Annotated in this window: 52 protein-coding genes (2 of these 52 cut by a window edge); 47 read left to right on the plus strand and 5 right to left on the minus strand. The window is 51.4% G+C overall.

From position 1 onward, the window contains the following. The 5 genes from rsmI to tsaD form a co-directional block, all read left to right on the plus strand. On the plus strand, nucleotides 1-446 hold the 3' portion of the coding sequence (gene rsmI / locus EKM83_RS05525; RefSeq protein ID WP_125575636.1) for a 16S rRNA (cytidine(1402)-2'-O)-methyltransferase. It extends 436 nt beyond the left edge of the window; the window shows 446 of its 882 coding nt (coding positions 437-882); its start codon lies off the left edge, out of view; it ends in the stop codon at nucleotides 444-446. Nucleotides 447-451: 5 nt separating this feature from the next. Continuing rightward, nucleotides 452-1192 carry an acyl-[acyl-carrier-protein] thioesterase gene (locus EKM83_RS05530; RefSeq protein WP_125575637.1) on the plus strand — a complete coding sequence of 247 codons (741 nt, stop codon included), beginning with the start codon at nucleotides 452-454 and terminating at the stop codon, nucleotides 1190-1192. A 145-nt stretch (nucleotides 1193-1337) separates the two neighbouring features. Further along, nucleotides 1338-2063 carry a tRNA (adenosine(37)-N6)-threonylcarbamoyltransferase complex dimerization subunit type 1 TsaB gene (gene tsaB / locus EKM83_RS05535; protein WP_125575638.1) on the plus strand — a complete coding sequence of 242 codons (726 nt, stop codon included), beginning with the start codon at nucleotides 1338-1340 and terminating at the stop codon, nucleotides 2061-2063. After that, nucleotides 2047-2637 (plus strand): ribosomal protein S18-alanine N-acetyltransferase, encoded by a 591-nt coding sequence (gene rimI / locus EKM83_RS05540; protein WP_125575639.1) that lies wholly within the window; start codon nucleotides 2047-2049, stop codon nucleotides 2635-2637. The genes tsaB and rimI overlap by 17 nt, the downstream gene beginning before the upstream one ends. Nucleotides 2638-2844: 207 nt before the next feature. Continuing rightward, on the plus strand, nucleotides 2845-3888 hold the full coding sequence (gene tsaD / locus EKM83_RS05545) for a tRNA (adenosine(37)-N6)-threonylcarbamoyltransferase complex transferase subunit TsaD (protein ID WP_125575640.1): 1044 nt from the start codon (nucleotides 2845-2847) through the stop codon (nucleotides 3886-3888). Nucleotides 3889-4071: 183 nt separating this feature from the next. Here the strand turns inward: tsaD and EKM83_RS05550 are convergent, their stop codons facing one another. After that, nucleotides 4072-4368 (minus strand): Dabb family protein, encoded by a 297-nt coding sequence (locus EKM83_RS05550; protein ID WP_125575641.1) that lies wholly within the window; start codon nucleotides 4366-4368, stop codon nucleotides 4072-4074. 160 nt (nucleotides 4369-4528) lie between these two features. Here EKM83_RS05550 and EKM83_RS05555 point away from each other — a divergent pair, with 160 nt between their 5' ends. The 6 genes from EKM83_RS05555 (at nucleotide 4529) to EKM83_RS05580 (ending at nucleotide 9336) form a co-directional block, all read left to right on the plus strand. Further along, nucleotides 4529-5395 (plus strand): LysR family transcriptional regulator, encoded by an 867-nt coding sequence (locus EKM83_RS05555; RefSeq protein WP_125575642.1) that lies wholly within the window; start codon nucleotides 4529-4531, stop codon nucleotides 5393-5395. After that, nucleotides 5373-6005 carry a MerR family transcriptional regulator gene (locus EKM83_RS05560; RefSeq protein WP_125575643.1) on the plus strand — a complete coding sequence of 211 codons (633 nt, stop codon included), beginning with the start codon at nucleotides 5373-5375 and terminating at the stop codon, nucleotides 6003-6005. Before EKM83_RS05555 ends, EKM83_RS05560 begins: the two co-directional genes overlap by 23 nt. A 14-nt stretch (nucleotides 6006-6019) precedes the next feature. After that, nucleotides 6020-6877, plus strand: a complete 858-nt coding sequence (locus EKM83_RS05565) for an aldo/keto reductase (protein ID WP_125575644.1) — start codon at nucleotides 6020-6022, stop codon at nucleotides 6875-6877. Between the two features lie 12 nt (nucleotides 6878-6889). Continuing rightward, complete coding sequence (locus tag EKM83_RS05570; RefSeq protein ID WP_225418625.1) at nucleotides 6890-7753, plus strand: aldo/keto reductase; 864 nt, start codon at nucleotides 6890-6892, stop codon at nucleotides 7751-7753. A gap of 76 nt (nucleotides 7754-7829) precedes the next feature. Next, nucleotides 7830-8483, plus strand: a complete 654-nt coding sequence (locus EKM83_RS05575) for a nitroreductase (protein WP_125575646.1) — start codon at nucleotides 7830-7832, stop codon at nucleotides 8481-8483. 136 nt (nucleotides 8484-8619) lie between these two features. Beyond that, nucleotides 8620-9336 carry an SDR family NAD(P)-dependent oxidoreductase gene (locus EKM83_RS05580; protein WP_125575647.1) on the plus strand — a complete coding sequence of 239 codons (717 nt, stop codon included), beginning with the start codon at nucleotides 8620-8622 and terminating at the stop codon, nucleotides 9334-9336. 229 nt (nucleotides 9337-9565) lie between these two features. On the opposite strand, the gene EKM83_RS05585 is transcribed toward EKM83_RS05580, so the two are convergent. After that, a complete protein-coding gene (locus EKM83_RS05585; protein WP_125575648.1) occupies nucleotides 9566-11518 on the minus strand; it encodes an ABC-F family ATP-binding cassette domain-containing protein in 1953 nt (650 codons plus the stop codon). Nucleotides 11519-11830: 312 nt separating this feature from the next. Here EKM83_RS05585 and EKM83_RS05590 point away from each other — a divergent pair, with 312 nt between their 5' ends. The 4 genes from EKM83_RS05590 to EKM83_RS05605 all read left to right on the plus strand — a co-directional run bounded on the left by EKM83_RS05590 (nucleotide 11831) and on the right by EKM83_RS05605 (nucleotide 17734). Continuing rightward, a complete protein-coding gene (locus EKM83_RS05590) occupies nucleotides 11831-12469 on the plus strand; it encodes a redox-sensing transcriptional repressor Rex (RefSeq protein WP_125575649.1) in 639 nt (212 codons plus the stop codon). An 850-nt stretch (nucleotides 12470-13319) separates the two neighbouring features. After that, nucleotides 13320-13604: a co-chaperone GroES gene (groES, locus tag EKM83_RS05595; protein ID WP_125575650.1), complete on the plus strand. Its 285-nt coding sequence runs from the start codon at nucleotides 13320-13322 to the stop codon at nucleotides 13602-13604. Between the two features lie 60 nt (nucleotides 13605-13664). Beyond that, nucleotides 13665-15290, plus strand: a complete 1626-nt coding sequence (gene groL / locus EKM83_RS05600; RefSeq protein WP_125575651.1) for a chaperonin GroEL — start codon at nucleotides 13665-13667, stop codon at nucleotides 15288-15290. Nucleotides 15291-15898: 608 nt separating this feature from the next. Continuing rightward, nucleotides 15899-17734, plus strand: coding sequence for an APC family permease (locus EKM83_RS05605; protein ID WP_125575652.1), 1836 nt, complete (start codon nucleotides 15899-15901; stop codon nucleotides 17732-17734). A gap of 552 nt (nucleotides 17735-18286) precedes the next feature. Here EKM83_RS05605 and lrgB read toward each other — a convergent pair. Continuing rightward, on the minus strand, nucleotides 18287-19093 hold the full coding sequence (gene lrgB, locus EKM83_RS05610) for an antiholin-like protein LrgB (RefSeq protein WP_125575653.1): 807 nt from the start codon (nucleotides 19091-19093) through the stop codon (nucleotides 18287-18289). Nucleotides 19094-19137: 44 nt separating this feature from the next. Continuing rightward, entirely contained in the window at nucleotides 19138-19506 is a 369-nt protein-coding gene (locus tag EKM83_RS05615; RefSeq protein ID WP_125575711.1) for a CidA/LrgA family protein, read from the minus strand. A gap of 482 nt (nucleotides 19507-19988) precedes the next feature. Between EKM83_RS05615 and EKM83_RS05620 the strand changes: the two genes are divergently transcribed. Continuing rightward, a complete protein-coding gene (locus tag EKM83_RS05620; RefSeq protein WP_125575654.1) occupies nucleotides 19989-21083 on the plus strand; it encodes a glycosyltransferase family 4 protein in 1095 nt (364 codons plus the stop codon). Between the two features lie 722 nt (nucleotides 21084-21805). Here the strand turns inward: EKM83_RS05620 and EKM83_RS05625 are convergent. Beyond that, on the minus strand, nucleotides 21806-22468 hold the full coding sequence (locus tag EKM83_RS05625; protein ID WP_125575655.1) for a YigZ family protein: 663 nt from the start codon (nucleotides 22466-22468) through the stop codon (nucleotides 21806-21808). A gap of 77 nt (nucleotides 22469-22545) precedes the next feature. Here EKM83_RS05625 and EKM83_RS05630 point away from each other — a divergent pair, with 77 nt between their 5' ends. The 31 genes from EKM83_RS05630 to whiA all read left to right on the plus strand — a co-directional run. Then, on the plus strand, nucleotides 22546-23862 hold the full coding sequence (locus EKM83_RS05630; RefSeq protein WP_125575656.1) for a DEAD/DEAH box helicase: 1317 nt from the start codon (nucleotides 22546-22548) through the stop codon (nucleotides 23860-23862). Then, complete coding sequence (locus tag EKM83_RS05635; protein WP_125575657.1) at nucleotides 23859-24536, plus strand: phosphoribosyltransferase family protein; 678 nt, start codon at nucleotides 23859-23861, stop codon at nucleotides 24534-24536. Before EKM83_RS05630 ends, EKM83_RS05635 begins: the two co-directional genes overlap by 4 nt. A 140-nt stretch (nucleotides 24537-24676) precedes the next feature. Further along, on the plus strand, nucleotides 24677-25234 hold the full coding sequence (gene hpf, locus EKM83_RS05640) for a ribosome hibernation-promoting factor, HPF/YfiA family (RefSeq protein WP_125575658.1): 558 nt from the start codon (nucleotides 24677-24679) through the stop codon (nucleotides 25232-25234). Between the two features lie 354 nt (nucleotides 25235-25588). Beyond that, nucleotides 25589-27952 carry a preprotein translocase subunit SecA gene (gene secA, locus EKM83_RS05645; protein WP_125575659.1) on the plus strand — a complete coding sequence of 788 codons (2364 nt, stop codon included), beginning with the start codon at nucleotides 25589-25591 and terminating at the stop codon, nucleotides 27950-27952. Nucleotides 27953-28383: 431 nt separating this feature from the next. Next, nucleotides 28384-29500, plus strand: a protein-coding gene (gene prfB / locus EKM83_RS05650; protein WP_125575660.1) for a peptide chain release factor 2 whose coding sequence is annotated in 2 segments (ribosomal slippage) — nucleotides 28384-28455 and nucleotides 28457-29500 — 1116 coding nt in all. Because the reading frame shifts where the segments join, the coding sequence is not laid out codon by codon here. A 723-nt stretch (nucleotides 29501-30223) separates the two neighbouring features. After that, entirely contained in the window at nucleotides 30224-31378 is a 1155-nt protein-coding gene (locus EKM83_RS05655; protein ID WP_125575661.1) for a PDZ domain-containing protein, read from the plus strand. 4 nt (nucleotides 31379-31382) lie between these two features. Next, the gene (locus tag EKM83_RS05660; protein WP_125575662.1) at nucleotides 31383-32090 is read left to right on the plus strand and encodes a response regulator transcription factor; all 708 of its coding nucleotides are present in this window, start codon (nucleotides 31383-31385) and stop codon (nucleotides 32088-32090) included. Next, the gene (locus EKM83_RS05665) at nucleotides 32087-33430 is read left to right on the plus strand and encodes a sensor histidine kinase (protein WP_125575663.1); all 1344 of its coding nucleotides are present in this window, start codon (nucleotides 32087-32089) and stop codon (nucleotides 33428-33430) included. Before EKM83_RS05660 ends, EKM83_RS05665 begins: the two co-directional genes overlap by 4 nt. A 356-nt stretch (nucleotides 33431-33786) precedes the next feature. Next, complete coding sequence (locus EKM83_RS05670; RefSeq protein ID WP_125575664.1) at nucleotides 33787-34668, plus strand: phosphate ABC transporter substrate-binding protein; 882 nt, start codon at nucleotides 33787-33789, stop codon at nucleotides 34666-34668. A 1-nt stretch (nucleotide 34669) separates the two neighbouring features. Continuing rightward, nucleotides 34670-35599 carry a phosphate ABC transporter permease subunit PstC gene (gene pstC / locus EKM83_RS05675; protein WP_125575665.1) on the plus strand — a complete coding sequence of 310 codons (930 nt, stop codon included), beginning with the start codon at nucleotides 34670-34672 and terminating at the stop codon, nucleotides 35597-35599. Then, nucleotides 35599-36483 (plus strand): phosphate ABC transporter permease PstA, encoded by an 885-nt coding sequence (gene pstA, locus EKM83_RS05680; RefSeq protein ID WP_125575666.1) that lies wholly within the window; start codon nucleotides 35599-35601, stop codon nucleotides 36481-36483. The genes pstC and pstA overlap by 1 nt, the downstream gene beginning before the upstream one ends. Before the next feature lie 43 nt (nucleotides 36484-36526). Continuing rightward, entirely contained in the window at nucleotides 36527-37321 is a 795-nt protein-coding gene (gene pstB, locus EKM83_RS05685; RefSeq protein ID WP_125575712.1) for a phosphate ABC transporter ATP-binding protein PstB, read from the plus strand. Between the two features lie 14 nt (nucleotides 37322-37335). Further along, a complete protein-coding gene (gene pstB, locus EKM83_RS05690) occupies nucleotides 37336-38094 on the plus strand; it encodes a phosphate ABC transporter ATP-binding protein PstB (protein ID WP_125575667.1) in 759 nt (252 codons plus the stop codon). 11 nt (nucleotides 38095-38105) lie between these two features. After that, complete coding sequence (phoU, locus tag EKM83_RS05695) at nucleotides 38106-38786, plus strand: phosphate signaling complex protein PhoU (RefSeq protein ID WP_125575668.1); 681 nt, start codon at nucleotides 38106-38108, stop codon at nucleotides 38784-38786. A 378-nt stretch (nucleotides 38787-39164) separates the two neighbouring features. After that, a complete protein-coding gene (locus EKM83_RS05700; RefSeq protein ID WP_125575669.1) occupies nucleotides 39165-39497 on the plus strand; it encodes a PspC domain-containing protein in 333 nt (110 codons plus the stop codon). 1 nt (nucleotide 39498) lies between these two features. After that, a complete protein-coding gene (locus EKM83_RS05705; RefSeq protein WP_125575670.1) occupies nucleotides 39499-39870 on the plus strand; it encodes a phage holin family protein in 372 nt (123 codons plus the stop codon). A gap of 80 nt (nucleotides 39871-39950) precedes the next feature. After that, nucleotides 39951-40886 (plus strand): HPr(Ser) kinase/phosphatase, encoded by a 936-nt coding sequence (gene hprK / locus EKM83_RS05710; RefSeq protein ID WP_125575671.1) that lies wholly within the window; start codon nucleotides 39951-39953, stop codon nucleotides 40884-40886. 5 nt (nucleotides 40887-40891) lie between these two features. Beyond that, on the plus strand, nucleotides 40892-41755 hold the full coding sequence (lgt, locus tag EKM83_RS05715; RefSeq protein ID WP_125575672.1) for a prolipoprotein diacylglyceryl transferase: 864 nt from the start codon (nucleotides 40892-40894) through the stop codon (nucleotides 41753-41755). A gap of 15 nt (nucleotides 41756-41770) precedes the next feature. Then, the gene (locus tag EKM83_RS05720; protein WP_125575673.1) at nucleotides 41771-42784 is read left to right on the plus strand and encodes an NAD(P)H-dependent glycerol-3-phosphate dehydrogenase; all 1014 of its coding nucleotides are present in this window, start codon (nucleotides 41771-41773) and stop codon (nucleotides 42782-42784) included. A 35-nt stretch (nucleotides 42785-42819) separates the two neighbouring features. Then, the gene (galU, locus tag EKM83_RS05725; protein WP_125575674.1) at nucleotides 42820-43725 is read left to right on the plus strand and encodes a UTP--glucose-1-phosphate uridylyltransferase GalU; all 906 of its coding nucleotides are present in this window, start codon (nucleotides 42820-42822) and stop codon (nucleotides 43723-43725) included. A 70-nt stretch (nucleotides 43726-43795) separates the two neighbouring features. Then, entirely contained in the window at nucleotides 43796-44731 is a 936-nt protein-coding gene (gene trxB, locus EKM83_RS05730) for a thioredoxin-disulfide reductase (RefSeq protein ID WP_125575675.1), read from the plus strand. A 314-nt stretch (nucleotides 44732-45045) separates the two neighbouring features. Further along, nucleotides 45046-45684 carry a YfbR-like 5'-deoxynucleotidase gene (locus EKM83_RS05735; RefSeq protein WP_125575676.1) on the plus strand — a complete coding sequence of 213 codons (639 nt, stop codon included), beginning with the start codon at nucleotides 45046-45048 and terminating at the stop codon, nucleotides 45682-45684. Further along, a complete protein-coding gene (locus EKM83_RS05740; protein ID WP_125575677.1) occupies nucleotides 45681-46202 on the plus strand; it encodes an acetyltransferase in 522 nt (173 codons plus the stop codon). Before EKM83_RS05735 ends, EKM83_RS05740 begins: the two co-directional genes overlap by 4 nt. A 173-nt stretch (nucleotides 46203-46375) precedes the next feature. After that, a complete protein-coding gene (uvrB, locus tag EKM83_RS05745; RefSeq protein WP_125575678.1) occupies nucleotides 46376-48382 on the plus strand; it encodes an excinuclease ABC subunit UvrB in 2007 nt (668 codons plus the stop codon). Between the two features lie 20 nt (nucleotides 48383-48402). Further along, a complete protein-coding gene (gene uvrA, locus EKM83_RS05750; protein WP_125575679.1) occupies nucleotides 48403-51285 on the plus strand; it encodes an excinuclease ABC subunit UvrA in 2883 nt (960 codons plus the stop codon). 382 nt (nucleotides 51286-51667) lie between these two features. Then, complete coding sequence (locus EKM83_RS05755; RefSeq protein WP_125575680.1) at nucleotides 51668-52213, plus strand: HdeD family acid-resistance protein; 546 nt, start codon at nucleotides 51668-51670, stop codon at nucleotides 52211-52213. A 328-nt stretch (nucleotides 52214-52541) separates the two neighbouring features. Beyond that, the gene (locus tag EKM83_RS05760) at nucleotides 52542-53567 is read left to right on the plus strand and encodes a DUF6287 domain-containing protein (protein ID WP_125575681.1); all 1026 of its coding nucleotides are present in this window, start codon (nucleotides 52542-52544) and stop codon (nucleotides 53565-53567) included. 156 nt (nucleotides 53568-53723) lie between these two features. Next, nucleotides 53724-55379, plus strand: coding sequence for an FAD-dependent oxidoreductase (locus EKM83_RS05765; protein WP_125575682.1), 1656 nt, complete (start codon nucleotides 53724-53726; stop codon nucleotides 55377-55379). Nucleotides 55380-55620: 241 nt separating this feature from the next. After that, complete coding sequence (rapZ, locus tag EKM83_RS05770) at nucleotides 55621-56505, plus strand: RNase adapter RapZ (protein ID WP_125575683.1); 885 nt, start codon at nucleotides 55621-55623, stop codon at nucleotides 56503-56505. Then, nucleotides 56502-57515, plus strand: coding sequence for a gluconeogenesis factor YvcK family protein (locus tag EKM83_RS05775; protein WP_125575684.1), 1014 nt, complete (start codon nucleotides 56502-56504; stop codon nucleotides 57513-57515). The genes rapZ and EKM83_RS05775 overlap by 4 nt, the downstream gene beginning before the upstream one ends. 2 nt (nucleotides 57516-57517) lie before the next feature. Continuing rightward, nucleotides 57518-57671 carry the 5' portion of a DNA-binding protein WhiA gene (gene whiA / locus EKM83_RS05780; RefSeq protein WP_125575685.1) on the plus strand. Its footprint extends 785 nt past the window's final position, so the window shows 154 of its 939 coding nt (coding positions 1-154); its start codon is at nucleotides 57518-57520; its stop codon lies off the right edge, out of view.

The following is a 57671-nucleotide window of genomic DNA, read 5'->3' on the forward strand; positions in this document are numbered from 1 at the left end:
TGGACCGCAAGCCCAAGGATCAACGGGCTGAAATCGAGGGCTTGGCCCAGCGGCCAGAGACCTTGATCTTCTATGAAGCGCCGCACCGGCTGAAGAAGACCTTACAAAACCTGGCGATGGGCTTTGGGGATGACCGGCCCGCCGTGTTGTGCCGGGAATTAACGAAGCGCTACGAAGAGTTCTTGCGGGGCACGTTAGCGGAGTTGGCCGAATGGGCCGCCACCGATACCGTGCGCGGCGAGTTCGTCGTGCTGGTCGGCGGTAATCCTGCGCCAACCACGACCGCCACCACTGCTGTGGACCTCAGCGAACCCGTTGAAGTCCAAGTCGACCGGTTGATTGCGGCGGGGGAAAAGCCCAACGCTGCCATCAAAGAGGTCGCCAACCTGCGGGGGGTCAAGAAACAAGCAATTTATAACACTTATCATCATTTAGACAAGGAGTGACCCAGGTGGCTGCTAATGAATTTACTGAACCACACCGCGTCGTCTACTACGAAGCGGACGATACCGGCCATTTAACGCTGGCCATGCTGATCAACCTGTTCGTGCTGGTCTCTGAAGACCAAAACGACGCGTTGGGATTGACGACTGAATTCGTGCAGTCCCACCGGGTGGGGTGGGTCGTCACGCAGTATCACCTGCAAATCACCGCGTTACCCAAGACCGGTGATCAGGTTCAATTGAAAACGCGGGCGACGTCTTACAACAAATACTTCGCGTACCGGGAATACTGGCTGTTAGATATGGCCGGTAACCAGTTGGCCTATGGTGAGGGTATTTGGGTCACGATGAGCTACGCCACTCGTAAGATTGCGACGATTCCCGCCGAGGTCATGGCGCCGTATCAATCTACCCAGTCGGTGCGCTTACCGCGGTTACCGCGGCCCGACCGGCTGACTGCCACGGACCTACCAACTAAGCCGTACACGGTGCGGTATTTTGATATTGACGGCAACGGACACGTGAACAACGCCCACTACTTTGATTGGATGCTCGACGTGTTACCCGCCGATTTCTTACGGCACCATCAGCCGGCAGACGTCCGGATCCGGTTTGAAAATGAAGTGACCTATGGCGAACCGGTGACGAGCAGTTATGATTTGCCCGCTGAAACGTTGACCTCGCAACACTTAGTTCAACGTGACGACGTGGTTGCGGCTAAGGCGACCATCCAATGGCAGGAACGCTAACAGATTTTGAAACAGATTAAGCAGGTAAGGTGTCGCCACCGGTCTTTTGTGGTAGTATAGTAAACTGATAAAGACAGTAAACGGCCGCAATGACCGGGACTGAGTCTTACCTGGTGAAGCAAAGTGAAGGGGAACGCAAGCAAATATGAAGATTTTAGCAATTGATACATCGAATCGACCGTTGAGTGTGGCCGTCTTGGATGACGACACGGTGTTGGCGGCCATTACGGTCACCGTCCACCAAAAACACGCGGAATACCTCTTACCCGAGATTGAACGATTACTGGCGATGGCGGACCTCAAGCCGACTGACTTGGACCGCGTTGTCGTGGCAGCGGGCCCCGGTTCGTATACAGGCATTCGAATTGCCGTGACCACGGCCAAGACGTTAGCGGCCACGCTGGACATTGACCTGGTCGCCGTATCCAGCTTGGAAACGCTAGCGGCCAACGTTCCCGTCGAAGGGGCTTTAGTGGCACCCATGTTTGATGCGCGGAATCAAAATGTGTTCGCCGGCTTGTACCGCATTGCCGGGGGCGTACCCACGCCCGTGATTGCGGATGCTCATACCAACATCACCGATTTCTTAAAAGCCGTCACTGAATACGCCGAACCGGTCTGGTTTTTAGGGGATGCCAATCACTTTGCGGACCTGATCAGTACGACCGTTTCGGCCGCGACGCCACGCATCAGTTCTTGGTTGAACCTGCCCCAAGTCGCGACGATTGGGCTACTGGGCCAACAGTTAGATCCTGTGGCTGATGTGGACCGGTTCGTACCCAATTATTTACGTCTGACCCAAGCCGAGGCCGAATGGCAGGCTAAGAACCCAAACAAGAAGGATACCGAATCATATGTTGAAAAAATTTAAAGTCTGGTATAAAAATATCTTTGGCAGCCGCCGAGAACTGGTGCGCGAGGAGGCCATGGACGTGAAAAACCACCGGGTCGATATCCGGGAGGTCACGTACTTCGTCGCCAAAGCGCTCTTTACCGATATCCCAGAAATGATTGAGATTGAACGGGCGGTTTATGCCGGCAAGGCGCCTTGGGATTCGACGGCCTTTGCCAATGAATTGCGACGCGAAAAGGACCGGTTGTACCTGGTTATTCGTAAGGAAGACAAACTACTGGCTTTCATCGGCAGTACGTTTGATGAACGGACGCGGGATGCCCACATCACCAATATTGCGGTGGTACCGGAATACCAAAACCGCGGCCTCGGCCGGTTCCTGCTAGAAACCATGATTAAAAAGGCCCGTAAGTTGAATTACAAGTCAGTTAGTCTAGAGGTCCGGGTGTCCAATCAAAATGCCCAGAAGCTCTACCGCGACTTGGACTTTGAACAAACGGGAATCAAGCGGGGATATTACTTCGGTGACCACGAAGACGCAGCGGATATGACGTTGTATTTGGCTGAGGATTCAGCTGCGGATGACGAGTAGGCGCTTCGCCACTCGTTTTTTTCGTGATTAGACGACTGAAATTGTGCTAGTCGGTACCTGTGGCTGCCAGGAGTTCTGCCTGCTATGGGGCTGGGAACTGTCCGCCTACCGCGGCGCACCAGCCTGGAATTTCGCGCAACGGAAGGCGGCCAATACGGACACTATCATTGAGAAGAATAAAAACAAAGATCAAGAATTTTAGAGGGAGTGAGTCCAACGGAAAAGCGAAACCTAATTTTAGCGTTTGAATCAAGTTGTGACGAGACGAGTGTGGCGGTCATTGAGGATGGACATAAGATCTTGTCCAATATCGTGGCGACCCAGATCAAGAGTCACCAGCGATTTGGCGGCGTCGTGCCCGAAGTGGCTAGTCGTCATCACATTGAAGAAGTCACGCTGTGCATCAAGGATGCCTTGGATGAGGCGCAAGTCACTTATGACGACCTGGATGCAGTGGCGGTGACTTACGGACCCGGTTTGGTTGGTGCGCTGTTGATTGGCGTCACGGCGGCTAAGACGGTCGCCTTTGCCCACAACCTGCCCCTGATTCCCGTCAACCACATGGCTGGCCACATCTATGCGGCCCGTTACGTGGAGCCCATTGAATTTCCAGCCATGGCCTTATTGGTCTCTGGTGGGCACACGGAATTGGTCTACATGCCGGCTGAAAATGAATTTGAAATCATTGGTGAGACCCGCGACGATGCCGCTGGGGAAGCCTACGACAAGGTCGGCCGGGTTATGGGGGTCAATTATCCTGCCGGCAAGACCGTTGACGAGTGGGCGCACCAGGGCCACGACACGTTCAACTTCCCGCGGGCGATGGAAAAGGACGACAACTTTGACTTTAGCTTTAGCGGGTTGAAGAGTGCCTTCATCAACACGACCCATCACGCGGACCAAATTGGCGAGACGCTGAACAAGCAAGACCTCGCTGCCAGTTTCCAACAGGCGGTCGTTGACGTATTGGCTGAAAAGACGCAACGGGCCTTGGCTGACTATCCCGTCCACCAGCTGATCTTAGCCGGTGGGGTGGCGGCTAACCATGGGCTACGGGAACGGCTCGAACGGGACTTGTCCAGTAACCCGGTCACCCATTTGGTCAAAGCGCCCCTCAATTTGTGCGGAGACAACGCGGCCATGATTGGGGCCTTTGCCTACGTGGCTTACCAACACGGCGTCTTTGCGGACGCAACGTTGAACGCCGACCCGAGTTTGGAATTCGATTGGGTTGAAGATCCAGTTAAATAAAAAGATGGTTTCATCCCGAATTGAGATGAAGCCATCTTTTTTTTGTAATTTTAAGGGGGCACCTATCAATGCGATGCGTTGACGCTGGCAAGTTTGCTGTTCCAGCATGTTCAAGGTGCCGGTGACAAAGTCGACGTCGTTGATAGAACGATACTTCTTTGATAGATTGTCGGTCTTAATGATTTAATAACTGATTTGTGATAAGACGAAATTGTCGGTTCTGAAAACCTCGCCAGCAGCTGCACTAACCTTTTGGTGCGAATCATTGGCAAGTAAGCGCTCGAAACTAGCCTGGTCGGCGACGTCGATTACCATGCTGACAGTGTCGGCACTACCAGCCCAGCCCAACGAGCGGCCAACCGTCAGGGACTGAATTTCTGGGACCGTGTCTTTCATGGCGCGCATATCTTGAATGGCTTGTTCGACGTTGGCATCTGACACGCCAGGCTTAATCGTTGCAATAAAAATGTGTTTGATCATGATTGATTCCTCCAAGTTTAGGGTTAGTTGTTAAGCATTGCCATTAGTTTAAACGAAAAGCCATTAAGTTGAAAATGCTTAATTTCTTAGATTAGTTATTTGTATTTTGCATATCTATGCTAAAATATGGCTAATTAACCCATGAAGGACGTGAGGATGAATGGATATTCGGGTGCTCAATTACTTTTTAATTACGGCGCGTGAAGAAAATGTGACGCGGGCGGCGGCCTTACTTCATATGACCCAACCGACCTTGTCGCGACAATTAAAGGGATTAGAAGCTGAGCTGCAAGTCGACTTGTTTCGCCGGAGTAATCATAGTATTTATCTAACGCGGGAAGGCTTGCTCTTTCGCCGGCGGGCCCAGGATATGGTGAATATTCTAGAACGGGCCCGAGACGAGCTACAAGAAAAGCAGGAACTTGCGGGGACGATTGCCATTGGCTGTAGTGAACTTCATAGTATGGCGGAAGTCGCGAAATTAATTGATGCGTTTCAGGAGCAGCATCCCCAAGTCAAATTTAACTTGAGAAGCGGTAATAATGACGACATTAAAGGTTGGATTGAACAGGGTGTTTTAGACTTGGGGTTACTCATCGAACCGGTTGAGATTGGTAAATATGACTTTGTTCGTCTGGAGAGTCAAGAAGAGTGGGGAATCTTAGCGCATCAGGACTCAAAATTTGCGAGCTATGATGCCATTCGCCCGGGCGATCTGGTTGGGACTCGCGTCATCACGATTGCCGATCGGGTGGTTCAAAATGAACTCGTCAGCTGGTCGGGAGATTACGCGGTAAAGATGCGAAATAAGGCCCGTTATAATCTGCTTTACAGTGCGGCGATGCTGGCGCAACAAAATCACGGGGTCGTGATTTGTTTAAAGCTCAATCAGACCTTTGACCACTTAACCTTTGTGCCATTAGAGCCGGCACTAAAATTAGATTCGGTATTAGCCTGGCGAGGTCAGCAGCCACATTCGGCGGCAACAAAAGCATTTATTGAATTTGTCCGGCAAGAAAAAAACTAAAGGTGACGCGAAAGCGCCTGGGCGGTTTTATCCCAGGCGCTTCGACTATTTAAGAACAGACGTCAAGCGACCCGGGATAAGACATCCCAGGCCGCTTTTTAGATATTTAAAATACGTATTTCTAATCAGTCAAAATAGGCATTTAACATATCTAAAAAATCGCGATACACTACAGTCATCGATTAGCAAGGGCATCACCACTGATGGTTTTACTAAGCGAGAAAATTTTGAGCAATTGGTTGTTCAGGAGAAAGCGGTGAGATTAGTGAACCGAGACGATGTTCAGGCCAAGTATCATTTTCCCAGTCAACTTTTATCGGATTATGAATCCTGGCGAGTGAAGCAGTTTGCAGGTCAGCTCACGCCGGCAACCTATACGTTGGCTGATATCGAAGCGTTGCGGCTGATGATCCGGCTACAACAAATTGGATTTTCTTCAAATGAAATTGAAGATTTTTTAGCGCTTAATCTGCGGAAACAGGGGCCGCCTGTCAAGCTGATTGCGATGCTAACCCAGCATCGGCAAGAACGGTTAGCCGCAATTCACCAATACGAGCGACAGATTGCTGGGATTGACTATTTAAGATTTCAACTGACAGAAAGCCACTAAAGGAGATTATTAAAATGGAATTTACAACTTTAAACAATGGGATCAAAATGCCTAAGTTAGGCTTAGGCGTCTTTCGGGTAACGGATTTGGCCGAAGCCGAGGAGGCCGTTTATCAAGCCATTAAGTTGGGCTACCGGTTGATTGATACAGCTGCCGCGTATGGCAATGAACAGGCGGTTGGGCGTGCCATCAAGCGTAGTAGGGTTGACCGGTCGGAACTCTTCGTGACATCAAAGCTGTGGCTGACCGACAACTCCTATGAGGGGGCCCAACGAGGTCTTGAACGGTCTTTGACTAATTTAGGCTTGGATTACTTAGATTTGTATTTAATCCATCAACCGGTAAGCGATTATTATGGTGCTTGGCGCTACCTGAGTGAAGCCTATCGTGCCGGCAAGGTTCGGGCCATTGGGGTCGACAATTTCACCCAACAAAAGCTGGTTGATCTCATTAATTTCACGGACGTTAAGCCAGCCGTGAACATGATTGAAGCCAACGTCTTTAACCAACGTGAGGCGGACCAACAAGCCATGATCGATTATGATGTTCAAATGGAAGCCTGGGCACCATTCTCTTCGGGCAATCATCAGGTATTTGAGCTACCAGAATTAAAGGAAATTGCGCAAGCTCACGGTAAATCGACGGCCCAAGTGATTCTTCGTTGGTTGATGCAACGCGACATCGTTGCCATTCCCAAGAGCGTCCACGTTAACCGGCTGAAGGAAAATCTGGCTATCTTTGATTTCGAGTTACGCGATGATGAAATGGCTAAAATCGCGACATTGAATACGGGCAACGGGTTCAACATGCCAGAAGATGCCAAGGATTTTCAAGCCATGTTAGACATGTCAAAGCAATTTTCAGTAGAATAGGAGCGAATAATGATGGATATGACTTCAACTTATACGTTAAACAATGGTTACGAGGTCCCAGTAGTCGGCTTTGGTACGATTATTCCGGACGGCCAAGAGACCGTGACGGCGGTTAAAAAGGCGATTAAAAATGGGTATCGGCTGATCGATACGGCTGAAATCTACGGCAATGAAGTGAGTGTGGGTCAGGGGATTCGTGAAGCAATGGCCGAAAACAACCTCAAACGAGAAGATGTTTTGGTTAGTACGAAAGCCTGGCACAGTCATCGGGGCTATCAGCAGACGCTACAGGCCTTCAATGCGTCGCTGGACAAGTTAGGGTTGGACTATGTTGATATTTACCTCATTCACTGGCCGGCCAATGCCAAGTGGCATGACGATTGGCGCGAACTAAACGCCGATACTTGGCGTGCCTTGGAAGAGCTGTATCGTGCTGGTAAGATCAAAGCCATTGGCGTTTCTAACTTTTTGGCGCATCATCTGAAGGCACTGGTCGAGGATAGTGAGATCAAGCCCATGCTGAATCAAATCGAATATCACCCGGGCTTTGCCCAAACGGCAGCGGCTGAGTACGCTCAGTCCCAGGATATTCAGGTCGAAGCTTGGAGTCCCTTCGGTGGGCCGGACAGCAACGTCTTACAAGACGCGACGGTTAACGAGATCGCCCAAAAATATGGCAAGCAACCCTCACAAGTGATTTTGCGGTGGCTGATTCAAAAGAACATTATCCCTTTGGCCAAGTCGACGAGTGACGCACATATGCAGGCTAACTTGGATGATTTTGATTTTGCGTTGACGTCGGCTGAGATGCAAGTCATCGACGAAGCCCCGTACAGTGGCGGATTTCAATTTGATCCGGACACGGCCAGATCATAAGTATTCAGGCCAGCAGAAACCAGGGTCACAGTGGTACAGTAAACCTAAGAAAAACTGGATGTTAGGAGATAATTGAATGGATGTCTATCAAGCTTTAAATGAGCGTCACGCAACGCGGTGGTTTACGGATCAACAAATTCCCAAGGCCACGCTGGAGAAAATTATTTCTGCGGCGGAAGAGGCCCCATCTTGGGTGAACTCGCAACCTTATCAGGCCCACGTGGTTACGGGTGAGACGCTGCAAAGTATTCGTCAAGAGCATCAACACCTGGGGGATGTCGGCGAAAATGGTCATGCCGATCTACCCGTAATGGCGCGGTCGGATTGGTCTGCTCAAGCGCAGAATAATATGCAGGCGTGGTCCGACGGGATTGCCCAGTCGGTTGGCCCCGATTGGCAGAAGATTATGGGGGATGCCGCGGGCAAACTCTACAATGCCCAGGCCATCGTTTACCTGACATTACCTGAAGGATACTCAGAGTGGTCCCTATACGACTTGGGGGCATTTGGCATGGCACTGATGTTGGCAGCTAAGGATGCCGGGATTGATTCCATGCCCGCCTATCAATTTGTTAGCTTTCCAGAGGAAGTTCGGCACAATATTCAGCTGGAAAATGACGAGAAGCTTATCATGGGGATTGGGTTAGGGTATCATGATACGAAGGCAGCGGTTAACCGGATTACGTCTACGCGATTACCGATTGATCAGATGACGACTTTTCATGACTAGCCATCTGAGCGCATTAGCCTTTCTACCCCATGAACAGTAAGATCCAGTTAAATAAACCAGTCTATTAAGACCGGTTGGCAGTGACTTATTTGCCGCCGGTCTTTTGCTGTATACTGACCCCAAAGGAGTGAGCGTTATGGGTAGATTAGAAAACAAAGTTGCGGTCGTCACGGGTGGCTCGTCAGGCATTGGGCTGGCAACCGTGCAAAAAATGGCGGCTGAAGGTGCCGTCGCCATTTCGGCCGATGTTAGTGCGCCAGACGATGCCCGCGTGTCCTTCATCGAAACCGACGTGACGGATGAGCAATCGCTACAAGGCATGGTGGACCAAGTGGTCAGTCAGTACGGCCACTTAGATATCTTGGTCGCTAACGCCGGGGTCGCCGAGAAAAAGGCCGGCGTCGCGAATATTGATGTGGCTAACTGGAATAAGGTCATTGCTATTGACCTGACCGGCGTCATGTTGACCAACAAGGTTGCCGTCGCGCAGATGGTCAAGCAGGGCAGTGGTAGCGTCATCAACATGAGTTCGATTCTAGGCGTCGTGGGTGCGGCGAACTCGCAAGCCTATTCAGCAGCTAAGGCTGGGGTCGCCAACTATACCAAATCGCAAGCGGTGACCTACGCGGCCCAAGGGATTCGCTTTAACGCGGTCGCTCCCGGCTATGTCGCAACGCCACTTTTGAAAACGCTACCACCAGAAGTGACCGGGCCGATGGTCAGCAAGATGCCAATTGGCCGCCTAGCGCAGCCGGAAGAAATCGCCAACGTCATTGCCTTTGTGGCCAGCGATGAGGCGTCGTTTGTGACGGGGGCCACGATCAACGTTGACGGTGGTTACACGGCACTTTAGCTCAAAAAACTTACTAAGGACTGCAAGTAGCATTAACGCGGTAGTTCCCGGAACGACAGTATTCTGCTCACTAGTTCTGGTGGACAAAACGCTGTCGCTCCGGGAGTCAAGACATTAATTCAGCTTTCAACCTTTAGTTGTCACACAAAAATACCCCTGAACTAGCAGTCGTCGTGCTAGCTCAGGGGTATTTGATTTTGTTTTCGTTGTCAGATTATTCCGGCATCAATTAATCCGCAAAGTCTTCCAGCGCCAAACTCTTTTCGGTCCATTCTTCTTCAGTTGCGTCCAGCTCGGTGGTGACCGCTGTTAGTTGTTCTTGCAAATCAGCCAGTTTGCCGGCGTCATTGAAGTTTTCAGGAGAACTCATAGCCGTCTCGACCGTGGTCTTTTGCGTCTCCAGTTCACCCAATTTGGTTTCCAGCGCATCGACTTGGCGGCTGAGCTTGCGTTTCGCCTTGGCCTGTTCTTTTTGCTGTTGATAGTCGACCTGCGTTTGCTTCGGCGTCTCCACGGTAGGGTGGGCAGCTTCGGCTTCGGCGGCTTCCTTGGCGGCGTAGGCGTCTTGTTCGGCTTTCTTTTCCACGTAGTAATCGTAATTCCCCAGGTAGCGCGTCGTCCCAGTAGGCGCTAGTTCAACGACTTGGGTGGCCACTTGGTTGATGAAATACCGGTCATGGGAGACGAACAGAATCGTACCGTCAAACTCGTTCAACGCGTTTTCCAGCACTTCGCGGCTGTCAATGTCCAAATGGTTCGTGGGTTCGTCCAGCATCAAGAAGTTGTCGTGGCGCAGAGCCAATTTGGTCAGCAGCAGGCGGGCCCGTTCGCCCCCACTGAGGCTGTGGACGGTCTTGTCGACGTCGCTACCCGTAAACAGGAAGCTACCCAGAATTGAGCGAATATCGCCTTCAGGAGTCGTGGGATGGTCGTCCCACAGTTCGTGAAGTACCGTTTTCTTTTCGTGCAACGTGGCCTGGTCCTGGTCGTAGTAGCCGGTGTCAACGCCGGTGCCAAAGATGATTTGTCCTTGAATGGCGGGAATCCGCCCGAGAATCGTCTTCAACAGGGTTGATTTACCAATACCGTTAGGACCGACGATGGCCACGGCCTGATGCTTCTTGATATCCAGGTTGACGGGCGCACAGAGCACCTGATCATCGTAGCCGACCGCACCGTTGACCACGTCCAGCACCACGTTACCGCTTTGCCGGTGGGGCTTAAACGTGAAGCGAGCCACTTTTTCATCGCCTTCAGGTTTGGCCATGCGGTCCATCTTTTCCAGTTGTTTACGCCGTGCTTGGGCCCGTTTGGTGGTCGAAGCACGCACGATATTTTTATTCACGAAATCTTCGAGCTTACTGATCTCGGTTTGCTGCTTATCATATTCCTTCCACTCGCGCTTGAGCCGCTCGGCCTTGGCGTCGATGTAGTGAGAATAGTTACCAGGGTAGTGGTCCAGCCCGCCGTGCGCCATGTCGTAAACGTCATTGACCACGTGGTCTAAGAAATACCGGTCATGGGAAACAACGAGAATCGCGCCAGCGTAGCCCTGTAGATAGCCTTCCAACCAGGTGAGCGTCTCCACGTCCAAGTGGTTAGTCGGTTCGTCGAGGATCAACAAGTCAGGCTTCTCTAACAACAGCTTGGCGAGGGCCAGTTGGGTTCGCTGCCCACCGGAAAGTTCATTGATGGGTTTGTCGTAGTACTCCTCGCCAAATTCAAATCCGTGGAGCACGCCCCGAATTTCGGCTTGATAGCCGTAGCCATTGTGGTCGCTGAAATCTTGTTGCAGCTGGTCATAGGTCGCGCTGACCTGTTGAAATTGTTCCGTGTCCGCAATCACGGCGGGGTCGCTCATCTGCTGTTCCAGTTCATGGATGCGTTTTTCAGTGGCGCGGACCTCCGCGAAGACGTCGAGCATTTCGTTCCAAACGGTCTTGGCTGACGCCAGGCCGGAGTTTTGCGCCTGGTAGCCCATCGTCAGCCCCCGTTTAGTGGTAATCTGGCCGACGTCCGGGGTGGTTTCGCCGGCAATCATTTTAAGTAAGGTGGATTTCCCGGCACCGTTGCGGCCAACCAGCGCCACGCGGCCATGCTCGGGGACGTCCATGGTGACATTTTCAAATAAGACGGTCGCTCCGAAACGCCGGGTAACCTGTTGGACTTGTAAAAGAATCACGGTATGGCCTCCTTGAGAAATTAAATTATTTTTAGGAAATACTTCAGGAGTCGTGATGCGTCCTGAAAATCTTTGGTCTTTGCGGCAGTAAGGGTACCTCTTAGCCGAAACCTCAGTAGGTCTATTTTAGCATATTCTGCAATTAGACCGAAATTCCTAAAAAATTGTGAAAAATACTTGCAATTTCTTTCACAAGGCGGGTGGTTATGCTATAATTTGTAAGAAAGTAAATTTCACAATCAGGTTGTCATTTAGAGAAATGGTTATTGCGGTTCGGCAGTGACCAGCAAGATTGATTAGGAGGTCTCGTTTTTGACAGAACAAAAGATTCCCCGCGCCACAGCGAAGCGGCTCCCCATTTACTACCGCTACTTAAACATCCTGTTGGACGCGGACAAGACGCGTGTTTCCTCGACTGAATTATCTGAGGCGGTCAAAGTTGACTCTGCCACCATTCGCCGGGACTTTTCATACTTCGGTGCCCTGGGTAAGCGGGGGTACGGCTATGACGTTGAAAGTTTAATTAAGTTCTTTAAGAAGATTCTGAACCAAGATCGGCTGACCAACGTGGCTTTGATTGGGGTCGGAAATTTGGGCCATGCCCTGTTGAACTTCAACTTCCACCAAGACGGTAACGTCCGGATCAGTGCGGCATTTGACGTGAACGCAGATATTGCCAACACGATTCAAAGTGGCGTGCCGATTTACCCGATGACGGAACTGCGGACGCAGCTGGAAGAACAACAGATTCAAGTGGCCATCTTGACGGTACCCTCTGATGTCGCCCAATCCGTTACGGACGACGCCGTTGCCGGTGGCGTGAAGGGGATTTTAAACTTCACACCACTGCGGGTCACGGTACCCAAGGACGTTCGGGTGCAAAACGTGGACCTGACCAACGAGTTACAAACGTTGATCTACTTCCTGGAACACTACAACAGCAAAGAATAGAACGGGGTCGTAATCTTTTGGGATTACGACTTTTTGCTTGACCTTTTGTGAAACCGCCACCATTAAAGCTGGCTCTGGAGTCGGTAAATTGCCTTCACAAATTAGACTTGTGAAAGTTCAGCCATAAACAACGGGCTGAATTAGTTGGTGAGCAATCGAAGTGGGTAAGTGATTAGCGTTGTGGCTACGCAAATTAGATAGACAATGGTTTGCGTGCGTATGCTAGTAATGCCAACTTATGTTTCCGTGACTATTAAAAGCGGGCTGGCATTAACTGGAGACGTTTGACGGTTAGTGAATACTATTAGAAGTGAATCTAGTGTGGCTGGGTCGGCATGAAAAATCTTTCAGTAGATGATTTCTGGATAGCCGGTTTTAGCATTAATGGTGGTGGGGCTAACGCCAACAGCACGGCTATTCCACACCGTAGCCGAGAGTGAAGCGAAATCTGGGCTCAGCCGGGGAATTTAGCAGTGGGTTTTGCTGCTAAATTGGTGACTTTGAGACGTGGTCCGTCGGCTCAAAGCAAGCTCCGAGACCGGGTTGGGGCTCGGGGCGTCCTTCCCCAGCGTTCCGGCCCAGAATTTCGCGCAACGGCAGGCGGTCAAGTCAATACTATCTAGTTGAGCGTCACCCTGACTAACGCAACCGGATATTAGAAAAATCATACAATGAAGGATTTCGCTTAGAGCCGCAAGGGCTAGGCGAACCGGGCCGTTAGCACTCGACAAATTGTTTGCCAAATTCCTTGATTTTTAGAACGAAAAACCATATATTAGATATTGTGATTAGCACTTATGTTAGTCAAGTGCTAACAGTGCTAAAAAGTAAGTTTATTGGAGGGATTCAAGTGTTAAAACCATTAGGAGACCGCGTCATTTTGGATCAACCACAAGAAGAAGAAACTACGGTTGGCGGCATTGTTTTAGCAAGTAATGCGCAGGAAAAGCCTTCAACGGCTAACGTTGTTGCTGTGAGTGATGGCCGTGTGTTAGACAATGGCGATAAGGTAGCCCCAGCTGTTAAAGTTGGCGACAAGGTATTGTTCGACAAGTACGCCGGTACAGAAGTTAAGTATGACGACAAGACTTACCTTGTTTTACACGAAAAGGACTTAGTCGCTGTCATCGACTAATGACTTTCCCACTAATACGAGAGACTATTTAAAAAATTTAGTATGAGGTGAATGTAGAAAATGGCTAAAGAATTAAAGTTCTCTGAAGATGCACGCAGCAAGATGTTGGCTGGTGTTGACAAGTTAGCTGATACGGTCAAGACGACCTTAGGGCCTAAGGGTCGTAACGTTGTTTTGGAACAAAGCTATGGCAACCCAACCATCACGAATGATGGGGTGACGATTGCTAAGGCTATCGAACTCGATGACCATTTCGAAAACATGGGTGCCAAGTTAGTTTCCGAAGTTGCTTCCAAGACCAACGACATCGCTGGTGATGGGACCACGACCGCAACGGTACTGACCCAAGCTATCGTTAACGAAGGCATGAAGAACGTTACTGCCGGTGCCAACCCTGTTGGTATCCGTCGTGGGATCGAAAAGGCGACTGAAGCCGCTGTCAAGGCCTTACACAAGATGTCCATTGACGTGAAGACCAAGGACGATATCGCCCAAATCGCTTCCATTTCATCCGCTAGCAAGGAAACTGGTAAGTTAATTGCTGACGCCATGGAAAAGGTTGGTAACGACGGGGTCATCACGATTGAAGAATCTCGTGGGGTTGATACCAGCTTAGACGTTGTTGAAGGGATGCAATTTGATCGTGGGTACATGTCTCAATACATGGTTACCGACAACGATAAGATGGAAGCTAACCTCGACAACCCATACATCTTGATCACTGACAAAAAGATCAGCAACATCCAAGACATCTTGCCATTGCTGCAATCCGTTGTTGAACAAAGCCGTTCCCTGTTGATCATCGCTGATGACATCACTGGTGAAGCCTTACCTACCTTGGTATTGAACAAGATGCGGGGGACCTTCAACGTGGTTGCTGTCAAGGCTCCTGGCTTTGGTGACCGTCGTAAGGCCCAATTGGCTGATATCGCGACCTTGACTGGTGGGACTGTGATTACCGATGACTTAGGCCTGAACTTGAAGGACACGACCATCGATCAATTAGGTCAAGCCCAAAAGGTCAACGTGACTAAGGATGACACCACCATCGTTGAAGGTGCTGGCGCCAAGGACCAAATCGCTGCTCGGGTTGCTGAAATCAAGGGTCAGATCGAAGAAACGACTTCTGACTTTGACCGCGACAAGCTGAAGGAACGTTTGGCTAAGTTATCCGGTGGGGTTGCCGTCGTTCGTGTCGGTGCCGCTACGGAGACTGAATTGAAGGAACGTAAATACCGGATTGAAGATGCCTTGAACGCGACCCGTGCGGCCGTTGAAGAAGGCTTCGTTGCTGGTGGTGGGACTGCCTTGATCAACGTCATTGGCGACGTTGCTAAGGTCGACGCTGAAGGCGACGAACAAACTGGTGTTAACATCGTGCTGCGTGCTTTGGAAGAACCAGTTCGCCAAATCGCGCAAAACGCCGGTGTTGAAGGCTCTGTTGTGGTTGAACACTTGAAGAGCGAAAAGCCAGGTATTGGTTACAACGCTGCAGACGACAAGTACGAAGACATGGTTAAGGCTGGTATCACCGACCCAACCAAGGTTACCCGTTCTGCTCTGCAAAACGCTGCTTCTGTTTCTGCTTTGCTGTTGACGACTGAAGCCGTTGTCGCTGAAAAGCCAGAAGACAACCCAGCACCTGCAGCCCCAGCTGCTAACCCAGGAATGGGCGGCATGATGTAAGCTGCATCTAATTAAAAATGGTTTACGAGAAGTCTGGACTTTCGGGTTCAGGCTTCTTTTTTTGCTCGGTTCATGCCGCTTAGACAACTGGCGTCTTTGAGACGCGATTTCCGGCTCAAAGCGAGCCTGAGGGACGGTCCCGGTCCGTTCAACCCCATAGTTGGCGGCCAGCCCTCACCACGAAGCTGTAAACGACTCTTCCTAGCGTGACGAGTCGCCTGGTGGTAATGTTTCTAGTCAGTCCTTACTTGGTAAATTTCAGGTGAAGCGGACACAAGTCATCTTTAGCTTGAAAGTAGGGGGACTTAGCGTTAGAATCAGGCATTGTCGCTAAAATAAGGCAGCCATTTCCTATTGTCTTGACGCTAAAACCAAGATAATTGGGTAGCAACAAAATTTAGCAAAAAGAAAGTCTTTATTTCTGCCAGACTTTGCCGGATAATGGATAAGTTCGCTAAGCAATTCTACGGTTGCTAACTGCTGGAATTGTGGTAATGTGGAGCTAGTTGTAGTAGACTTACTGCACGTTGAGCTTTGACAGAAACAAGCTATTATTTAACGGGCCGAGTCCCGTTTTCATTATTTCTGGAGATAAGGAGTAAATAGTCATGTGGCGTTATTTAAAGCGGGTTTTAATTGGAAAACCCCTCAAGACCATGGACGAAGGCGGTCAGGCGCTAACCAAGTTTAAAGCGTTAGCCTTGTTGTCGTCTGATGCGTTATCCTCTGTGGCTTATGGTACTGAGCAAATTACGACAGTCCTGATTACCTTATCAGCAGCCGCCTTGATGTATCAGTTGTGGGCTGCGGCTTTGGTCTTAGTTCTGTTATTTGCGATCACGCTTTCATACCAGCAAATCATTCACGCCTATCCTTCCGGGGGTGGCGCGTATGTGGTTGCTAGCACCAACTGGGGCCAATCGGCCGGGTTAGTTGCTGGGGGCTCACTGCTGGTTGATTATATGCTGACCGTGGCGGTTTCAACGACTTCCGGGACCGAGGCGATTACCTCGGCGATTCCGGCGCTGTATCCGTATTCCGTGTTGGTATCGGTTTTAATTGTCATTGGCATTATGTTACTAAACTTACGGGGGATGCGCGAATCAGCGGCGTTCTTGACGGTGCCAGTTTATCTCTTCATCATCATGATTATTTTGATGGTGGGGGTCGGGCTCTACAACATCGTGAGTGGTAACATTACTTATCACGCATCGGCATCTTTAGGCCAACCCGTTCAGGGCATGACCTTGTTACTGTTCTTCCGGGCATTCTCATCCGGGTCATCTTCACTGACTGGGGTCGAAGCCATCAGTAACGCGGTGCCCAACTTCAAGGAGCCTAAGCGGCACAACGCGGCGGCAACCTTGGCCATCATGGCCTGCATCTTGGCGGTCTTCTTCGCCGGCATCACCTACCTGAGTTACTACATGGGGATTCGGCCGCAGAGTAGCCAAACGGTCCTGTCACAAATCGGGGTCGGCGTATTTGGTCATGGTGTACTCTACTATTTATTACAATTGTCAACGGCCTTGATTTTAGCCGTTGCCGCCAACACCGGGTTCTCAGCCTTCCCAATTCTGGCTTACAACCTGGCTAAGGATAAATTTTTACCGCACGCTTACCTGGACCGGGGCGACCGGTTAGGGTACTCGAACGGTATCATTTCCTTAGCGGTGGGGGCCATCGTGCTGATCTTCATTTTCCACGGGCAAACGACCTTACTGATTCCGCTGTATGCGGTCGGGGTATTCGTGCCATTTACGCTGTCGCAATCCGGGATGATCATTCACTGGTTCCGGGTCCGCGAAGGCTGGTGGATTGGCAAGTCATTAATCAACTTACTAGGGGCCTTGATGTCGCTGGTACTGGTGGTTTCCTTGATGCTACTCCGCTTCCCTAACGTCTGGCCTTATCTGATTATCATGCCGTTGATCCTGTTGCTGTTCTATCGCATCAATGGCCATTATCACAATGTGGCTAAACAGCTGCGGGTCGCGGAAAAAGAGCGGGCTGACATCCACGAGTATGACGGGGCGACCGTTATCGTGCTGGTCAGCAACATTACCCGGGTGACGTCCGGAGCGATTAACTATGCCCGGTCGATTGGGGATTACGTTATCGCGATGCACGTGTCCTTTGATGAGAATCCAGAAAAGGAGCACAAGACGGCTCAGGAGTTCAAGGAGGAGTTCCCGGACATCCGGTTCGTGGATATCCACTCGTCCTACCGCTCCATTGCCACGCCAACGCTGCGGTTCTGTGATGTGATTGCCAAACGTGCGGCGGAACGTAACTTTACGACGACCGTCCTGGTCCCGCAATTCGTTCCCCGGCATCCTTGGCAAAACGTCTTGCATAACCAAACGGCGTTGCGCTTACGGACCATCTTAAACTCACGGGAAAACATTATTGTTTCCACGTATAACTATCACTTGAAAAAATAAATTAAGTAAGGCGACTTTCCTGAAGGTGAGCCGTCTTTTTTAGTGGAAAAATAGTTTGGGTCCACTATTAGTTGTGAAGCGGGTTAGAGGTTAAATAGGGGGTCACGAAATTTGCCTTATTTCGACCGTTCTTAGCTATTCCGGGTGGTACTGGTAAACTTACCTGTGACAGTAAAGAAACGGCTACTATGATGTGTAGACGGGCAAATAACGGGGTAGATATGAGAAAGCGCAATGTCCGGGAATGACAGTGTTCTGTTCAGTAAAATTAGTGAAACCAGAAGCCTGTGTCAACCAGAGATTCCGCCTGAGAAACTGGCTTCCGGTTCGCTTTGAAGCCTGGCAAAGCCCGCCAGTTTCCAAAATCGGCCCGCGCTGTAGGCTGAGACCGCTTCTCGGGATCGGTCCGCCCATCGCGTTCCAACCCATAAGTTGGCGGACGGTAGGCGGCCAGTTTCCACTAGGATGTTGTACCCGACAGTACCCAACAAATTTGGACAACAAAAAAACACCGAACCCACAATAGATTCGGTGTTTAAGTTGATAGCTGTTTTAGATCAAGCCCATCATAGAAGCAAATGGTGGTACAACGATATCAACAACGATTGAGATAACAACAACGGCGATAGAAGCCATGGACCCTTGGATAGAACCAAGTTGTAAGGCCTTAGCTGAACCAACCGTGTGTCCCGCAGTACCTAAACCAAGACCGGCACCGATTGGGTCGCTGTTAACACGGAAGAACTTAACGAGCCAGTCACCCAAGGCGTAAATGATAACGGCGTTGAGGATGCAGGCCATCGCAGTAACGGCTGAGTTACCACCGATAGCAGTCGCAATAGGCATCGCGATGGCAGTCGTGGCAGCTTGTGGCATCATGGAAGCAATACCAACGTTGTCCAAGCCGATAAGCTTTGAGACGTAGTAGATAACGAACAGGGAAATGATCAACCCAACGATCAGGGAAAGGATAATTTCCAACCAGAACTTCTTAACAACGTCATTCCGACGGTACAGTGGAATAGCGAAGGCGATAGTAGCTGGGTTCAAGAACCAGAAGATAATGTTACCACCTGGTAAGTATGCGGACTTGTAGAAAGTAGCCGTGTCTGTACCGAATGCCTTAGCAAACAGGAACAGAATGAAGATCCCTAAGACCATCCCAACGAACAGAGGTTGGAATAAGAAGAAACCTTTACCGATCTTGAATAACCATTGACCGAATAAGTAAACAATTAATGATAGAAAAATACCAAATAAGGCGTTACCGGCAGAAGCACCAGCGGCGTTAGTCCCTAACGCATCACCGAGCCATTTGCCCCAAACTGCCATATGGGCGGTTCCAGTTAATGTAATCATAAATTTTCATCCTTTTCTAGTGAAAGTAGTAGCAGTCGACGAAATTATTCTTCGACGTTAACGTCACGATGGAAGACGTTCTTCCGAAGCCAGATGAATCCGGCAGTCGTGTAAGCCACAACAACCAGCAGGACAATCGTTGCAATTAAAATAACAACAACCAGTTGAACCCCTTGGGCCTTTAAGATGTCCAGGCTAGCAGCCAATTGGATACCTGAAGGAACGAACAAGAACGCGATCAAACTGATCATGAAGTCCCCAAACTTTTCAACGTTGCGTAACTTAACGATATGGGAAGCCAATAAGACGTAAAGGATTACCAAACCGATAACCGGCGTTGGAACTGGGAATGTTGCTGGGAACAACGGGGAAATTAGGCTGGAAACAAACAGGATTGCGGCGAAGATCCCCATTTGAATTAAGATGGGTGAAGCTTGTTCTTCTTTAGCCGTTTCTGTCTTTGTTGCTTTATCATTAGCAGCCAATAGAAAAATCTCCTTTCGAAATACAAACCAATAGTGACGGACGACTGGAAAGGTTTCACAAGGAAATAGGATAAATAGCTTGGACACAAATGAAATGTGAAACCTTTCTCAATGGCACAAATCTATTATATGGCTTTTGCGCGATTTGCACAAGATAAATCTGTGGATTTTAGGCTTTTGTCTGTATACTTGTGCACGAAATCACCTAATTGGCTAGAAAGGAAACGCTTACACAAAGTTTATGAATTATTTTTTTATTCACAAGGGGATCAGGTGATCGCTTGTGAATTATCCTGGGCGGTCAAGCAAAGCTTGTTTTTCACTAACGACTCAGAAATCGCGGTTGTGTTTAATTTCAGAGATTTGTATAATTAGCAAAAGAGTTGTAATGAAAGAAAGAGGACACTTCAATGAAATTTGAGATTATTGTTAGCTTATTTGCTACCATGATTATCTCCGCGGTCCTAACCCCGTTTGTACGCCGCTTTGCGTTTCAAATTGGTGCGGTGGATAAACCTAATCAGCGGCGGGTCAACAAGATCCCCATGCCGACGCTGGGTGGCCTAGCTATCTTCATAGCGTTTACCTTTTCAACCATGTTCTTATTGCGCGACCAGATGCCAACGCAACAGCTGTGGGGGCTGTTCGGAGGCGAGTGTATCATCGTGGCAGAAGGCATGATTGACGATGTCTTTGAATTGAAACCGAGACAAAAGATTCTGGGGCAACTACTCGCGGCCTTAGAAGTTTACTTCGTGGCTGGCGTGCGGATGCGGTATTTGACGCTGCCGTTCGTCGGTGTCTGGCATTTTGGCTGGCTGTCATTACCGATTACGTTGCTATGGATCGTCGCCATCGTCAATGCCATCAACCTGATTGATGGACTGGATGGTCTGGCGACCGGGGTCTCCATCATCGCGTTGACCACGACGGGGATTACCGGGCTGTTTTTCTTAAACGTTGCCAATACCTGGGTGGCCATCATGATTTTCGCGTTGGTCGCTGCCATGGTCGGCTTCTTACCCTATAACTTCTTCCCAGCACGCATCTACTTGGGGGACACTGGGGCGCAGTTCATCGGCTTCATGATTGCCTGCTTCTCCCTGTATGGGCTGAAGAACGTGACCTTTATTTCCGTGATTATCCCCGTCATCATTCTGGGGGTACCCATCACGGATACGGTCTACGCTATGATTCGGCGGATTTTAAATCGGCAGCCGATTTCCCACGCGGACAAACACCACTTGCATCACCGTTTGATGCAGCTGGGGCTGACTCACCGGCAAACGGTGCTGGTCATCTACGGTATCGCGTTGATTTTCTCGTTCATTTCCTTACTGTACCCACTATCAACCATTTGGGGCTCCGTCCTATTGACGATTGCCATCTTGATTGGGCTGGAACTGTTCGTGGAGGCCATCGGGTTGGTCGGGTCGAACCGCCAGCCATTGTTGCACTGGATCAATCGCATCGTGCAAAAACTAACATCTAAGAATTCGGATTAATTGTGTCTTGGGTTTAGACGCACAAAAGAACGCCTGTCAGGTTGCTGAGCGCAATCTGGTAGGCGCTTTTTTGTGGGTGATTAAAGGTTGAAAGATGAAAATCAGCCAGAAACATTGTCGCCACGCAACTGATGGCGTAAAAATTAGCCGTTACAGTTTCGTAGTTCGCACTGGCCGCCTACCGTCCGCCAAATATGGGTTGGAACGCGGTGGGCGGACCGGACCGAGCCTGAGGGACGGTCTCGGCCTCGCTTTGAGCCGAAGGTCACGTCTCAAAGACGCCAGTTGTCTAAGCGGCATGAACCGCGCCGCTAAGGCAACTCCCACGACTGAACCCATATTTGGCGGACTCTCGGCTACAAGAGTGTTTGCCAGTAAAAGTCGGCTTAGCCCCAGCTAACAGCTGATTTGACAACTAGTCTTTCATTAAGACAAGGTCACTGATCATCGCCAACTCGCCGGAGGCAGACAGAGGTGGAGCCAGCTGTGTCGACGGTGTTGGCTGAGGTCTTTTCTCAGCCTACAGCGTGGGGCGACTTGAGAGACTGGCGAACTTTGCCAGTCTTTCAAGCGAACCGGAAGACCGCCCCTCAGGCTGGAGGTGTCCCCCATAGCAGGTGGAATCTCTGGCTGACGCAGGCTATTGGTTTCACTTATTTTAGTGGACAGAACACTGTCGTTCCAGGGACTATTGCGTTAATGCTAATTTCAACCTTTAGTTGTCAGTCGTCGCTGCGGCTGCTGGCGTTGATTTCGACCGGGACTTCGTTGTAGGCGATGTCGCCGAGCTGAAGTGTCAGCCGGTCGCTGAGCAGATTGGTAATGGCGGTCTGCGTCGCGGCGACGTCCGCCAGGTCCACAGCAATCGTGACGGCGACCTGATCGGTATAGCTGGTATCTAAGATGGCGATGTTATTTTCCGTCAGGTAGTGGTTGAGTCGGTCAAAGTTGGGGTAGTCCACAGTCAACGTCATGGCTTGTTGGCGAACCAATTTGACCACGCCAACGGCCTCAATCGCCGTGGAGGTACTGTTGCTGTAAGCCCGAATCAACCCGCCGGCACCCAGCTTGATGCCGCCGAAGTACCGGGTGACCACGGCGATGACGTTGTGCAAATGATTACGCTGCAGCACCGTCAAAATGGGGACCCCCGCAGTCCCAGAGGGTTCACCGTTGTCGCTTTCCCGCTGAATCTCGTCGTGTTCACCGATCAGGTAGGCCCAGCAATGATGCGTCGCCTTGGGCTCTCGAGCAGTGACGGCGGCGATGAAGGCCTTGGCTTCGTCCTCAGACGTCACGCGACCCAGATCACCAATGAAGCGTGATTTTTTAATTTCCAGCTCATGATTGCCGCTGGCACGGATGGTTAAGTAATCAGTTTCCATTTAAAAACACCTTTCAAAAAAATATCGGCCCGCTGTTACGGAGTTATCTATAGAGACACCTTGGAGGAGGAAGATGGATGACAAATGATGAAGCGTTTTTTGGTCGGCAACTCCCGTTTCAAACGGCACCGGCCCCTGATTTGACGGCGACGCCCGCACTCAAGGCGATGGGGTCGCGGCTGCAATGTCAACGGTGTGGACACTGGCTGGGTCCGCAAGACCAGCTCGCCAATCAGGCGTGGTACTGCCGGCAGTGTCTACAGTTGGGGCGTTTGACTTCTCAGCATAAATTATACACTATTCCCGAGCCGAATCAGTTGCCAAAGTTACCCGATGGCGGACTGACTTGGCAGGGCGAATTGAGTGCGCAACAACAAGTGGCGGCACAGTCTGTGTTGGCCCACGTGCAGTCGCAGACCAATCATTTGTTGTGGGCGGTCACCGGTGCCGGGAAAACAGAGATCGTCTATCCCGCACTGGTGTGGGCGCTGAGTCAGGGCTGGCGAGTCGCGTGGACCTCACCACGAGTTGACGTGTGCCTGGAATTGGCGCCGCGCTTGCAAGCGGCCTTTGCAAACGTCGCCCAGACGGTACTGTACGGGGACCAGCCGCAGCCTTACCAATATTGCCCGCTGACGATTTGCACGACCCATCAACTGCTGCGGTTTCAGGCGGCCTTTGATTTAATCGTGGTCGATGAGGTCGATGCCTTTCCGCTGGCGACCAGCCCCATGTTAAAACGGGCCGTTGACCACGCGCAAAAGCCCACGGGGTGTCACTTACTGTTGACGGCGACACCTGGGGAGGGCTTACAGCGGCGCGTGGCTCGCAAGGAGTTGGCGGTGACCTACGTGCCATTACGTTATCACGGCCATTTATTGCCTCAAATTGACTTGCAAATTGCCTGGCGCTGGCGGGAAAAACTTCGGCATGGCCACTTGCCAGTCCGATTGATTCGGCAATTACGCGCTTACTGCCAGGCAGGTCAGCGGTTCTTGTTGTTCGTGCCCCACGTGGCGGATTTGCCGTTGGTCGACCGCGCCCTACATTTGGCTGGAATCACCGGTGGCGTGACGGTCCATGCCGCCGATGAGGCGCGACAGGAGAAGGTCCAAGCGATGCGCGACCGGCGAGTGGCCTTTCTGGTGACCACAACCATCTTGGAACGTGGGGTGACCTTTCCCAACGTAGCGGTCGTGATTCTCGGTGGGGATGATCCCGTTTTTTCCACGGCGGCGTTGGTCCAGATCGCCGGTCGGGTTGGCCGAAGCGCCCAATTTCCCACGGGCGACGTGACTTGCTACTGTCACAGCTATGCGCGTCGGGTACGACTAGCTAGGGGGATGATTGCCCGTTTGAACCTGCAAGGACGGCGGCAGGGTGGTCGGCCATGAACGCTTGCGTGTGGTGTGGTCGCCGATTAAGCGGCGTGGTGACGGTCAGTCAGCTTTGGCGGTGGGGCCCCTTGGTCAAGACGGACGTCTGTCAGGATTGCCAAACGCGCTTGACGCCCATTTCCAGTCAGCACTGTCCGCAGTGTGGGCGTCAGCAAACGGATGAGACGGTCTGTCACGACTGTCAGCGGTGGGCGGGCCAGCCCTTGGTGAATCACGCCCTGTACGTTTACGATGCGGCGATGAAGGCCTACATGCAACAGTATAAATTCCAGGGAGATTACGCGCTGCGACGGGTGTTGCAAGAGCCATTGCGGTTGGCCCTGGCCCGTGAGTCCTATGACATCTTGGTGCCGATTCCGGTGGATCAAGCGACCTGGCAGCAGCGAGGCTTTAATCAGGTCACGGGCTGGCTGCAGACTCAGCCTTTTCAACAGGCATTACTGGTCCAAGCCACGCACAAGGACCAGCCACAATCGGCTAAGGACCGGGCCGCTCGCCTCCGGACCCAGCAGCCGTTCACGTTGGCACTCAATGCGGCCGATATTTTACGTGACCAGCGCGTGTTACTGCTGGATGATGTCTATACGACGGGACGAACGCTGCGTCATGCCGCTGAGCAAATTTATTTGGGCGGGGCGAAAGCGGTTACCAGCTTGACATTAGCGCGTTAGTTGCCCCAAAAAAATAATTAGATTAATTGTTTCTGGTAGGGCTTTCTATTATAATAAATGTAAGCAAAGCATATTAGAAGAGTGGTCCTTCTAATGCTGAGCAAGCCAAGGGATTTCTTGGCTGAAGGGAGAGAAGTTTTATGCTCACATTTAATATTCGTGGTGAAAACATCGAAGTTACTGACGCAATACGGGATTACGTTGAAAAGCGTATCAGCAAGTTGGAGAAATATTTCGACAACAATGTTGAGGCAATTGCGCATGTCAACCTGAAGGTCTACCAAAACAAGACAGCGAAGGTTGAAGTAACAATCCCACTCCCATACTTGACATTACGGGCAGAGGAAACCTCTCCGGACTTATATGCAAGTGTTGACTTGGTTACGGACAAGCTGGAACGTCAAATTCGCAAGTACAAGACCAAGGTCAACCGTAAGTCACGGGAGAAGGGATACAAGAATCTCGACTTCTCACCAGATACTGACAGTGACCAAACAGCTGACAGTAACGAATTAGAAGTTGTCCGCACCAAGCGTGTTTCATTGAAGCCAATGGATAATGAAGAAGCCGTCTTACAAATGGACATGTTAGGCCATGACTTCTTTATCTACGAAGATGCCGAAACCAATGGTATCAGCATCGTTTACCGTCGGAATGACGGTCGCTATGGCTTGATTGAGGCCGATGATCAAGATTAAGTAAGTTTAATTGACGAAGCGCCGCGTGTCTGCGGTGCTTTTTTTATGGCCTGTGGTACGCTACAGGTAGGTGACACCGCGATTTAATCTCCGTGCAATCCTGGGGCAATCGCCAGCTGTTATCCTAGAGGAGTCGTCACTTTGCGGCAAAAAGCCGAAATAAATTAAACGTTAAACTAATTTTGTTAACCCCATTTGTAGTTGCTATACCGCCAAAGAAACCGCTTCACTGCGCGAGAGCTGTGGAGATTTGTTTCATCTTGGCCGGGATAGTGGTAAAATGTAGGTTGATTTATTGCAAATAAATGGGTAACTTTAAATAGACTTACTAAATGTACTGAAGGGAATTCTCACATGGCAAATATTTTGAAACGATGGGTCGAAAGTGATCGCCGGACTTTACGACGCCTCAGTAAATTAGCGGATCAAGTTGGCGCATACGCTGACGAGTACGCGGAACTTTCAGACGACGATTTGAAAGCTAAAACGCCTGAATTTAAGAAGCGTTATCAAGACGGCGAAACGTTGGACGATTTACTGCCTGAGGCTTTCGCGGCTATCCGTGAAGGTGCCAAGCGGGTCCTCGGTCTCTATCCTTTCCACGTGCAGATCATGGGGGGAATTGTGCTTCATGAAGGGAACATTTCCGAAATGAAGACCGGTGAAGGGAAGACCTTGACCGCCACGATGCCCGTGTACCTGAATGCCTTAGCGGGTAAAGGGGTTCACGTGGTTACGGTTAACGAATACCTGTCTGCACGGGACGCAACTGAAATGGGTGAACTGTATACTTGGATGGGCTTAACAGTTGGGTTAAACTCCGCTGAAAAGTCACCTGAAGAAAAGCGCGAAGCCTACAATGCCGACATCACCTACTCAACCAACGGGGAAATCGGGTTCGATTACCTGCGGGATAACATGGTGGTCTACAAAGAAGACATGGTCCAACGGCCATTGAACTTTGCGATTGTCGATGAAGTTGACTCCATCTTAATTGATGAAGCCCGGACGCCATTGATCATTTCTGGCCAATCCGAAGGGACGAGTGCCCTGTATCAACGCGTTGACCGGTTCGCCAAGACGTTACACGAAAAAGATGACTTTAAGATCGACCTGGAATCCAAGACGGTGGCATTGACTGACACTGGGATTGAAAAGGCCGAGAAGTACTTCAACTTAAAGAACCTGTATGACACGGACAACACGGCCTTGACCCACCACATGGACCAAGCGCTGCGGGCCAACTTTATCATGCTGCGTGATAAGGACTACGTGGTTCAAGATGGTGAAGTCTTGATCGTTGATTCCTTTACTGGGCGGGTCATGGACGGTCGTCGTTACTCTGACGGTCTGCACCAGGCCATTGAAGCCAAGGAAGGCGTCGAGATTCAAGAAGAAACTAAGACCATGGCCAACATTACGTACCAAAACTTGTTCCGGATGTACAAGAAACTCTCCGGGATGACAGGGACGGCCAAGACCGAAGCGGAAGAATTCCGGGAAATCTACAACATGGAAGTTATCACCGTGCCGACCAACAAACCGGTCGTCCGGGTCGATCAACCTGACCTGTTGTACCCAACCTTGGAATCTAAGTTCAACGCGGTTGTTAAGGAAATCAAGACGTTACACGCTAAGGGACAACCGATGTTAATCGGGACCGTGGCCGTGGAAACGTCCGAATACCTGTCACAACGGTTGGACCAAGAAAACATTCCGCACGTAGTCTTGAACGCCAAGAACCACGCCAAGGAAGCCGACATTATTCAAAATGCTGGTCAAAAGGGTGCCGTTACCATCGCCACCAACATGGCCGGGCGGGGGACTGATATCAAATTAGGACCCGGCGTGGTTGAAATTGGTGGGTTAGCCGTTATCGGGACTGAACGTCACGAATCGCGGCGGATTGATAACCAGCTTCGTGGACGTTCCGGTCGTCAAGGGGACCCTGGTATGACGCAATTCTACCTGTCCCTGGAAGATGATTTGATGCGGCGATTCGGTTCTGACCGGGTCAAGGCATTCTTGGAACGGATGAACGTGGATGGCGAAGATGCCGTTATCCGGAGTCGCATGATCACCAAGCAAGTGGAATCCGCCCAAAAGCGGGTCGAAGGGAACAACTACGATTCCCGGAAGAACGTCTTGCAATATGATGATGTTATGCGTCAACAACGGGACGTCATTTATGGCGAACGGAACCAAGTCATTAACCAAGACAAGTCCCTGAAGTGGGTCTTGATGCCAATGATCCAACGGACCGTTGACCGGGTCGTTAACTTGCACACGCAAGGGGATCAATCCGACTGGGACTTGGATACCTTACTGGACTTCGGGATTTCTGCCATGGTTTCACCAGATAAGATCAGTTTAGATGATCTGAAGGGCAAGACCGCTGACGAAATCAAGGCCTTCTTCATGGGCTTAGCCGAAGACGTTTACGCTGAAAAGCAAAAGCAACTGTACGATCCAGCTCAAATGCTCGAATTCGAAAAGGTTGTGCTCTTGCGTTGCGTGGACTCTCACTGGACCGACCACATTGATGCCATGGATCAATTACGGCAATCAATTGGGTTACGGGGTTATGGTCAGTTGAACCCACTGGTTGAATACCAACAAGATGGATTCCGGATGTTCGGGGAAATGATCTCCGACATCGACTACGACGCCACGCGCCTGTTCATGAAGTCTGAAATTCGACAAAATATTACCCGATAAACGGGAACGGACGAGGCGGAAGAGATTCTTTCGCCTCGTTTTTGTAATAAGAGTGTGACCAAAGGCGGTTAACCAGTGCCTGTTGGCGCACGTTTCGGCTATGTTGCCTGGCGACACGTATAGGGGCTTGCCTGCCTTACCGTTCACTAGATATGGCTTGGCCCGGCGCCCTCAGCGTTTCAGCGTATAGCTAGTGAACTCTCGGCTATGGTAGTGGTTATTAACCGCTAGCTTAACCACCGTGCATGATAACCATTGCGGTTCGTCTCGCTGGACATCTGCTAGGGTGCACGGTAATAATAAAGTAGTCGCTGATGGTCATCTTAAGTCAGTGTTTATGAGGAGGGCTACGTTCGCCGGCATCCCTGGCTGACGTAGGCATCTGGTTTAACCAATCAAAAAACAAATAACTTAAAAAGGAGCCAACAAACATGGAATTAAGCGATGCAAAACGCGAAATTACTGCCATGAAAGAACAACTCACCGGCTTTAGGGGGTCACTTTGACTTTGATGCCCTGAACGAAAGCATCAGTGTCAATGAAGGCCAAATGGCCCAACCAGGCTTTTGGGACAACGCCCAGGCCGCGCAGAAGCTGATCGATGAGACCAACGAAATGAAGAAAAAGGTCGAGGAGTACCAGAAACTCTCTGATCAAGTGGATGACCTGGAAGTCGCGCTGGAATTGTTACAAGCAGAACCGGACGCTGATATGCAAGCCGAATTTGAAACGGATTTTGCGGCGGCGAAGAAAGCTCTACAACAATATAGTCTGAACATGTTGCTCAACCAAAAATACGACCGCAACAATGCCATTTTGGAAATTCATCCGGGAGCCGGGGGGACTGAATCCCAGGACTGGGGTGAGATGTTGATGCGGATGTATACGCGTTGGGCCGACCAACATCAGTTTAAGGTCACCGTCTTGGATTACCAAGCTGGCGATGTGGCTGGCTTGAGCAGTGCGACGTTGTTGATTGCTGGGCACAATGCTTACGGCTACTTGCGCTCCGAAAAGGGTGTGCACCGGCTAGTCCGCATTTCGCCGTTCGATTCGGCTGGGCGGCGACACACGTCCTTTGCGTCGGTGGATGTCTTGCCTGAGCTGGATGACTCCGTTGATGTAGAAATCAATCCGGCTGATTTGAAGGTCGACGTTTACCGGGCTTCTGGGGCGGGGGGCCAACACGTCAATAAGACGTCATCGGCCGTTCGGATCACCCACTTGCCTACGGGTATCGTGACCCAAAGTCAAGCGCAACGGTCGCAGCTGCAAAACCGGCAGACGGCCTTGGGGATGTTACGGGCCAAATTGTATGAACGTGAAGAAGAAAAGAAGGCGGCGGAAAAGGCCAAGCTCGAAGGCGACCAGATGGATATCGGCTGGGGCTCGCAAATCCGCTCCTACGTCTTCCATCCGTACACCATGGTCAAAGATCACCGGACCAACTACGAAACGGGCAACGGGCAAGCTGTCATGGATGGCGACCTCGATCCGTTCATTGATGCCTATCTGCAATGGCAGTTGAGTCAGAAGAATCCCGATTAAGCTGGGGTGTGATCACTGTCACCGCGCGACTTTTCGCGTTAAAATTAGTCAATTACAGCTTCGTAGTTAGAACTGGCCGCCTACCGTGCGCCAACTATGGGTTGGAACGCGGTGGGCGGACGGGCCGAGCCTAAGAAGCGGTCTCGGCCTCGCTTTGAGCCGAAGGTCACGTCTCAAAGACGCCAGTTTTCTAAGCGGCGAGAATCGCACCGCTAAGTAAACTCCCACGGCTGAACCCATATTTGGCGAACTCTCGGCTACAAGAGTGCGTACCAATAACAATCGGCTTAGTCCCAGGTGGCAGTTGATCTAGCGACTAGTTTCTAACATAGCATTGCTGATAATCACCAACCCGCCGGAGGCAGCCAGAGGTGGAGCCAGCTGTGACGACGGTGTAGGCTGAGGTCTTTTCTCAGCCTACAGCGTGGGACGACTGGGAAGACTGGCCGGTTTTACCAGGCTTCAAAGCGAACCGGAAGCCCGCTCCTCAGGCTGGAGGTGTTCCCCATAGCAGGCGGAATCTCTGGCTGACGTAGGATCCTGTTTTCACTAACTTTAGTGGACAGAACACTGTCGTTTCGGGAATTGCCGCGTTAGCGCTACTTTCAACCTTTAATTGATTATTAAAATAATGATTGCATGGGTAACGCGAATGTCGTGTTACCCATTTTTGTTTCATGATATACTGAGAACAGTTATCTTTTCAGGAAAGGTGTCGATTTCATGCGGACATTTATTGCTTGTAGCACGTACCTGCTACAGCCGCTGGTTTGGCTGGCGATTTTACGCGTTTGGCTGACCAGTCGCGCCCGGATCAAATCCGAGCGTCATGATTTTGGGAGTGCCGTCTACAGCGACCACTTCGAATTGCGTCATCTGTTGACTCAGGGCGTTGTCTTGGGCCTGGGTCTGTCAGTGATTAATCTAGTCGTGGGCTTTAGCCTGCCGCTATTATGGATCATCATTTACGAAGGTTTGGCCATCATCACACTGGTGGTCTTGCCGACGACGATTTTGCCGTTGACCCTGATGGTGGTGACCACGGTATTGACGGTCTTTGGGGGACCTTACATAACGGGAAAACCGGATCTTTCGGCGATTGGCCTCAACTGGTCGACGGTTTCTGGAACCAACTATTTGTGGTTAGCCGTGGTTTTCTTTCTCTTGTTGGGACACTGGGTGGCACATTATGGCGGCCGCTTTGCGAGCCCCAAAATTTACGCCAAACAGCGGGGGAAGCGCATCGCGGGTTATCCGTGGCGTGAATTTCTAGTCTTGCCGATGGTGACCTTGGTGCCCGGGGATTGGTTGACCAGCCAGTGGGCGTTTTGGCCAGTCTTTCATTTTCAAGGCAAGAGCTTTGCTATCTTGGTTATCCCGTTGATTTTAGGCCTGCGTTTAACCATTTTTCGGCAGGCACCGCGCTTGGTTTACCGGCGGCTGGCGAAGCAGTTCGTTTGGCTAGCCGTTGCGGCGGCGGTCTTATGCGGGTGGGCGGCAGTTCGCCCCCAAGATTCGCCCTACCTATTAATCGTTCTGTTAGTTGGTTATGCGGTTATCCTATGGCGAGCTAAACGCTATGATGAACGACAACAATTCTGGTATTCTCAGGTCGACGATGGTGTACGTGTACTAGCGATTCGCCCGCAAACGCCAGCGGTAAAAATGGATCTGGCGGCCGGCGATATCATTTTGGAGTGCAACCACCGTCCCGTAAACAGTGAAACGAGTTTTTATGAGGCCCTCCTTGCCAATCCGGCGTATTGTCATTTACGCGTTCGGGACATGAATGGCGAGTTAAAGATGACGGAAACAGCGATTTATTCTGGGGCACCGCACGAAATCGGCATCGTTTTATTCAGAGATCAGGAGGGGTAAATCTATGAATCGAGTCCTAGTCGTCGATGACGAGCCCGCAATTGTCACGTTGTTGCAGTACAACTTGGAACAAGCAGATTTTCAAGTTGTGACCGCAATCGACGGTGAGCAGGCGTTAAATTTAGCGTTACACGAAAAGTTTGATGTTATTCTGTTGGATTTAATGTTGCCCAAATTGGATGGCGTGGAGGTGACGAAACGCCTACGCCAAGAGAAAATTAAGACACCCATCATCATGGTCACGGCTAAGACTGGTGAATTCGATACGGTCTTTGGCTTGGAACTCGGCGCGGATGATTACATTACCAAGCCGTTTAGTCCCAGAGAGGTGATTGCCCGGATGAAGGCCGTTATGCGGCGGTATCACGAGGATGAACCGCAAGAGCAAGCGCCCAACAAGGTGGATCATCGCTTACAGGTCGGGGATTTGACCATCGACCAAGATAAGTTTCAAGTAAAACGGGGCGACAAACCCATCGAGTTGACGCCTAAGGAATTTGAATTACTGTTGTTCTTCGCTAAACGTCCCGGTAAGGTATGGAGTCGAGAACAGCTGCTGGAAGGCGTTTGGGGATTTGACTATAGCGGGCAAACGCGGATGGTCGACATTCACGTGTCCCACTTGCGAGAAAAAATCGAACTGGACCCCAAGCATCCCGTATTATTAAAGACGGTGCGCGGCTTCGGTTACACGTTTGAGGCCCAGTCATGATCCGGCAATTAGCCGTGGCGTTTGTGGGTCTTGGGGTGGTGAATACGCTACTGGTCTGGTGCGTCCGTGCGCCCCACGTGGCGCTGGCAACGCTGGTCGCGTGGTCAGTGGCCTTGCTGGAAACGGTACTACTCAGCGTCGTTTACCGGTGGCTCGAGCAGCGGATTGCAATTTTGACCAAGAAGGTCGAGGGAATCCGCCACGAGGAGACACCAGCCCACGTACTGTTGTCACCGCATGACCCCTTCCAGCAATTGGCCTTACAGATCAATTATCTGCAAACCCAACAGCGGAAGGCCCGGCGTGACATGGCCAGTCAAAATCAGGAATTTGCGACGTTGCTGGATTACCTGCCGATTGGGGTCATGGTCATTGACCGGTACCGCAAAGTCGAGTTGGCTAACCCCGCGATGGAACAATTCTTACAGCGAAAAATTTCGCCGCGCCGGCACCCGTTTACTCAAGACGTCCAGCAGTTTGAGTTGGCTAGTCTGATCAATGCGGCGTTAAATGACCGCCAGACGCAGCACAAGACACTGAAACTACCGGGGGTGGTCAAGGAACGAACGGTCGACGTGCGGGCGATTTACACGGCGACCTCGCAGGATTATTTTCAGGTGTTGGTCTTGCTCTACGACGTCACGGAGGTGTACGCCGTGGAACAGATGCAGATGGACTTCGTGTCCAACGCCTCGCATGAGCTGAAGACGCCGGTCACGGCCATTTCGGGCTTCGCCAAGACGTTGTTGGCGGGGGCTAAGGATGACCCAGAGAAATCAGTCGAGTTCTTGAAGATCATTGACCAACAGAGTGAACGACTGGTCGAGCTGATCAACGACGTCTTGACGATTTCTCACATCGAATCAGGCAATGCCGTGGAGGTCGCCGAGGTGCCCGTCGGCCAGATGATTGCCAGTCAGGTGGCGCTGTTAGCTCCGCTGGCGGCGGTCAATGCCGTGACGCTCATCAACCAGGTTCCCAGTGGCTTGATGGCCGTCACCGACCAGCGTAAGTTCGATCAGATTTTGAAAAATGTGTTGAGCAACGCCATCAAATACAATCGACCGCAAGGCACCGTCACGTTGACCAGTCAGGAAACGCCGCAAGCGTGGGCACTAACGATTGCGGATACGGGAATCGGCATCGCGCCGCAAGACCAATTGCGGGTCTTCGAACGGTTCTACCGGGCAGATGTCTCGCATTCCAATCAGTTGGTCAGCGGTAGCGGGCTAGGCCTCGCCATCGTGCGGGAACTGGTGCAGTCGCTCAACGGTAAGATTGATTTGCAAAGTACCCCCGACGTCGGCACCCAGGTCACCATGACCTTCCCGGTGGCGTAATCAGCGATATTAAAATTTAAAACCATCAGGACGTAGTCAGGGGATGACTGCGTCCTTTTGCTTAGATTGGGCAGTTTCCGGCTCAAAGCGGAGCCGAGGCCGTCACTCAAACCCTACTATCGCGTTCCAATCTATATTCGGTGGGACAGTGGGCGGCCAATTCAAACGATGTCCTATTACCGTCAATTCACCCTGAAAAGGTGGGCGGCCAGCATGATTTCGCTAAAAATTAGCCTAGGTCGGGATATATTTACACAACCTTTACAATACGTCTACATGACATTTACATTGATTCGGTATACTAAATTTTGAAATGGTTGGGCCAAAGACGCGCAACCGATTTAGGAGGTTACGGTATGTCGAAAAAACGCTGGGTGCAGGGCCTGGTCTTGGTGGTGCTGGTAGCGCTAGGAGTTTTTGCCTACCAGACACGGCAGGTCAGTCATGCGGGAGAATCAATCACCGCAGTGGGCTCTACTGCGCTCCAACCCTTAGTTGAAGCCGCTGGCGAACAGTATACGGGCGAACACCTGGGCACGTTTATTAACGTCCAAGGTGGGGGAACGGGGACTGGTCTCAGTCAAATTCAAGAGGGCGCCGTGCAGATTGGGGATTCCGACCTGTTTGCCGCTGAACAAAAGGGGATTCGGGCCAATGAACTGGTCGATCACCGGGTGGCGGTCGTGGGTATCACCCCCATCGTGAATAAGCGGGTGGGCGTGCAAAATCTCTCGACGCACCAACTGATTCAGGTCTTTACGGGTCAAGTGACCAACTGGAAACAAGTTGGCGGCGCTGACCTCCCCATCGTTTTGATCAACCGGGCGCAAGGTAGCGGGACCCGCGCGACCTTTGAACAATTTGGGCTGATGAAACACCGCTCTAAAACAGCGCAAGAACAAGACTCTTCCGGTATGGTCCGCTCAATCGTGGCGACCACGCCGGGGGCCATTAGTTACGTGGCGTTTTCTTACGTGGACCGGACCGTGCAGGATGTTTCCTTGAACCACGTCGCCCCTACGGAAGACAACGTCACCACGAATAAATGGCCTATCTGGTCTTATGAACATTTATATACCAAAGGCCAGCCCACGGGCTTAACCAAAGCCTTTATCGCCTACGTCCAGTCTCCCGCGATTCAAAAAACATTGGTCCGCCAATTGGGGTACTTGTCCCCCAACCAAATGACGGTGGAACGCAATGCAACGGGACACATTACCCAGACGGGAGGCGCGTAGAATGAAGAGTACCCAACAATTAGAACGACAATTAAAGCGGCGCTCCAAGGCCGCCAAACTAGAAATCTGGGGCCGACTGATCAGCTTAACGGCGCTCCTGCTCATCGTGGCAGTGGTCGTGGGCATCATCGGTTTTGTGGCCTCAAAGGGGATCGCGACGTTCACCAGCAACCACGTTAACCTGTGGGACTTCCTGTCGGGCAAAAACTGGAATCCTGGTATCACGGATGCTCACGGTAAGCCAGAAGTGGGCGCGTTACCGATGATCGTCGGGTCCTTCCTGATTACGATTTTATCTGCCATCGTGGCAACACCGTTTGCCATTGGCACGGCGGTCTTTATGAATGAAATTTCCCCGAATAAGGGAGCGAAGATTTTACAACCCGTGACGGAACTACTGGTGGGGATTCCTTCAGTTGTGTACGGGTTCATCGGGCTGTCCGTCGTGGTCCCAACCACGCGGGCCCTCTTCGGCGGCAGTGGGTTTGGGATTCTGTCCGGGACCTGCGTGCTGTTCGTGATGATTTTACCGACCGTCACGTCCATGAGTGCCGACGCCCTGCGCGCCGTGCCGCGGTATTACCGGGAAGCCTCACTGGCCTTAGGGGCGACTCAGTGGCAGACCATTTACAAGGTCGTGTTACGAGCTGCCACACCGGGCTTGATGACGGCCGTGGTTTTCGGGATGGCGCGGGCCTTCGGTGAAGCCTTAGCCGTTCAAATGGTGATTGGGAACGCCGCGTTGATGCCAAACAGTCTGGTATCGCCGTCGTCCACGCTGACGTCAGTGCTGACCACGGGAATTGGGAACACGGTCATGGGGTCACTGCAAAACAATGCGCTGTGGTCACTGGCCCTCGTACTCTTACTGATGTCATTAGTCTTTAACTTAATTATTCGCTTGATTGGTCGAAAGGGGCGTTTGCAATAATGAATTCGAAAACGCAAAACAAGGTGGCCATTGGCGGCCTGTATGGGATCGCCGGTTTCGTGGTTCTCATCTTGCTGGCCCTGCTCGGCTTCATCCTGGTGAGTGGGGTGCCACAGTTGAGCTGGCATTTTCTGACCGCACCGGGCAAAGCCTTCCTGAAAGGTGGGGGTGTGGGCGTTCAGCTCTTTAACTCCTTCTATCTGCTAATTCTCGCCATGCTGATTTCCTTTCCAATTGCCCTGGGCGCAGCGATTTATCTGTATGAATACGCCAAGGACAATTGGCTGACGACCACGATTCGCACGGCGATTGAAATTCTGAGTTCGTTGCCATCCGTGGTCGTCGGACTCTTCGGCTTTCTGTTCTTCGTGGTCAAATTACACCTGGGCTTCTCGATTCTCTCCGGGGCCTTTGCCCTGACGTTCTTCAACCTGCCCCTGCTGACGCGGAGCATTGAAGACTCGCTGCGGACCATTAGTGATGTCCAACGCGAAGGGGGCCTGGCACTGGGCTTATCACGTTGGGAGACCGTTTCGCGGGTGATTTTACCCGCCGCGGTGCCCAGCATTTTAACCGGGGTCATCCTCAGTGCCGGTCGGGTCTTTGGCGAAGCGGCCGCGTTGATTTACACGGCCGGCCAAAGCGCGCCAGCCCTGAACTTTGCCGACTGGAACCCGTTCAATATTTCCAGTCCGTTGAACCCGATGCGACCTGCCGAAACGTTGGCAGTCCACATTTGGAAGATTAATTCTGAAGGCATCATGCCGGACGCCAAGGCCATCTCATCCGGGTCGTCGGCCGTGTTGGTGATTGCCATCTTACTATTTAACTTTGCCGCCCGGTATTTGGGCAAACGCTTGTACAAACGCCTGACGTCGGCGTAGAGGAGGTTAGCCCATGTTTGTCAATAACGATGTGACCAATGCCATGGCCAAAGAAGACCGGCACGTCATCAAATTAACTGACCCGGAGCATCCGGTGATCTTGTCAACGGAAGGCCTCCACGTGTATTACGGCAAGAAGGAAGCCCTGTTTGAAGGGGACTTGCAATTTGCCAGTAACCAGATTACCGCATTGATTGGACCATCCGGTTCCGGTAAGTCCACGTACTTGCGGTCGTTGAATCGGATGAATGACCGCATCGCCACAGTGACGGGCAAAATCATGTACCGTGGGGTGGACATCAACCAGCCAGACATCGACGTCTACGAGATGCGGCGGCGAGTGGGGATGGTGTTTCAACGACCGAATCCATTTGCCAAATCCATCTACGATAACATTGCCTTTGCCTTGCGCTTACGTGGGGTCACGGATAAGCATCAACTGGATGAAATCGTGGAGACGTCGTTGAAACAAGCCGCGCTTTGGGAGCAGGTCAAAGATGACCTGAACAAGAGCGCCTTAGCGCTATCTGGTGGGCAGGCCCAGCGGCTGTGTATTGCCCGAGCCATCGCCATCAAGCCAGATATCTTATTGCTAGACGAGCCGGCCAGTGCGCTGGATCCGGTGTCGACCGGGCAACTGGAAGACACGTTGTTGTCGCTCAAGGCGCATTACACCATTATCATTGTGACCCACAACATGCAACAGGCCGCGCGGATCAGTGAATATACGGCATTTTTCAACCAGGGGCGGGTGTTGGAGTACGACACCACGAGCCATATTTTTACCAATCCGTCGGTTCAGGTGACCAGTGATTATGTTTCGGGGAACTTCGGTTAAGAGGAGGAAGAATAATGAAAGAAGAAATTTTGACGACGCAGGACCTGCATTTGTACTACGGGGACAAAGAAGCGCTGAAGGGCATCAATCTGAACTTCGATGAGAAGGGCATCACCGCACTGATTGGCCCTTCCGGTTGTGGCAAGTCCACGTATTTGCGGACGCTGAACCGGATGAATGATTTGATTCCCAACGTCACGATTACTGGGACCATCAAATTCAAGGGAAGCGACTTGTACGCGCCCAATGCGGACACCGTTCAGATTCGTAAGGAAATCGGCATGGTCTTCCAGCAACCGAATCCCTTCCCATTCTCCATTTATGACAATGTCATCTACGGACTACGGATTGCCGGGGAAAAGGACAAGGAAAAGCTGGATGCCGTCGTTGAAAAATCCCTGCGCCAAGCGGCCGTGTGGGACGAAGTAAAGGACCATTTACACGAAAGTGCCTTGGCCTTGTCTGGTGGGCAACAGCAACGGGTCTGCATCGCGCGGGTCTTAGCCGTTTCCCCCGAAATTATTCTACTGGACGAACCAACCAGTGCTTTGGATCCCGTTTCCAGTAGTCAAATTGAAGCAACTCTCTTGAATTTACGCCACGATTATACGATTATTATTGTGACCCACAACCTCCAGCAGGCTTCGCGAATTGCGGACCGGACCGCGTTCTTTATGAACGGGGAGCTGATTGAAGTGGATCAGACCAAGAACATTTTTATGAACCCAGCCAACAAGCAAACTGAAGATTACATTAGCGGTCGCTTTGGGTAAGGAGGAAGTCTATGCGCAGATTATTTGATGATGAGCTAGCGGATTTAGACGCAGATTTTACGGAAATGGGGATGCTCGTCAGCGAGACCATCGAACAGGCGGTGAACGCGTTCACCAATCGCGATGCTGTCGCTGCCCAGCGTTTGATCGATCATGACCATAAAATCAATGAGCGGGAAATCGCGTTAGAGAAAAAGACGTTTGAAATGATTGCATTGTACCAACCCGTGACGACGGATCTACGCGAAATCGTCACGATTCTAAAGGCAGTTTCTGAATTGGAACGGGCCGGCGACCACGCGCGAAACATTGCGCACGCCGCAATTAAGTTTGGCACGAAGCAAAAGATTCCCGTGCTCGAGCAGCTCATGAATCAAATGGGACAAATGACCACGCAAATGGTCAAAGACGTGTTGACGGCGTACGTCAACAAAGACGAGCATCAAGCCCGGCAGTTGGCCGACGTTGACCGTCAGCTTGACCAATTGAATCACCAGGTACGCGCCAATAGTTATGAGCAAATGCGCCTGGACCCCGCGTTTGAGACGGGGGCGTCCATCTACTTGAATGTGGCACAGGACCTCAGCCGCATCGGGGATTACGTGACCAACGTCTGTGAATGGGTGGTCTACCTGAAGTCAGGGCAGATCATTGAGTTGAATACGGCGAGTCAGGATAGTCCTAGCGAATAGGCATAGCTGATTTCGCCCGGAGAAGTTTAATCTAAATTGAAGATTTACCCGAACGGCCACTGAAGACTTGCTTTCAGTGGCCGCTTTGGGTATTCTTGCCCTAGCGAGTGTCTTTGGGCTGGTTACGTTGTTGGGCCGGCCGCCTATCGTCCGCCAACTATGGGTTGGAACGCGGTGGGCGGACCGGACCGAGCCTGAGAAACGGTCTCGGCCTCGCTTTGAGCCGATGGCCCACGTCTCTGGCCTCATAGCCGAAACGTGTACCAACAGGCAACTGTCACGAGATTTTGACCAGAACCAGGGTGATTACTGGATTTACCCCTGGTCTTTCGGATATGATAGAAACACTAAAACTTACTTTCAAAGGAGTGTCCGCCTATGGCAGAGAAAAAACGTTTAGTCCGTTCCCGCACGAACCGCTTAGTCGGCGGGGTATTGGGCGGCTTTGCAGAATATTTTAATTGGAATGCCAATTTATTACGCTTGATTTACGTCCTGGTGTCCTTAGCGATTCCGACCCACGGGGTGCTGGGCTTACTGGTGTACGTGGTGGTCATGACCTTCATGCCGCTGGACGATTCACGGCCCAACACGCCTAACTTCCGTGACTTATTTCGAGGAGGCTCTGCGTCACCGCAGGAACCGGATCGTAAGGTCATTCACGATGTCACGGAACAAGATGTGAAGGACCATCACAAGGACGGTGAGTAGCATGCGGTTTTGGCCGAGAATTTTTGTGAATGCTTTTATCTTTTTGGCCCTAGCCGGCTTTTTCCAGAGTTCGCTAGCCGGTGGGTTTCAAAATAGCTTCTACGTCTCCAGCGTCTGGATCGCACTGCTGGCCAGCTTCGTGTTGGCATTGCTAAATGCCGTGGTGAAGCCGATTCTGTTTGTGTTGTCGTTGCCAATTACGATTCTCACGTTGGGCTTGTTCAGCGTGGTGCTTAACGCCATCATGCTGGAGTTGACCTCGTGGTTTGTGGGCAGTAACTTTGCCTTCAGTTCATTTGGCACGACGTTGATCATTGCTATCATCATGTCACTGTGCAACGCGATTATCAGTGACCACTTTGCGCGAGCGTAAAACCGGTTTAATTTGGTGGGAGTTCCCACGTGAAAGTGCTAAAATTAGAGTAGTTTACTATGCAGTAAGGAGGAGCGCCCATGACAGAAAGTGTCACGGTGGCCGAGCTCGTCAAAGCCAACCGCTTAGATGTGTATTCCGGCGAAGAAAATCTGAATCGGCAGATTACGACCAGTGATATTTCCCGACCAGGTTTGGAATTAACCGGTTATTTTAACTATTATCCAGCAAAACGGGTTCAACTGCTGGGAATTACCGAAACGTCCTTTGCAAAGGGCATGAGTCATAAGAAGTTACTCGACGTGATGCGGAAGATGTGTCAGCCGGAGACCCCGGCATTTGTGATTTCGACGCAGCTGGATCCGCCCGAGGAATTGAAACAATCCGCTGATGAGGCGGGGATCCCTATCTTGGGGACCAAGCTGACCACGTCGCGGGTCCTCAGTAACATGACCAACTTCTTGGAAGGCAAACTCGCGGAACGTCAGTCCGTTCACGGGGTCTTGGTCGACATCTATGGGGTCGGCGTTATGATTACCGGCGATTCTGGTGTCGGTAAGAGTGAAACGGCCTTGGAGCTGGTTAAACGGGGGCACCGACTGATTGCCGATGACCGGGTCGAAGTTTACCAGCAAGATGAACAGACCTTGGTCGGCGCTGCGCCAGCCATCTTGAGTCACCTGCTAGAAATTCGGGGGATTGGGATCATCGATGTCATGAACCTGTTTGGGGCTGGTGCGGTCCGCAGTGAAACGGATATCGACTTGATCGTGCACCTGGAGCTGTGGAAGGATGACAACCATTTCGATCGGCTGGGCAACAATGACGAATCGCAACGGTTTTTCGATGTGGTCGTCCCGAAAATCAGCATTCCCGTCAAGACTGGGCGTAACCTGGCCATCATCATTGAAGCCGCGGCCATGAACTTCCGCGCCCGCTCAATGGGGTATGATGCCACCAAAGTCTTTGACGAAAACTTAAAGCGCTTAATTAAGCAAAACGGAAATAAATCATAAGGGAGATGGGCGTTATCTTTTCACCTATTGTGGCGGCGCTTAACCCCATCGCCATTCATCTGGGGCCGATTGCGGTCCACTGGTACGGCGTCATCATTGCGACCGGGGTCATCATTGCGGTGACCTTGGCCGTTCGTGAGGGTAACCGGCGCGGTATCAAATCTGACGACATTTACGACATGATTCTGTGGGCCTTGCCAGCAGCCTTGATTGCGGCGCGAGCCTATTACGTCATCTTTCAGTGGCCGTATTATCAGCAGCATCCGGGCGAGATTATTGCCATCTGGGATGGCGGAATCGCCATCTATGGCTCGCTGATTGGGGCCGGATTGGTAGTGTACTTTTTCTGTCGCTCCCGGTTCATCCCGGTCTGGTTGATGCTCGACGTGGCCGCACCAACGGTCATCTTGGGTCAAGCCATCGGTCGCTGGGGAAACTTTATGAATCAAGAAGCCTTCGGGCGGGTCACCAGTCTGGCCTTCTTGCAGGGCTTACATTTGCCTAACTGGATTATCAATCAAATGCTGATCAACGGGGCTTATCGCCAGCCGACCTTCTTGTACGAGTCGACCTGGAGCTTGATGGGCTTCGTGGTGTTGATGAGTCTGCGGCATTATCCGGGGCTGTTCAAGCAAGGCGAGGTCTTCTTAGCCTACGTCATGTGGTATTCGTTTGGCCGCTTCTTCATCGAGGGGATGCGGACGGACAGCCTGATGTTGTTCAGCGTTATTCGGGTGTCACAACTGTTGTCAGTCGTCTTGTTCGTGGGGGCCTTGATCATTTGGTTCACGCGGCGCCGGTCAGCCACGCCGCCCATTGCCTACCTAGACGGCAATCCGTTCCAAGAAAAAACTAATCTTTCTAAATAAGGAGAATCCATTACTATGTCAGAGAAAATTGCAGTACTCGGTGCCGGTTCATGGGGATCAATCTTAGCGAGCGTTTTGGACGAAAATGGTCATGACGTCCGCCTGTGGTCGTACAATCCTAAGCAAGTTGAGGAATTAAATACGCAGCACACGAACACGCATTACATCAAAGACTTTACGTTTTCTCCGTCGTTAGTGGCTTACTCCGACTTGGCGAGTGCCCTCGACAACGTGGATGCCATCTTGTTCGTGGTACCAACCAAGGCTATTCGTTCCGTGGCGGCGCAAGTGGCGACGATTTTAAAGGAAAAGAACTTGCAGCCGGAACTGATCCATGCCAGCAAGGGGATTGAACAAAAGACTTACAAGCGCTTGTCACAAGTCTTGGAAGAAGAGATTCCGGCAGAAAACCGCAAGGCCGTGACGGTCGTTTCGGGGCCGAGCCATGCTGAAGACGTTGCCCGCAAGGATATCACCTTGGTAACGGCGGCTAGCTTGAGCCCAGACGCAGCGAAATACGCACAAAAATTATTCATGACATCTTACTTCCGGGTCTACACCAACCCCGACATCATTGGGGTCGAAATTGGGGCTGCGTTGAAGAACATCATTGCACTGGGAGCCGGGGCCTTACACGGATTGGGCTACGGCGACAATGCTAAGGCGGCCTTGATGACCCGGGGCTTGGCCGAGATTTCACGGTTAGGGACTTCGTTTGGGGCGGATCCCATGACCTTTATCGGCCTGTCTGGTGTCGGCGATATCATCGTGACCGCTACCAGTGCCAACTCACGGAACTGGCGCGCCGGTGACGAACTGGGTCGCGGCGAGAAGCTCGACGATGTCATCAGCCATATGGGCATGGTGATCGAAGGGTTGGCCACGACGAAGGCTGCCTACGAACTTTCGCGTGAACGGGGCGTTTCCATGCCAATCACGGAAGCCATTTACCAAGTGATCTATGAGGGCAAAGACATTCGTACGGCCATTTCTGAGCTGATGCAACGTGAAGGTCGCTCTGAGTTTTAAAATTTTCTGGGGATACGAGGAAGGATAGTTTACTTATGAGAAAAGTTAGAAAAGCTGTGATTCCAGCCGCGGGTTTAGGGACGCGTTTCTTACCGGCCACCAAGGCGCTGGCCAAGGAAATGTTACCGATCGTAGACAAGCCGACGATTCAATTCATCGTTGAGGAAGCGCGGAAATCAGGAATCGAAGACATCGTCATCGTTGATGGCAAGTCCAAACGGTCCATCGAAGACCATTTCGATTCCAATCCGGAACTGGAAGCCAACCTGGAAGCCAAGCACAAGGACGAACTCTTGCGGCAAGTCCAAGAAACCACGGGGATGAACTTGTACTTCATCCGGCAACCGTACCCCCGCGGCTTGGGGGATGCGGTCTTGACTGCTAAGGCCTTCATTGGTGACGAACCGTTCGTTGTCATGCTAGGTGATGACATGACCGACAGTAAGGTGCCGCTGACCAAGCAATTGATGGACCGGTATGAACAGACGGGGGCCTCAACGCTGGCCGTTATGCGGGTCCCACACAAGGATACGGCTAAGTACGGGGTCATCAACCCGTCTGAAGAGACCGCTCCTGGTCTGTACAACGTCACGAACTTTGTGGAAAAGCCACAACCTGACGAAGCCCCGAGCGATTTGGCTATCATTGGCCGCTACCTGTTTACACCAGAGATTTTTGAAGCGCTGGAAAACACGCCGGTCGGCTTGGGCAACGAATTACAGTTGACCGATGCCATTGATAACCTGAACAAGACGCAACGTGTGTTTGCCCACGAGTATACGGGCAAGCGGTTTGACGTCGGCAATAAGTTCGGCTGGATCCAAACGAACATTGAATATGGTTTGAATCATCCGGAAACCAAAGACCAACTGCGGGCCTACATTAAAGAGCTGGGTGCCAAGCTCAGCAAGGCCGATGAAAAAACTGCCAAGGCAAAATAGGTGACAAACTTACTTTTTAATAGTAAAGTGGACGTTATCATCAAGGCATGAGTGGAAGGGAGCGTTACGCTTGAAGAATTATGATGTAATCGTGATTGGTGCTGGCCCCGGTGGTATGACGGGCGCACTGTACGCTTCACGGGCAAACTTATCCGTTTTAATGTTGGACCGCGGGATTTATGGCGGCCAAATGAACAACACGGCGGCAATTGAGAACTACCCAGGCTTCAAGTCCGTCCTCGGACCCGACTTGGCTAAGGACATGTACGAAGGCTCAACGCAATTTGGCGCTGAATTTGCTTACGGCAGTGTCGAAGCAATCGAAGACCACGGCGACCACAAGGTTGTTAAGACCGACGACGGTGATTACGCTGCCAAGGCCGTTATCATCGGCACGGGTTCCGAGTACAAGAAGCTCGGCGTACCTGGCGAAGATAAATTTGGTGGCCGGGGTGTATCCTACTGCGCGGTCTGCGATGGCGCGTTCTTTAAGAACCGGGAAGTCGCAGTCGTTGGTGGCGGGGACTCCGCGGTTGAAGAAAGTCTTTACCTGGCTGGGTTAGCTTCCAAGGTCACGGTCTTTGTTCGGCGCGACCAATTACGGGCCCAAAAGATCTTACAGGACCGAGCATTTGCCAATGACAAGATTGAATTCGTTTGGAACACGAACGTTACGGAAATCTTGGGCGACGACATGAAGGTCACGGGTGTGGCCATCAAGAACAACCAAACTGGCGAGACCGGTGAAAAGGCTGTGAGTGGGGTCTTCATTTACGTGGGGAACCTGCCAATGACGGACGCCTTCAAGGACCTGGGCATCACTGACGATGCCGGCTGGATTAAGACGGACGAACACATGCAAACGGCTGTTGCTGGCATCTTCGCCATCGGTGACGTGCGGCAAAAGGATTTGCGGCAAATCACGACGGCGGTTGGCGACGGTGGTATCGCGGGCCAACAAGCCTTCAGCTACATCGAAGACTTAAAGGCTGCGGCCGCAAAATAATTGAGTTGAACGAATGGCAATTGCTGGGGTTTCCTGGCAGTTGCCATTTTTTTACGCTCAAAGGATAGTGTTTTTGACTGCTGAGAGACTCGTGAGTTTTACGAGGCTTTCAAGCGAACCGGAAGCCCGTCCCTTAGGCTGGAGGTGTCCCGCAGAGCAGGCGGAACCCCTAACAGCCGTAGGCGCTGGTTTGTGTTATCTTCAGGCAATGATTTGTGTTAAGAATGCAGGGGAGAATAGATGAATTCGACCGGGGAAAAGTGGTAAGCTGAAAGCAATCAATTAACACGAAAACAAAGGAGCTGACGTGAACCATGGGAATGAACCAATTTTTGCAAAGCTTGAGTGATTTGGAAACGATTGACCGGGCCCCCGGTTACTTTAAGTTTGAACAACACTCGGTGGCCGCCCACTCATTTAAGGTGGCGGAAGTTGCCCAATTCTTGGGGGATGTCGAGGAGCAAGATGGCCACGAGGTCAATTGGCGCTTGCTTTACGAGAAGGCTTTGAATCACGACTACACGGAGCGGTTTATCGGCGACATCAAGACGCCAGTCAAGTACGCGACGCCCCAACTCCGCCAGATGTTGGCTGACGTGGAAACGTCACTGACGGCTAACTTCATTAAGAATGAAATTCCCGAACAGTTCCAAGCCGCCTACACCCGGCGGTTGGGTGAAGGGAAAGACGACACTTTGGAGGGGCAGATTCTCTCCGTTGCTGATAAGGTCGACCTGTTGTACGAATCCTTTGGTGAGATTCAAAAGGGCAATCCAGAACCCGTCTTTACCGAGATCTATCGGGAGAGCCTCAGCACGATTTTGAAATTTAAGCAGATGGCCTGTGTACAATATTTCTTGTCGGCCGTCTTACCCGAAATGCTGTCGGCGGACTTCAGTGACCGGCAGAAACTGGCCGAGTTAACGGATCAGCTATTGGAGGCTAAACAGTGAAATTAGCAGAAGTATGGAATCAACATCTGAGTGGCGCCACGGTGCGGCCCTTAACGCATGCTGATGACGATTTGATCTATCAGTTTCAAGCGGCGCATCCGGCCTACTTTGCCCATTTTCAAGACCATCCCGTGACTCGGCAAGAAGCCATTCAAGACGTGACCGACGTGCCGTTGAACGCCTTACCAGAGCAAAAGGCCTACCTGGGCATTTTCCGCGATGACCAATTGGTCGTGTTAGTCGACCTGATTATTGACTACCCGTTGCCTAGTCTGGTGTGGTTGGGCATGTGGCTACCGGCCAAAACATTGTCCACGGCTGATTCCGCGACCTTTTACGCGAGCTTAGTGGCAACGCTCAAGGAAGCCCAAGCCGTCCAACTGCAGCTGAGCGTCTTCATGGGCGACCGGCAGATGCAACAATTTTGGACCGACCAAGGCCTGACCGCGATGCAGACCACGGCTGTTGTGCGTGGCGAACGGGTCGCCAACGTGACGATTTACCAAGATAAATTTTAAGTAGGTCGTCAAACTGGCGAAAGTATGTTCGGTATGGTAGAATATTTGAGCGTGATGAGTTTGGATTTACGTCCAGACTCTTTTTGCGATTGACGCCGATTTGAGCTTAACGGCTGGAATTTGGCATAAAAAAATTTCTAAGTGTAAACGGTACAGTAGGGAGGTTACCATGCATGATTGATCGACAAACGGACCGCAAGTTTGAGCTGGTTTCTAAATACAAGCCTACCGGCGACCAGCCGCAAGCCATCAAGCAATTGACTGATGGTATTGAAAGCGGCGAGAAGGCCCAGATCCTGTTGGGAGCCACGGGGACTGGGAAGACGTTCACCATTTCTAACGTGATTAAAAATGTGAACAAGCCCACATTGGTCTTGTCCCATAACAAAACGCTGGCGGGTCAACTTTACGGGGAGTTCAAACAATTCTTCCCCAACAATGCGGTGGAGTACTTTGTGAGTTACTACGATTATTATCAACCGGAAGCTTACGTGCCTTCGAGTGATACTTACATCGAAAAGGACTCGTCGATTAACGATGAAATCGATAAATTGCGCCACTCCGCGACCAGCTCCTTGCTGGAACGTAACGACGTCATCGTCGTGGCCTCCGTTTCCTCTATCTTTGGGTTAGGGGACCCTACGGAATATAAAAATCACGTGGTCTCACTACGGGTCGGCCAGGAAATCGAACGTGACGCGCTGCTGCGAAAATTGGTCAACATTCAATTCGAACGCAACGACTACGATTTTCAACGGGGCCGTTTCCGGGTTCACGGCGATGTCGTGGAAATCTTCCCCGCTTCACGGGACGAACGCGCGCTGCGAATCGAGTTCTTTGGCGACGAAATCGACCGGATTCGCGAAGTCGATGCGTTGACTGGCGAAATCGTTGGCGACCGCGAACACGTGGCCATTTTCCCGGCGACCCACTTTATGACTAACGATGACATCATGGCCAAGGCCACGGCGGGCATCGAAGGCGAACTGAAGGACCGCGTGGCGGAATTGGAAAATAGTGGCAAGTTGTTGGAAGCCCAACGACTCAAGCAACGGACTACCTATGACCTGGAAATGATGCGGGAAATGGGCTACACCAGCGGGATTGAAAACTATTCGCGGTGGATGGACGGTCGTAAAGCGGGCGAGCCACCGTACACGTTATTGGACTTCTTCCCCAAGGACTTCTTGCTAGTCGTCGATGAGTCTCACGTGACGATGCCACAGGTCCGGGGGATGTACAACGGTGACCGGGCCCGGAAGCAACAGTTGATCGACTACGGCTTCCGCCTGCCTAGCGCGCTGGACAACCGGCCCTTAAAGTTAAATGAAGTGGAAGACCACATCAATCAAGTCGTCTACATGTCGGCAACCCCTGGCCCTTACGAAGAGGCCCAAACGGATCACGTGGTGCAACAGATCATTCGGCCGACCGGCTTGTTGGATCCCACCATTGAGGTGCGGCCAATCATGGGTCAAATGGATGACCTGGTAGGCGAAATCAATGCGCGTGTCGAGAAAAATGAACGGACCTTTGTCACGACACTGACCAAGAAGATGGCCGAAGACTTGACGGATTACCTCAAAGATCTGGGCATCAAGGTGGCCTATTTGCACTCGGATATCAAGACGTTGGAGCGAACGGAGATCATGCGTGACTTGCGATTAGGTAAGTACGACGTCTTGGTCGGCATCAACTTGTTGCGGGAAGGCATCGATATTCCTGAAGTTTCCTTGATTGCCATTTTGGATGCCGACAAGGAAGGATTCTTGCGTAACGAACGGTCGCTGATTCAAACGATTGGTCGGGCGGCGCGGAACTCACACGGGCACGTCATCATGTACGCAGATACGGTCACGGAATCGATGCAAGCGGCGATGGATGAAACGGCACGGCGGCGGAAGGTTCAAATTGCTTATAACCAGGAACACGGGATTACGCCAACCACCATCATCAAGCCAATTCGGGACTTAATTGCGGTCACGAAGAAGAACGATGATACCGATGAGAAGGATGACTTCGTGGCGAGTGATTTTGAGGACATGGATAAGCCAGACCAAGAAAAGCTGATTGCCCGGTTGGAAGACGAAATGCGGGCGGCAGCCAAGAAGTTAGACTTCGAACAGGCCGCGTCATTGCGGGATACGATTATGGATATGAAGACCGAGATCGGTGATTAGGGAAGTAAGGAGATTTCAATTTGGTAAACGATAAAATCGTGATTCACGGGGCTCGCGCCCATAACTTAAAAAATATTGACGTGACGATCCCCAAGAATAAATTGGTCGTCATCAGTGGCCTGTCGGGTTCTGGGAAGAGCTCACTGGCGTTTGACACGCTGTACGCGGAAGGCCAACGCCGTTACGTGGAGAGCTTGTCGTCTTATGCCCGCCAGTTCTTGGGGCAAATGGATAAGCCGGACGTCGACTCCATTGATGGGTTGAGTCCCGCTATTTCTATCGACCAGAAGACGACTTCTAAGAACCCGCGGTCAACCGTGGGGACGGTCACGGAGATCAACGACTACCTGCGCCTGTTGTGGGCCCGGGTCGGCACACCAATCTGTCCCAATGACGGCACTAAGATCACCAGTCAAAGTGTGGAACAGATGGTCGACCAGGTCTTGGCGCTGCCCGAACGGACGAAGATGCAGATCTTGTCGCCCATCGTGCGGGCCAAGAAGGGCCAACACAAGAAGATTTTTGAAAAGATTCAACGGGAAGGCTTCGTTCGGGTTCGGGTCGATGGCGAGACCATGGACATCAGTGAAGTTCCCGAACTCAACAAGAATCAAAACCATGATATTGCTATCGTCATTGACCGGGTCGTGGTCAAGAAGGGCATTCGTTCACGGTTATTTGATTCCTTCGAAGCGGCTTTGCGCTTGAGTGGCGGTTATGCCATCGCGGATTTGATCGATGGCGACCCCATGATTTTCTCCGAACACTACGCTTGCCCCGTTTGTGGGTTCACAGTGGGTGAATTGGAACCGCGGCTGTTCTCCTTTAACGCGCCCTTTGGTGCCTGCCCGGATTGTGATGGCTTAGGTGTGAAATTGGAAGTCGACTTGGACCTGGTCGTTCCAGACAAGACCAAGACGTTGCGTGAAGGGGCCTTAGAGCCTTGGAACCCGATCAGTTCGCAATACTACCCAGCCTTGCTTGAACAGGCTTGTGCCGCCTTTAACGTCGACATGGATACCCCCTTTGAGCAGCTGTCTAAGACTGACCAAGCCTTGGTCCTCTATGGGTCACAAGGCAAGGAATTCCATTTCCACTACGAAAATGACTTCGGTGGGGTCCGCGACGTGGACGTTGAATTCGAAGGGGTCATTCCCAACGTCAACCGGCGTTACCACGAAACCAACAGCGACTTCACCCGCGATGTCATGCGCAAATACATGACCGAGTTGACTTGTCAGACCTGCCACGGCTTCCGGTTGAACCGTCAGGCCTTGAGTGTCAAAATCAACCACCAACACATCGGTGAGGTCTCTGACTTGCCGGTCGAAAAGGAATTGGCCTTCTTCCAGGACTTGAGTTTTGGCGAACAAGATGCCGTCATTGCCCAACCCATTTTGAAGGAAATTCGCGACCGGTTGACGTTCTTACGCAACGTGGGTCTGGACTACCTGACGCTGAGTCGTTCGGCGCGGACGCTATCTGGTGGGGAAGCGCAACGGATTCGGCTGGCCACGCAAATCGGCTCTAATCTGTCCGGGGTATTGTACATCTTGGATGAACCCTCGATTGGGCTACATCAACGGGACAATGACCGGTTGATTGCGTCCTTGAAGCAGATGCGGGACCTCGGTAACACCCTGATCGTCGTTGAACATGACGAGGATACCATGCGGGCTGCCGACTACATCGTTGACATCGGCCCGGGTGCCGGGGAAAACGGTGGTCACGTGATGGCTGCCGGGACGCCTAAGCAGGTCATGCGGTCACGTAAGTCCTTGACGGGCCAGTATTTGGCCGGAAAGAAATACATTCCGGTCCCACTGGAACGGCGGACTGGTAATGGTAAGGAGATTCGCATCACGGGCGCAGCGGAAAACAATTTGAAAGACATCACGGTTGATTTCCCATTGGGCGAATTCGTGGTGGTCACTGGGGTCTCTGGTTCCGGGAAGTCGACGCTGGTCAACACCATTTTGAAACGGGCGTTGGCACAGAAGTTGAATCACAATTCGGAAAAACCCGGGAAATATAAGTCGATTGCTGGCGTGAAGAACATTGAACGACTAGTCGACATCGACCAAAGCCCCATCGGCCGGACGCCACGGAGTAACCCGGCGACCTATACGGGGGTCTTTGATGATGTGCGGACGCTCTTCGCCCAAACCAACGATGCCAAGCTACGGGGCTACCAAAAGGGGCGGTTCAGTTTCAACACCAAGGGTGGTCGGTGTGAAGCCTGCCACGGTGACGGGATTTTGAAGATTGAAATGAACTTCTTGCCCGACGTTTACGTGCCTTGCGAAGTTTGTCACGGCACGCGGTACAATTCCGAGACGTTGGAAGTGGAATACAAGGGTAAGAATATCTCTGACGTGTTGAACATGACGGTCAGCGAAGCCCTGAAGTTCTTCGAAGCCATTCCCAAAATCACCCGGAAGCTCCAGACGATTCAAGACGTCGGCTTGGGCTACGTGAAGTTGGGCCAACCTGCCACGACTTTGTCCGGTGGGGAAGCCCAACGGATGAAGTTGGCTTCCGAACTGCACAAGCAACAGAACGGGAAGAACTTCTACATCCTGGACGAACCGACGACGGGGCTGCACACGGATGATATCAAACGCCTGTTGACGGTGCTCCACCGGTTGGTCGATAAGGGCAACACGGTGTTGGTCATCGAACATAACTTAGATGTGATCAAGACGGCGGACCACCTGATCGACTTAGGTCCTGAAGGTGGGGAAGCCGGCGGAAACGTGGTCGCCACGGGCACGCCAGAAGAATTGGCGGAGGTCGCCGAGAGTTACACGGGTCAATACCTGAAGCCGATTTTGGAACGCGATACCGCGCGAACCAAGGAAGACCAGGCTACGACCAAGGCGAAACCAGCCAAGACCAAGTAAACTAATTGTAAATTTAGCGGCAAACGACTACCTGCGGGTGGTGGTGCGCCGCTTTTTTGGTACGATGACTAGGGGGGGAAGATAGCCAGAGGAACAGCTGGTTAACGAAAGATTGAAAGTAGCATTAATGCGACAATTCCCGAAATGACAGCATCTTGTTCACTAAAATTAGCTAAACCAGGAGCCTGAGTTCACTAATTTAATGAACAGCCAGGTCAGAAATGCGGCCAGTCATCAAAATGTCACAGACGGGTGGTAGCGTTGATGGTTCACGGTTTAACGGCCGCGTGATTGTACCCCGAACTTGTCGCGGCGTTGAAAAACCAGTACAATGGTTGAAAACCAGTCAGCACATGGCTGGTGTTGTGAGGAGATTTTGCCAATGTTTAATATGAATCGTGCCCGTTGGGGATTTGACTGGGGCGAGTTCATTCTCGGTATCCTATTTATCGTTGCCGCGGTTGGACTGTTGCGCTCCCCGAAGATTGGCCTGACAGGGTTAGCTATTATTTTTGCGTTCATGGCTCTCTTAAGTGGGTTGACCACGATTGCCGGGTATAAGAAATTGCATGAAGCGACGGGGATTCGGGCGAACTTCGCTCTGGTCTTTGGGATTTTAGATATCCTGATCGCCGTCGTGTTCTTCTTTGACATGAACAGTGCCATCGTGACGTTAGGTTACCTATTTGCTCTGTGGTTCATCTTTGATTCCGTGGAACGTCTATTGGTGGCCAGTCATTTACGGGACTTCGGTGGCCTGTGGTTCTGGCTGTCCGTGATTTTGGACGTCATCAGTCTGATCATCGGGATTATGTTGTTCATTCACCCGGTGGCCGCAGCCTTGTCACTGAACGTGTTGATTGCGTTTTTCTTCGTCATCTTTGGCATCAACGCCATTTGGATTGCGATTGCGCGCAGTCGGTCTTAATTCAGAATTTTGTAGCAGTTGTGGCTTAGGTCATGGCTGTTTTTTTGTTGGCTAAGATTGGGTGTGCTCAGCCCTTCTAGCCACCTTTTAGAGGGAATAGAAAGTAGCAGTGAAAAGTATTCGGAACGATGAGGACCTGGAATACCAGGAAAATAGCCAATCAGATAGTAATAAAATTATGTTGAAAATTTATTTAATAATATCAACGTTTTACCTTTTGACCATTGCTGCTTGATTTAGTATGCTGGTAGCAATCGCGTAATCCGGGCATGTCGCTGGGGGCGCACTAACGGTTTCGTTAAATAATGCGTGTCGGAGGGGTGGAATAATGCAGAAGCGTTATCTGGTAGTTATAGCATTACTAGTGCTGACAGTTACCATCACTGGGTGTGGAACGGCCAATGAGAATAATAAAGTAGTGGGACCTTATGAAACAAAGATTGCGACAATCAATCGGCAGGCTAGGGCAATTAAAACTGAAGGTTCCATTCAGAAACAAGTGGCGGCTTTGAAGAAGCTTGAGAGGGCGTCAACAAAATATCAACGAGGTCAGAAAAAAACGCAGCAAGTGACGCTGGTCTATCAAAACACGATTAAAGAAATCAAACAGCTAATCCAAACTGAGAACTTACAAAGATTAAAACGACAAAGTCCAGCGAGATTCGACAAAGAAACCCCAGACAGTCTTGAAAGAAAAAATGCGGCGCTCAAAGACCTGAAATCCGCGTTGATTGCCCAACGGGGTGTGGTTTATACGGCATCGGCCTTGAAGAAACTTATTGTGCGGGTTGATAAACAAATCCTCAAGAATCGATTGCGGGCTAAGGTCCATGGTGAAGGGCATCGAAAGCCAGTAGCAGGTGAATCTAGTAGAAAATCCGCTGATTTACGCACGATGAATTTTCATCAACTTAAAGCCGGTGATTACTCGTCACTAATGGGGTCATGGAAAGAGGTTGGCGAAGGGTTTAATGCATCAGATGGCAAGGGTCCTCGCTGGCGATCGAGACCATCCGGGGTAAAGTTAACGGTGTCAAACGCGTCATTGAGTGACGGGACTGTCCTTCTTCGCCCCGTCGGAAATGGGCGTGCGACACTGACAGAAATCGATGCTCCCGAAGAGACCGTTGGGAAACCAGGTAAGATGGAACTTCAAGATAATCAGGATTTTACCAAGGGCGATGTGTTAACGGTCGAGGAAAGCTTAGGGGTGAATAGTTGGACGATAGACTTTTTCCCTAGAGGTTCATATGAAAAAGACTGGCCAAGTTATATTAATCCTAATAAAGAACATATTCAGATGGGGCATACGCATTTTTGGGAAGTCTTTGAACGGGAGTGGGCAGGAAAGTGAACCACGGTAAAGTAGGATTGCGGCCTGCTTCGTTGACCACAGAAAGTGTTACCCCCAAAAAAGCAATTTGCCGGGTAAATTAGTTGCGTCCCACTTGGACCGGTATATACTGAATGGCATAACGTTCTAGATGTGCATTATGAAAGGAGCTTGGTCATGAAAGTTGTGATTGTCGGGGGCGTCGCGGGTGGTATGTCTGCGGCCACGCGGTTACGCCGGTTAGATGAAACGGCTGAGATCATCGTGTTGGAGCAGGGGCCGTATGTGTCGTTTGCTAACTGTGGGTTGCCATACTATCTTAGCGGGGAAATTCAGGATCGTGCTGACCTGATTGTTCAGACGCCAGCAAAACTCAAGCAGCGTTTCAATATTGACGTGCGTGTCAATCAACGGGTCACCGCGGTGGCCCCCGACCAGCACCAACTCAGTGTGCAGGTTGCCGGCCAAACGGTCACGGAGACTTACGACAAGCTCATTTTAGCTCCCGGAGCCGTGCCAATCGTGCCGCCACTACCTGGACTGGCTACGGCGAAAAATGTCGCGACTTTGCGGAACATTCCCGATTTGGACCACATCATGGCCCAACTAAACGAAACGGCGGCGCGGACGGTCACGCTGGTGGGCGGTGGTTTCATCAGCTTGGAGATGGCCGAGGCCTTGCGTCAGCGTGGATTAGCCGTGACGGTGGTGGAACAAGCCACGCACATTTTGCCACCGCTAGACGAAGAGATGGCAGCTTACGTGCAACAAACGCTAGCACACCATGACGTCCGGGTCATTACTGGCCAAGCCGTAACGGCCATTAAAGCTGCAGGACGGAAGTTGATTTTGAGCGATCAAACACAGTTACAAACAGACCTGACGATTCTGGCCGTGGGCGTGCGGCCAGCGACAGATTTTCTAGCAGATAGCGGCCTCAAATTGGGTTTGCACGGTGGCATCGAAGTGGATGACACGTATCAGACTAGCGCGGCGGATGTTTATGCCGTGGGGGATGCCATCGTGGTTCGCAATCAGGTATCCGGTCAACCAGATTTGATTTCGCTGGCTTCACCGGCCAATCGGCAGGGCCGTCAAGTGGCGGACAACATTGCCGGTTTACCGCATCACAATCGAGGAAGCGTCGGCACCGCCATCGTCCGGGTATTTGATATGGCCGCTGCCATGACGGGACTAAATGAGGCCGCTTTACAGGCCCAACACTTACCTTACAAAGCCGTTCATTACCGCGGCAGTGACCACGCTGACTACTTCCCTGGGGCCCAAACGTTGGTACTCAAACTGTTGTTTAATCCGCAATCCGGGGAACTTTATGGCGCTCAGGCGGTGGGCCATGGTGTCGCTAAACGCATCGACGTTTTGGCAACCGCCATCAAGGGACACCTGACCGTCGCGGACCTGCCAGAACTGGAATTAAGTTACGCGCCGCCGTTTGGTTCAGCTAAGGATCCCGTGAATCTGGTCGGTGACATGGCCCAAAATATCGTGGATGGCCTGAGCAACAATCTGCAGTGGTCGGAACTACCGGCTGCGACAGTTGCTGGACGGCAATTGCTTGACGTTCGTAATCCCGACGAACTAGTCGCCGGTCGGTTTCCCGAGGCCATCAACATCCCCCTGGACCAATTACGGCAGCGACTCGCTGAACTGGATACCAATCAGCCGTACATCGTTAGCTGTCAAAGTGGCCACCGTAGCTATGTGGCCGAACGCATCTTGAAACAACACGGCTTTGACGTCATCAATCTCGACGGCGGTTTTTCACTGTACCACACGGTTCGCCCGGACGAATTGTTGTATGACGAACAGTAGGTGACCAGTGCCGACACTTATACGAACGAAATCCAATCGCTAGTTGTGACCCCCAAATCCGTGAACTTTAAACTTTCTTAGGAACTAAGCAGGGTAACGCCGAAGGTCTCGTGGACCTGACCAGCAAATTCAACGGCCAAACCGACCAAAATTGACTTAATTTAAGAGAATTGTTAGGAAAAGACACACCCGGTGTGTTATACTGCTTAAAGATTGTTTTCGAAAGGAGCGGAGAAGAGCCATGACTGAAGATATTCGGTTGGTGATCATTACCGGGATGAGTGGTGCCGGCAAGACCGTCGCCATGCAAAGTTTTGAAGATTTAGGCTACTTTTGTATTGATAACATGCCCCCTTCGCTACTACCCAAGTTTTGGGACTTGGTGCGGGAATCGGGTAAATTATCTAAGATTGCCTTAGTGATCGATTTACGTTCGCGTGCCTTTTACGACGAAATCGTCCGCATGCTCAATGATGTGGCGGTGCATGGCACCATGAACGCCCAGGTCCTCTTCCTGGACGCATCGGATGAAGAGCTGGTGTCGCGTTACAAGGAGACCCGGCGTTCACACCCCTTGGCCCGCAACGGTCGGGTGATGGAGGGGATTCAGCGCGAGCGGAAATTGCTGTCGCCGATTCGGCAGGCGGCTCAGCTGGTGTTGGATACGACCAACCTCAGTCCGCGTAAGCTCCGTGAAGAGATTTTCCACAATTACGAAACAGAAACGACGAATTCCTTTCACATTGAGGTGATGTCGTTTGGGTTTAAATACGGGCTACCGATCGATGCCGATATCGTCATGGATGTGCGGTTCTTACCGAACCCGTACTATCTGCCAGAATTACGCGAACAGACTGGCTTAGACCAACCCGTTTACGATTACGTGATGAATCAGCCGCAGACCGAGGAATTTTACCAGCAATTCTTGGGGTTGTTACAGACCATCGTGCCGGGCTATAAAAAAGAGGGAAAGTCTAGCCTGACGGTGGCTATTGGCTGTACCGGGGGGCAACACCGGTCCGTTGCGTTAGCACAGCGCATTGGTAAGGCCTTAGGGGACACCTATCCTGTCCACGTGACCCATCGTGACATCAACAAGCGAAAGGAGTCCGCTAACCGATCATGAGAGAACTAAATAATAGCCGCCGCCCCAAAATCGTGGTCATTGGCGGTGGTACCGGACTCCCGGTCATTTTACGCAACCTGCGCGACCAAGACGTCGACATCACGGCGGTGGTCACGGTTGCCGATGACGGGGGTTCTTCCGGCATCATTCGGCATTACGTTAACGTGGTGCCGCCTGGTGATATTCGTAACGTCATGGTGGCGTTGGCGGAAGTGCCAGACATTTATAAAGACCTGTTCCAGTACCGGTTTGAAACGACGGATGATTTCTTTGCGGGTCACGCGATTGGCAATCTGATCATTGCCGCCTTGTCGGAAATGAAGGGCGGTATTTTTGATGCCGTTCAGGAGTTATCACAACTGATGCGGGTCAACGGGCACATTTTCCCGGCCGCAGACGAACCACTGGAACTCCACGCCCAGTTCGCGGATGGCAGTACCCTGAGCGGCGAGTCGGAAATCACGGCCGCCCACAAGCTCATCAAACGGGTATGGGTCGAGACTAGCGACCATCACCAACAGCCGCAAGCGGTTCAGCCAGTGATCGACGCCATCATGAATGCCGACCAAATCGTCTTGGGACCAGGAAGCCTGTTTACCAGCATCCTGCCCAATCTGATGATTGAAAGTGTCGGTAACGCGGTCAAGGAGACGTCGGCGGAAGTCGTTTACATCTGCAATATCATGACGCAGAAAGGTGAAACGGAAAACTTCACCGATGCCGACCACGTTCGCGTCTTGAATCAGCATTTAAACACGAATTTTATTGACACAGTCTTGGTCAACACCCGTAAGGTGCCTGACCAATACATTGATTACCAACGCTGGGACGAAATGTCTCAACCGGTGCGGCATGACTTTCAGGGACTCCGTGATCAGGGGTGCCGGGTCATTTCGACCGACTTTTTACAATTACGCGATAATGGGGCTTTCCACAATGGGCAAGAGGTCGTGCATGAACTCTTGAACTTGATTGGCCAGCCACGTTACCGGATGAAACGGAGGCCTTAACGGTGTCGTATGCCAGTGAAGTCAAAAAAGAATTAACCACCCTGGAGGTCCATCGAGACAACGCCAAGGCTGAATTAGTCGCCTTGATCCGGATGAACGGGGCCCTTGGGTTAGCCAATCACCACTTTGTCTTGAATGTCCAAACGGAAAATCCGG

It is taken from the genome of Levilactobacillus angrenensis (assembly GCF_003946085.1).
Classification (GTDB): Bacteria; Bacillota; Bacilli; order Lactobacillales; family Lactobacillaceae; genus Levilactobacillus; species Levilactobacillus angrenensis.

Excerpts from the sequence above, each read along its gene's own strand:
- EKM83_RS05775 (WP_125575684.1), top strand. The coding sequence starts at position 56,502 with ATGAGAGAACTAAATAATAGCCGCCGCCCCAAAATCGTGGTCATTGGC.
- galU (WP_125575674.1), top strand. The coding sequence starts at position 42,820 with ATGAGAAAAGTTAGAAAAGCTGTGATTCCAGCCGCGGGTTTAGGGACG.
- secA (WP_125575659.1), top strand. The coding sequence starts at position 25,589 with ATGGCAAATATTTTGAAACGATGGGTCGAAAGTGATCGCCGGACTTTA.
- EKM83_RS05555 (WP_125575642.1), top strand. The coding sequence starts at position 4,529 with ATGGATATTCGGGTGCTCAATTACTTTTTAATTACGGCGCGTGAAGAA.
- uvrB (WP_125575678.1), top strand. The coding sequence starts at position 46,376 with ATGATTGATCGACAAACGGACCGCAAGTTTGAGCTGGTTTCTAAATAC.
- EKM83_RS05735 (WP_125575676.1), top strand. The coding sequence starts at position 45,046 with ATGGGAATGAACCAATTTTTGCAAAGCTTGAGTGATTTGGAAACGATT.
- hprK (WP_125575671.1), top strand. The coding sequence starts at position 39,951 with ATGACAGAAAGTGTCACGGTGGCCGAGCTCGTCAAAGCCAACCGCTTA.
- pstB (WP_125575712.1), top strand. The coding sequence starts at position 36,527 with ATGGCCAAAGAAGACCGGCACGTCATCAAATTAACTGACCCGGAGCAT.
- EKM83_RS05570 (WP_225418625.1), top strand. The coding sequence starts at position 6,890 with ATGGATATGACTTCAACTTATACGTTAAACAATGGTTACGAGGTCCCA.
- EKM83_RS05760 (WP_125575681.1), top strand. The coding sequence starts at position 52,542 with ATGCAGAAGCGTTATCTGGTAGTTATAGCATTACTAGTGCTGACAGTT.
- pstC (WP_125575665.1), top strand. The coding sequence starts at position 34,670 with ATGAAGAGTACCCAACAATTAGAACGACAATTAAAGCGGCGCTCCAAG.
- tsaB (WP_125575638.1), top strand. The coding sequence starts at position 1,338 with ATGAAGATTTTAGCAATTGATACATCGAATCGACCGTTGAGTGTGGCC.
- EKM83_RS05765 (WP_125575682.1), top strand. The coding sequence starts at position 53,724 with ATGAAAGTTGTGATTGTCGGGGGCGTCGCGGGTGGTATGTCTGCGGCC.
- hpf (WP_125575658.1), top strand. The coding sequence starts at position 24,677 with ATGCTCACATTTAATATTCGTGGTGAAAACATCGAAGTTACTGACGCA.
- EKM83_RS05655 (WP_125575661.1), top strand. The coding sequence starts at position 30,224 with ATGCGGACATTTATTGCTTGTAGCACGTACCTGCTACAGCCGCTGGTT.
- rimI (WP_125575639.1), top strand. The coding sequence starts at position 2,047 with ATGTTGAAAAAATTTAAAGTCTGGTATAAAAATATCTTTGGCAGCCGC.
- groL (WP_125575651.1), top strand. The coding sequence starts at position 13,665 with ATGGCTAAAGAATTAAAGTTCTCTGAAGATGCACGCAGCAAGATGTTG.
- EKM83_RS05670 (WP_125575664.1), top strand. The coding sequence starts at position 33,787 with ATGTCGAAAAAACGCTGGGTGCAGGGCCTGGTCTTGGTGGTGCTGGTA.
- lrgB (WP_125575653.1), bottom strand. The coding sequence starts at position 19,093 with ATGATTACATTAACTGGAACCGCCCATATGGCAGTTTGGGGCAAATGG.
- lgt (WP_125575672.1), top strand. The coding sequence starts at position 40,892 with ATGGGCGTTATCTTTTCACCTATTGTGGCGGCGCTTAACCCCATCGCC.
- EKM83_RS05550 (WP_125575641.1), bottom strand. The coding sequence starts at position 4,368 with ATGATCAAACACATTTTTATTGCAACGATTAAGCCTGGCGTGTCAGAT.
- EKM83_RS05720 (WP_125575673.1), top strand. The coding sequence starts at position 41,771 with ATGTCAGAGAAAATTGCAGTACTCGGTGCCGGTTCATGGGGATCAATC.
- EKM83_RS05580 (WP_125575647.1), top strand. The coding sequence starts at position 8,620 with ATGGGTAGATTAGAAAACAAAGTTGCGGTCGTCACGGGTGGCTCGTCA.
- pstA (WP_125575666.1), top strand. The coding sequence starts at position 35,599 with ATGAATTCGAAAACGCAAAACAAGGTGGCCATTGGCGGCCTGTATGGG.
- EKM83_RS05615 (WP_125575711.1), bottom strand. The coding sequence starts at position 19,506 with ATGGGGATCTTCGCCGCAATCCTGTTTGTTTCCAGCCTAATTTCCCCG.
- EKM83_RS05755 (WP_125575680.1), top strand. The coding sequence starts at position 51,668 with ATGTTTAATATGAATCGTGCCCGTTGGGGATTTGACTGGGGCGAGTTC.
- EKM83_RS05565 (WP_125575644.1), top strand. The coding sequence starts at position 6,020 with ATGGAATTTACAACTTTAAACAATGGGATCAAAATGCCTAAGTTAGGC.
- EKM83_RS05700 (WP_125575669.1), top strand. The coding sequence starts at position 39,165 with ATGGCAGAGAAAAAACGTTTAGTCCGTTCCCGCACGAACCGCTTAGTC.
- EKM83_RS05620 (WP_125575654.1), top strand. The coding sequence starts at position 19,989 with ATGAAATTTGAGATTATTGTTAGCTTATTTGCTACCATGATTATCTCC.
- EKM83_RS05705 (WP_125575670.1), top strand. The coding sequence starts at position 39,499 with ATGCGGTTTTGGCCGAGAATTTTTGTGAATGCTTTTATCTTTTTGGCC.
- EKM83_RS05630 (WP_125575656.1), top strand. The coding sequence starts at position 22,546 with ATGACAAATGATGAAGCGTTTTTTGGTCGGCAACTCCCGTTTCAAACG.
- rapZ (WP_125575683.1), top strand. The coding sequence starts at position 55,621 with ATGACTGAAGATATTCGGTTGGTGATCATTACCGGGATGAGTGGTGCC.
- EKM83_RS05660 (WP_125575662.1), top strand. The coding sequence starts at position 31,383 with ATGAATCGAGTCCTAGTCGTCGATGACGAGCCCGCAATTGTCACGTTG.
- EKM83_RS05575 (WP_125575646.1), top strand. The coding sequence starts at position 7,830 with ATGGATGTCTATCAAGCTTTAAATGAGCGTCACGCAACGCGGTGGTTT.
- EKM83_RS05665 (WP_125575663.1), top strand. The coding sequence starts at position 32,087 with ATGATCCGGCAATTAGCCGTGGCGTTTGTGGGTCTTGGGGTGGTGAAT.
- EKM83_RS05635 (WP_125575657.1), top strand. The coding sequence starts at position 23,859 with ATGAACGCTTGCGTGTGGTGTGGTCGCCGATTAAGCGGCGTGGTGACG.
- EKM83_RS05605 (WP_125575652.1), top strand. The coding sequence starts at position 15,899 with ATGTGGCGTTATTTAAAGCGGGTTTTAATTGGAAAACCCCTCAAGACC.
- pstB (WP_125575667.1), top strand. The coding sequence starts at position 37,336 with ATGAAAGAAGAAATTTTGACGACGCAGGACCTGCATTTGTACTACGGG.
- phoU (WP_125575668.1), top strand. The coding sequence starts at position 38,106 with ATGCGCAGATTATTTGATGATGAGCTAGCGGATTTAGACGCAGATTTT.
- EKM83_RS05625 (WP_125575655.1), bottom strand. The coding sequence starts at position 22,468 with ATGGAAACTGATTACTTAACCATCCGTGCCAGCGGCAATCATGAGCTG.